Source organism: Streptomyces atratus (assembly GCF_040655115.1).
Classification (GTDB): Bacteria; Actinomycetota; Actinomycetes; order Streptomycetales; family Streptomycetaceae; genus Streptomyces; species Streptomyces atratus_D.
The window spans coordinates 1-53022 of the sequence record NZ_JBFAJH010000051.1 but is presented as its reverse complement, the minus strand read 5'-3'; the positions used below and the strand labels follow the sequence as shown (position 1 = coordinate 53022).

The following is a 53022-nucleotide window of genomic DNA, read 5'->3' as shown; positions in this document are numbered from 1 at the left end:
GAAGCGTGAAGAACTCCCATCATCGCAGGTCACAGGGCACTTCCTCGTTTTCGGAGAAGCTATCCACAGGCATCAAGCCGGTGGATCCGGGCTGAGGGTGCCTGCGGGGGAGACTGGTTCTCGGTCCGTTGCTGGCCGCGCAAGGTCTCGATGCGTTTGCGCAGGTCGGTGTGGGCATAGCTTCACCGCCGACGGGACGAACTACGTCAGCACCCTGCCCAAGTCCTGACCTCGCTCGGTCGTCGTCCGGACACGGGTCCGGGCGGTGCACGCCGCCCAGACCCGTGTCCGGAACCTATGGGGTGACGCTCCTCCAGCGCTCGCCTGGGAATTGCCGGTGGCGCCGGACTCGCAGCCGGCAAATGCTCCCGCGCCCGGTTTCATTTCTGGTCTCAATCACGCCACGATCTTGAAGAACGTGGGGAGGTCGGGCCAGGTGTCGAAGTTGAAGGCGACCTCGCCAAGGCGTCACTCCTCGCGGTGGATCTCCTGGTAGCGGACCTCGGTGAGGCCGGGCGTCTAAGCGAGAGCCCCTACCTCCACGGCTCGTGTCGGTGGGCGTCCTTGGTTACAGCCCGCAGGAGCCGCGGTCGAGGTGGAAGTACCGGGCGTTGGCCCAGCGGCACAGCCGGATACCGACGATGACGCCGACGATGGTGACCAGGGCAGGCAGGTATCCGCTGGCGACCTGGATGACCGGGATTGCAGGGCACCCGCCTGAGATCGCCCAGCCCGTACCGAACAACACGGCGCCGGGGATCACGCCGGCGTGGATCCGCCCTGGGGTGCGGCGGACCCGCAGCAGAGCGAACGCGCACACGATGATCACCACGGCGCCGGCGAAGGAGAGGAACATGCGCAGGTCTTGGAAGGTGAACATGCGGTTCAGCTCAGCGTAATCGCCGAAGCCGATGTTGGTGACGGTATAGCCGAGGGCCAGTCCGGTGATGATGCTGGCCAGCAGAATCGCGCCCCGGGTACGCATCAGATCACCTTCCACAGGAGGAACGACACCGCGACGGCGGTGCCGAAGAACACGGCGGTCGCGACGATGCTGACCGGGCGTAGACGGCCGCAACCGTTGAGTCCGTGGCCGGAGCTGCACCCACCGGCCAGCCGAGTACCAAAGCCGACCAGCACGCCTCCCACGAACAGCAGGGCGATCATGGTAGTCGGACTGGCGGTGACCAGGTTCCGAAAACCCGGGCCCATGTCGTAGCGGAGGTGGAACCGCCCGGAGGTGACCGCCGCGATCAATCCGCCGAGGAAGATCGATATCAGCAGGGCGGCCTGGGTGACCAGTGGGGCCGGGCGCAGGCTCGTGGCCGCGGGGCTCTCGCTCGCCACTCGTTCGGTATCCGCTTCGAGTGGCTGTGAATTCCCGTACGAAACGTGTGACAGGGGGGACGTGCCGGTGCCGGTGCCGAAGTGTTCCGTCGTGGCTGCGGCGAGCGCCTCAGCGAGAGCTTGATCGTCGGCGAACTCCTCGTCCATCTCCTCGAGGTGGCGTTCGCGGCGCCAGTGCAACACGCGATCCCACGCGGACGACACCCCGAAAGAGCGATCGGTGATGAGGGTGTAGTTGATGGTGACCAAGGCGAGCCCGATAGCGCCCGCCCACCAGGGCCAGTAGGTGCTCATGCGGGTCCTCTCATCCAATCGGCAAATCGAGCCAACCAGCCGCGCTTCGAGCCGGGAGCTTGCCGCGTTCGTCGAGCGAGGCTGTTTGAGGGCTGGGGAATCTGTGGGGGCGGTGACGGTTGGTGATGCCAGACAGGTGCTGGCGGAGATGTCGCCCCGAAGTGGGCCGTGGCCCCCGGTGTCACGGTTCCAGGTTCTGACTGCTCATATGGGCGGGCCGGTGCCGGCTGGGACCAGGGTGCGGTCTCCGGTGACCACGGATCGGGCCGTGGTGGTGGGGCCTGCCGGGGTACCTCCCCCGGGTTGGCGGCGCAGGACCGGTCCGACTCGGCGACGTCTTCGAGGTGTCGCGCACGGGCTCCGTTGGGCAGCAAGCCGATCGGCACGCGCTCGCCGGTGAGTGACACCTGGTAGCGCGCACAGCTGAGCCACCGATCGTCGCTGTCGCAGTAGTGTTCGCGCCAACCTTGCAAGCTCGCCCTAAGCAGGGGGAAAAGGGGGCATCCTGCGGCGTGTGAGCAACTCACGTTGCTCCCTCCTGATCGGCGCACACCACCCGTTCGGGGAGAGCGGTTGCCGTTCTCGATTCTTGCCCTTGCCGCGCTCGGTCGACGATCTGCAGAGCAACGCGGCGGTGACGGGCAGTGGCAATAAGGCTATGTGCCTCCATTCCGCGACCGGGCGTGATGCAATCACTTTTTCGATGTCCCGAGCAACTTCACGGTATTTTTCAATCGGACCACTTGACACTACTTGGTGAGATATTCCGCGCGACGGATATGTGGCGTCTACCCCTCATGTCCGGATATTTGCAGCTGGCAATGAGGTCACTTGGATCATTATTTCGCCCCCATGGCTGCGGCCTGTGCTGATACAAGTCAGCTGTTTGCGGAGCGGGTGAAAATACTGGAGCCCTTGTGATAGTGGCGTGAATATCGTGGATCTCAAATGAAGAGCTAATGGAGAAGAATTATGTGCCAGCGTGCTGTCTGTCGGTCGTGCCGGAAGATGACCTATGAAGGCTGCGGGAGACATGTGGACCAAGTGCTCATGGGTGTGCCGACGGCTCAGCGGTGCATGTGCGGGTCTGTGGAGCGCAGGGGTGCGCGCGCAGTAGAGGCGGCGGCTCGACCGGGATCGGCGCCGGCCCGTCAGGGCGAGTCGCCGCGACATGCGAAGGTCCCTCGGCGCCCAGAGAGTTCACCGAGCCGATCGAGGGGTGGCTGGTGGACCCAACTGGTCAATTGGACGAAAAGCCCGATATGAGGTAATTAGTCGGCTATGCGCACTTCGGGCTCTTTGGGTCGAAGGTGTCGGTTATTGCACCATGAAAGCCCGAATTTGGGACTGCCCCTCCCGGCAAGCTTTGCCCGTCGCGTCGCCCAGCACGCACTCCCCCAAGGCCTTAAGGGCCAGGGGGGACCCCCTTCCGCGTCGGCCAAAAGCCCTGGTAGCTCCTTCCCCGAGCTCTCCGCTCCGTTCGAGCAGGGGAGACCCCGTCCGAGGACTTCCGGCCGCCTTGCGATCGCACGCCCTGGACGACGCTCCTCATGGGGCAAACATTGCCCGTCACGGCACTGACGACGGCAGCCCGGGTGCGACTGCCACGTGGACGCCCGGGCTGCCGTATGCGAGCAGGAGCGAGCCGGCACGGGGGGAACCAGCCCGCTCCTGCGGTCGGCGCTCGCGTACCTCCCCATGAGGGCGAGCGCCTCGACCCTCACGGTGGGGTCACTCTTTCCAGCGTGCTGTGCCCCTGGGATGTCACTGGTGGCGAGAGGTGGTCACAACTCCAACGCTCGTGCGAAAAGCGCAACTTAGAGGCCGCGCAGATAGGCGCGGTGGTGGCGCCCCGGTAGCGAAGCAGGCACAGGTCTTGGCGATCATGGAGTTGCGACGCTCTGTGATCACCGAGGAGACCTGTGCCTGTCCTGCCATCATGGCTTACCGACCCGCTGTGGGACCAATTCTCGGCACTGCTGCCCGAGCGGCCGGTCTGTCACCCGGACCATCCGCTCGGCTGCCACCGGCCAGGTGTCAACGACCGGATCGTGTTCGACAAACTGCTCCAACTCCTGCGGTTCGGCTGCTCCTACCAGGCGATCGCGGACACGACCTGTTCGGCCACGACGATCCGCAACCGGCGCGATGAATGGATCCGGCTTGGCATCTTCGCCCGGCTCAAGCAGATCGTGCTGGAGTCCTACGACCGGATCGTCGGTCTCGTCCTCGATCAGATCGCCGTCGACGGCTCCATCACCGAGGCTCCCGGCGGAGGCGAGGTCGCAGGGCGCTCCCCGGTCGACCGCGGAAAACAGGGCTTGAAACGCTCCGGCATGACGGATGGTTACGGCATCCCGCTGGGCCGAGTCCTAGCTGGTGCAAACCGTCACGACTCCCCGCTGCTCGCCGCGACCCTTGACCTGCTGGTCGACCTGGGGCCGCTGCCCGACGGCATCACCGTGCACCTGGACGCCGGCTACGACTCGGCCGCCACCCGCACCACGCTCAGCGAACGCCAACTGCGCGGCCAGATCGCACACAAGGGCGAGAAGGCACCCATCCAGGCCAGCCGACGCTGGCACGTCGAACGCACCCACGCCTGGCAAAACGCCTTCCACCGCCTCGCTTGCTGCTACGAACGCCGAGCCACCGTGATCAACGCCTTCTTCGACCTGGCGGACACGATCATCACCATCCGCAGCCTCATCCGCCGTGCCTGGAAAACGCACCGGTGGCATGCCCGGCCCTCGCAGTGTCCGTGACCGTCATGACCGGAGCCAGAAGCAGGATCGACCACAATGGCGGGCAACATGGACAACAGGACCCCACAGCCGATATGGCGATTCGCCCTGCCCTGGGCCGAACTCGACGTATTCACACGCGGCCCCGTCCCTGAGGCGCTGCAAACCACTGCCGCAGTCCTCGCCCAACTTGAGGACCGCTTCCATCCGGCATTGCTCCGCCCTCGCCGAGGGCCGGAGGGCGCTTACGCAGCAGTCTGGCCCGCGAACCGACCGCCCCCGGAGCTCACCGAGAACGCGGAACCGGCCCTACAGGACCTGCGAGACGTTGTCCTCGCAGAGATCCACTCCCTGACCTGCCACGTCTGCACAGTACGTTTCCAAGCCGTCTACCCAGACCCTGGCATCCCATTTTTCGGCCGCCATCTCGCAGCACACCAACTGATCAACGGATGCCCCACGTGCGGCAGCGACTTCGCAACCTCCCGGATCCAGGCACTCGCCCTGCTACCGCCTCCCTGACAGCCCGCCGTCACAATCCGTCACTACCTCATATGGCACAACCGATAGCCCCATCTCACCAATCTGCGCGAGCTCTTACTCTGGGTGACCGCTCGACTGGGGGTCAGTGCCGCTGGAGGTGTCTGGCGGCGCCTCGCTCAGGGCGCTGTTGAGCGTTTTCAGTGCGGCGATCACCGCGTCGACCTCTGTGTCGGCGAGTGCGGGGAGCATCTGTCGCAGAGTCGGTTCCGCATCCCGGTTCCTGGCTTCCCAGGCCTGGGCGCGGGCATGGTCGGCGATCTTGGCGACAGTGCGGCGCCGGTCGGCGGGGTCGGCTCCCAGCTCGACCAGGCCCCGCTTGTGCAGCGCCGCCACCACGGCGGATACCCGGCTTTGGGCGAAGCCGGTGCGCTGGGCAATGGCCCCCACCGGCTGCGGACCGGCGGTGTAGAGGTGCTCCAGCACCAGAAGCTCGGTCGGCCCCAGGTCGGAGGCGTCCTTCATTGCCGAGATCGCGGCAGCGGTGAGCCGCCTGCCGAGATGGTGCAGCTCAGCAAGGTCTAGGGAACTGGTCGGCAATGCCACGTACATCCTCCTCAGGAACATCTCTCATGATACATCCGTCCTAATGCATCATGAGAGATGTATCTTGCTAGATGCATTTGCCCCGGGAGGCGCGACATCCCCGAGACGTCCCTAGGAGGAGACATGACCCGGCCGATAGCCCGAGTGCTGCTGTTCCCGCTCGCCATGGCCGCACTGCTGGTCGGCATCTACACCGCCGCCATGCACGCTCCGACCCCGCACCACCTGAAGATCACGGTCGCCGGACCATCTGCGCAGACGGAGCCACTAGCCGCTTCCCTGCGCGGGGCTCTGGGCGATGCGTATGACGTCAGTACCGTCACCTCCACCGAACAGGCCCGGCAGCTGGTAGCGCACCGGGCCGTGGCCGCCGCCTACGTCCCCACGCCGACGCCCGGTGACCGCGGCGCCGGTACGGCGGGCATCGCCTTCGCCCAACTGCAGCAGCCAGACGGCCCCGTGCTCTACATCGCCTCAGCCGCCGGTGCCGCCCAAGTCAACCTGGCCGCCCTGCCGTTCCAGAACGCCGCCGTCCAGCAGCACCAGTTCCTTCAGGTCCGCGACCTGGTCCCGCTCAGCGCCCACGACACCAGCGACACCAGCACCATGTACGCCGCGATCAGCCTGACCCTCGCGGGCTACCTGTCAGCCGTCATGCTCTCGACCGTGTTCGGCACCGCCCTCACCCTCAGGCGCACGGTGGCCACGCTCGCCGCCTTCGGCGCAGTTGCCGCAGTCGCCGTCTGGTTCATCAGCGGCCCCCTCCTGGGCGCCGTGCACGGCTTCGCCCCCGCCATCCTCGTCACCGGCTGGCTCACCGTGATGGCCGTTGGCATGGCCACCTTGTTCCTGTCCCGCTTCTGCGGGCGCATGACCGCGTTGCCCGCCGTCGGGATCTTCATGTTCCTCGGCATGCCCGCCTCCGGAGCCGCCCTGCCCATCACGACCATGCCCGCACCCATCCGCGCCCTGCACGACCTGCTGCCGATGACCTCAACATCCGGCAGCCTGCGCCAGATCATGTACTTCGCCGGCGACGGCATCAGCCGCTACTGGCTCGCCCTCACCCTGTGGGCCGTCACCTGCCTCGCCCTGACGCTCATATACGACGCCGTCAAGGCCCGCCGCACCGCCCACCGCAACAACACAGACACCCTGCCCCGGCAGACCGCCGAGCCCATCCCCTCCCGCTGATCGCATCCCCAGCGCACATCCACCGCCACACCCCAGAACGAGGCCGAACCCGTGACCGAAGCACCACCGCCGTTCAACGACCACAACACCGCCCCCGCCCGGCCGCCAGGTGACCCACTGACCCTGATCGCCACCGAAACCGAGCTGACCGGTCTCGACTTCACCGGCCTGGACCTGCGCCCAGCCCTGCGCCGCGATTCGCGCCCCCGGACATTCACGCGCTGCACCTTCACCGAAGCCAACCTACGCGGCGCCCAACTCGCCGAGGCCGTCTTCACCGACTGCACCGCCGTGACAGCCGACTTCACCGGCGCCCTACTCGATCAGGCCCACTGGAAGGGCGGCAGCGCCGCCGGCGCCAACTTCACCGACGCCGACTGCGGCGACCTCATCTGCGACAGCGTCGACCTGGCCAACACCAAATGGGGCGGCGCCATGCTCACCGACGCCACCTTCACCGGATGCCGCATGATCGGCGCCCGCCTCACCGGCCACCGCGGACTGGGCCTCAATCTCGCCCGCTGCAACCTGGCCGTCGCCAACCTCAACGGCCTGAGCCTGCGCGGCACCCACCTCGTCGGCATCCGCTTCACCGAAGCCGACCTCGGCGGCGCCGACTTCCGCGACTCCACCCTCGAAGACTGCCGACTTGCCGATGCCAACCTACGGGCCGCCACCTTCACCGACGCCGACCTACGCGGCGCCGACCTCGGCGAACTCACCCTCGCCACCGCCGCCCAGTTCCGCGGCGCGGTCATCTCCCCTGACCAGGCCGCCCAAATCTGCGCCGCCCTCGGCCTGAACGTCATCGGCTGAACCCTGATAGACAGGACTGGTCTCCCCGGTGACCACAGAGCGTCGCAACTCCGTGATCGCCAAGACCTGTGCTGTTTTGCAGTCGGGTTACCACCACCGCGCCTATCTGCGCGGCCTCTTAAAGCCATCACGACTCAGCCGCGAACCGCGCACGCATCTTCTCCCCCTCGTGGCGTACCTCATAACAGCCGGGCACTGGAGCGGGCCCCCGGCTCGGGCCCTCCCGCTGCAACCCGGCGCAAAGGCACACCGAGGGATGGCTGCGCCGCCCAGAAAGGCAAGGTCGCAGGGCCGCTACGCTGGGGCCGCTGCGTCGCCCTCCTCCCTGATCCGCTCCCGCGGTGAGTCATGGCCTGCGGCGATCAAGACGTCTTTGGGCGTGAGGATGAAGAACAAGTGCTTATAGCGGGCCGATACCGGCTGCGGGATGCCATCGGGCGGGGCGCGATGGGGGAGGTCTGGCGGGCCTTCGACGAGACGCTCGGCAGACCGGTTGCCGTGAAACTCCTGCTCCCCCACGACTCAGACCCCACCGCGTCCTCCCGCTTCCGGCTCGAGGCACAGACCGCCGGCCGCCTCAGCCACCCGAATGTGGTCGGCGTCCTTGACTTCGGCGAGCACGAAGACCGCCTGTTCCTGGTGATGGAGCTCGTCGACGGGGACAGTCTCGCCGGGCTGCTCGCCGTCTCCGGACCGCTCCCCGCCGAGCGGGTGGCCCGTATCGCCGCGCAGGGCGCTGTTGGGCTGGCCGCCGCGCACCGGCAGGGCATCGTGCACCGGGACATCAAGCCGGCCAACCGAGGACCCCGGCGCCCGCGCCGAGGACTGCGGCCCCGCCGGCCGCCCGCCACACGGTGCCTTCCAGCGTGCGAAGCCGCGCCTCGTGGTCGGCTACGTCGCCGCGGATGTCCTTGGTCGCGGTGATGACCTCGTCGAGCTTCAGCTCGATGCGATCGACTGTTCTGGCCAGGTTCCGCACCTCCTGGTACATCTGCCCGGTGCTGATGCGGACCCCGGCGTCGGGCGGCTGCGGCGTCCCCGCCCATCGAAGAACGGCACCGAGCTATCAACCTCGGCCGCCGCGCCCGTACCGAAAGCGAGGCCGCCGCATGACCGGGCGCGTACACGAGACACGGAGCAACGCCGGCGAGCAGGCCACCAAGCATCCGCCCATCGAGATCGGCAACTACGCTTCCCCCGCCTGCCTGCGATGGGCCGAAGCGACCGATCGGGCCGCTCGACCGCCGGCGGACACCTTCACCCTGCCGACCACCGCGGTCGAGCTCGACGCCATGAGCTACGCAGACCGGGTGCGCGTCTACAACGAAGGCCAAGTGCTGTACGACCGGCTCGCCGGCCGCGCCCCCGCGGCATGACGCCTGATCCGCGCCCCGCCCGGGCTCTTCTCTCGTCGTTCCGCGTTGGAACCCTCGACAGGCTCAGATGCGGCCTGCCTCTTTGTAGATGCCGTAGAGGAGCCATCCGAACAGGGTGATCCCAGTCACAAATCCGACGGGCATGAGAGCTGTGATCACGCTCTGGTCCACTTTCAGGACTTGGAGCCCCCAGGCCACAAGGGCTCCACCGCCGACCCAGAGCATGACGATCCCGAAGCGGCGAGCGACGAAGCGGGCGCTCCCGCCGACGGGAACAGCGCCAGGCTTCTGCCGGATGAACCACTCTCCGATCCCCCACGGGTTGATGGTGAGGAGAAGCCCTCCGACGAGCCAACAGATACCCATCAAGAACACTGGATCTCAGCCTTCCGTCCGAAGATCGCGCAACCGGGTGGGGCACGCGGCTGAGTGCCCGGCAATCCGTCCGGCGCGGCCTCAGCGTGCTACAGCGTTCGCAGTCGTCGGTACCCGAGACGAGTCCACTCGGACAAGGCACTCGTGATCAATGGGAGCCCCGTGAGGGGCATGAGCAGACCTGACCGGCCAAGCCATGACGGTTCGACTTCGCCGCAACTCGCCCGTCCTTGTCCTCCCCCACGAGCGCAACATACCGCTGAATGTCTCACGGTCCGCAAGATGTGATCGTGGTCGGCGGAGCGGCTTCGGGCGGGAGCTGACATGGGGCGAGAGGTCACGGCCCCTTACGCTCACCCGCGAATCGGGCGGACGCCGAGCGGAGGTTCGCCGTCGACGAGCCGTGGTGTCCGGAGCGGGTGCGTCGTGTCCGTCAGCCTGCCGTGGTGGCGATCCGCCGTTCGAAGGCCGCGAACGCGGCTTCCTGACGCCACTGGACCCGCGCCTTGGCGCTGGCGTCCAGCAGGCGTCGGCACTGCTGCCGCGGGTTGTCCGTACCGGGCCTGTCGTGGCGGCAGGGGCCGGCGAGACGGTAGCCGTCCCGCGTCGGGTTGCCCTGCCAGAGGCCGGCGCCCGGCAGGAAGGCGTACTCCAGGGAGGCCCTCGCGAGGTCCTTCAGGTCGCGGTAGCCGAGGTCGTACGTCGTGGCGGCGTACTGGTACTCGTGGCTGATGTCGATCCGGGAGACGCCGGGGTCGTCGGTGGCCAGCACGACGGGTACGCCGTAGGCGCGGTAGGTGGTGAAGGGGTGGTCGGCGCCCTTGACCCCGAGGATCTGCGCGTTGCTGCTGAACGGGACCTCGACCGCGATCTGCCGGGCGGCCATGGTGCGGGCGAGTTGCCGCCAGTTGTCCTCGTGGACCAGGTCGACGCCGTGGCCGATGCGCTCGGCGTGAGCGACGTTCACGGCCTCACCGATGTGGAAGGTCAGGTCCTCGGGTTTGACCAGGCCGGGCCACAACTCGCCCGCGTGCAGGGTGATGTGCGCCTTGGGATACACGCGGTGCAGGTAGTCGAGCATCCGCATCTGGAGGCTGTAGTTCTGCAGGGAGCTGTCCCAGTCCTCCGGCTGCACCAGATTCACGGCGACGAACCGCTTGTCCCGTTCGGCCAGGCGCAGCCCCAGGGCCAACTGCGTGAAGACCCGCTCGGGCGAACTGCCGCGCGACGCCTGGGAGATCCACCGCACCGGCAGCCGACAGCCGGCCTCCGCGCGGGGCGTGCCGCACTGTGCTGCCGTGCGGAACTCCGCGTCGGACTCGTCGGTCTCCCGGCTCGCCTCGGCGACCAGCTTGTCGAGTTTGCCGCCGGCCAGCAGCTTGCTGTGCAACCTCGCCAGGTCCGGGTCCCAGCCGACCTCGGCGGCGAGAGTCTTCGCGCCGTCGGACGCGGGGGTCACCATCGTCTCCAGATAGAACTGGTTCTGCCTCGCGACGGTGTCGGCCACTTCGGCGAGGAGCTTGCCCCGATGGCGCCAGGTGACCTCGCCGAACTTCCCGAACGTGTCGAAGAAGTGGTCGTGCCCCGACTGCCCCGGCGGGAAGTCCTGCATGGACCACGCCTGCAGCACCGAGCGGCGGAAGGGGCCGTCGGACAGGGCGTCCGACGCCGGTCGCCGGCCGGGGCCGCACGGCGGCTGCACCGCGGTCAGCGTCGTCTCGTCGATGCACAGTCCGTCTTCCGCGGCGAGCGAGATCAGGTATTCGGTCGAGACGGCCCCGGACAGGTGGTTGTGCAGGTCCCCTCCCTTCGGAAGCGCCGTGAAGAAGGCCTTCAGCGCGGCCGGATCGTTCCGGATCGCGGCGAGCCGCGCGGAGACCAGGGCCTCCCCGCGGGTGGGCGCGGGCAGGGGTGCGGCAGCGGGGGACCGAGTGGCGGCCACCGGCTGCGCGGCGGCGGGCAGCGAGCCCGGCAGCAGGGACAGGACGGCGAGGGCGCCGAGGCCGATCGGGGCCAGGAGGCCACGCGGGCGGCGCAGGGAGCGGCGGTTCACGAAGATCACCTGCGCATGATCCCGAGTTCCGCCGAGGCTGAACGTGCGACGGGCGGTCACCTCGCCGGGACCACCCGGCCGAGTGATCACGCCAGACGTCCTGTCGATTCTTGCCGGCGGTCCACGAGCGTCCGGCGCACGCACCTGTCCGTCGGCTGCCTGCTCCTCGGCCGGTGCGGGTCCGGTACGGCCTGTGCCCTCACGGACGCTCGGCCGACCGCCCGTCGGGGGGACGGCCGGCCGGGCGGCTCACGAATGACCGCGTGGCGGTGCGGTCGGACCGGGCGCCGGGGAGTTGACGAGAGGGCGGCGCCGGGTGGGTGTGGCGCCCCGCGCGGACGGGGCGCCACACCCACGTAGGCCTGTCGCCCCTCAGTCGTCGCCCTCCAGGTCCCCCTCCGTCTCCAGGAACGCCTGGCGCAGCGCCTCCAGTACCGCCGGGTCCGGCTTGGCCCACATGCCGCGGGACTCGGCCTCCAGGAGGCGTTCCGCGATGCCGTGCAGGGCCCAGGGGTTGGCCTGCTGCAGGAATGCGCGGTTGGTCGGGTCCAGGACGTACGTCTCGGTGAGCTTGTCGTACATCCAGTCGGCGACCACGCCCGTCGTCGCGTCGTAGCCGAAGAGGTAGTCGACCGTCGCGGCGAGTTCGAAGGCACCCTTGTAGCCGTGGCGGCGCATCGCCTCGATCCACTTGGGGTTGACCACGCGGGCGCGGAAGACGCGGGACGTCTCCTCGACGAGGGTGCGGGTGCGGACCGTCTCCGGGCGGGTGGAGTCGCCGATGTACGCCTCCGGGGCCGTGCCGCGCAGGGCGCGGACCGTGGCCACCATGCCGCCGTGGTACTGGAAGTAGTCGTCCGAGTCCGCGATGTCGTGCTCGCGGGTGTCCGTGTTCTTGGCGGCCACGGCGATGCGCTTGTACGCCGTCTCCATCTCGTCGCGGGCCGGGCGCCCGTCGAGTTCGCGGCCGTAGGCGTACCCGCCCCAGACGGTGTAGACCTCGGCGAGGTCGGCGTCGGTGCGCCAGTCGCGGCTGTCGATGAGCTGGAGGAGACCCGCTCCGTACGTACCGGGGCGGGAGCCGAAGATGCGGGTCGTGGCCCGGCGTTCGTCGCCGTGTTCGGCGAGGTCTGCCTGGGCGTGCGCCCGGATGTGGTTCTGCTCGGCCGGTTCGTCGAGGGACGCGGCGAGGCGTACCGCGTCGTCGAGCAGGCCGATGGTGTGCGGGAACGCGTCCCGGAAGAAGCCGGAGATGCGCAGCGTCACATCGATGCGCGGGCGGCCCAGCTCGGCGAGGCCGATTGGTTCCAGGCCGGTGACGCGGCGCGAGGCGTCGTCCCAGACCGGGCGGATGCCGAGCAGCGCCAGTGCCTCGGCGACGTCGTCGCCGGCGGTGCGCATCGCGCTGGTGCCCCACAGGGAGAGGCCGACCGAGGTGGGCCACTCGCCGTTGTCGGTGCGGTAGCGCTCCAGGAGCGAGTCGGCCAGGGCCTGGCCGGTCTCCCAGGCGAGTCGGGACGGGACCGCCTTCGGGTCGACGGAGTAGAAGTTGCGGCCGGTCGGCAGCACGTTGACCAGGCCGCGGAGCGGGGAGCCGGAGGGGCCCGCCGGGACGAAGCCGCCGTTCAGGGCGTGGACGGTGTGGTCGAGTTCGGCAGTGGTGGCGGACAGCCGGGGGACCACCTCGCGGGCGGCGAAGTCGAGGATGTCCGCGACCGGTCGGGGATGCGACGCCGCTACGGCCGCGACGGCCGCCGGGTCCCAGTCCGCGTCCTCCATCGCCTGGACCAGGGCGCGTGCCTGCTCCTCGGCCTCGTCGGCGGTGGTGCGGGTGGCGGCGGACTCGTCCAGCCCGAGTGCCTCGCGCAGACCGGGCAGCGACGCCGTACCGCCCCAGATCTGGCGGGCGCGCAGGATCGCCAGGACCAGGTTGACCCGGTCCGCACCGGCCGGGGCGCCGCCCAGGACGTGCAGGCCGTCGCGGATCTGGGCGTCCTTGATCTCGCAGAGCCAGCCGTCCAGATGCATGATGAACTCGTCGAAGCCCTCGTCGTCCGGGCGGTCGTCGAGCCCCAGGTCGTGGTCGAGCTTGGCGGCCTGGATCAGGGTCCAGATCTGGGCGCGGATCGCGGGCAGTTTCGCCGGGTCCATCGCGGCGATCTGGGCGTGTTCGTCGAGGAGTTGCTCCAGGCGCGCGATGTCGCCGTAGCTGTCCGCGCGGGCCATCGGCGGGACGAGGTGGTCGATCAGGGTGGCGTGGGCGCGGCGCTTGGCCTGCGTGCCCTCGCCCGGGTCGTTCACCAGGAACGGGTAGACGAGGGGGAGATCGCCCAGTGCGGCGTCCGGGCCGCAGGCGGCGGACAGGCCCGCGTTCTTGCCGGGCAGCCACTCCAGGTTGCCGTGCTTGCCGAGGTGGATCATCGCGTCGGCGCCGAAGCCGCCGTCGTCCTGCGTCGCCGCGATCCAGCGGTACGCGGCCAAGTAGTGGTGCGAGGGCGGCAGATCGGGGTCGTGGTAGATCGCGATCGGGTTCTCGCCGAAGCCGCGCGGCGGCTGGATGAGGATCAGCAGGTTCCCGCGGCGCAGGGCGGCGAGCACGATGTCGCCCTCCGGATTACGGGAGCGGTCCACGAACATCTCGCCGGGCGGCGGGCCCCAGTGCTGCTCGACGGCGTCGCGGAGTGCGTCCGGGAGCGTGGCGTACCAGCGCCGGTAGTCGGCGGCCGGGATCCGGACCGGATTGCGGGCCAGTTGCTCCTCGGTCAGCCACTCCTGGTCGTGGCCGCCGGCCTCGATCAGGGCGTGGATCAGCTCGTCGCCGTCGCCGGAGACCAGGCCGGGCAGTTCGTCCTCGGGGCCGAAGTCGTAGCCCTCGGCGCGCAGTCGGCGCAGCAGGGCGACGGCGCTGGCCGGGGTGTCGAGACCGACGGCGTTGCCGATTCGGGAGTGCTTGGTCGGGTAGGCGGAGAGGACGAGCGCCAGGCGCTTGTCCTCGGCCGGGATGTGGCGCAGCCGCGCGTGGCGTACGGCGATTCCGGCGACCCGTGCGGCGCGTTCGGTGTCGGCGACGTACGCGGGCAGGCCGTCCTCGTCGATCTCCTTGAAGGAGAACGGGACGGTGATCAGACGTCCGTCGAACTCGGGGACCGCGATCTGGCTGGCCGCGTCGAGCGGGGAGACGCCCTCGTCGTTGTCCTCCCAGTCGCTGCGCGAGCTGGTCAGGCAGAGCGCCTGCAGGATCGGTACGTCGAGTCCGGTGAGCGCGCCCGCGTCCCAGGACTCGTCGTCGCCGCCCGCCGATGCCTCGGCGGGCCGGGTGCCGCCCGCGGCGAGGACGGTGGTGACGATGGCGTCGGCGGCGCGCAGTTCGTCGATGAGTGCGGGTTCCGGAGTGCGCAGCGAGGCGACGTACAGGGGGAGGGCGCGGGCGCCCGCGTCCTCGACCGCCCGGCAGAGCGTGTCGACGAACGCGGTGTTCCCGCTCATGTGGTGGGCGCGGTAGTAGAGCACCGCGATGGTCGGTCCTTCGGTGGCGCGCGCGGTGCGCTCCAGGGGGCCCCAGGACGGTGCGGGCGCCGGGGGGTCGAAGCCGTGGCCGGTCAGCAGCACCGTGTCGGAGAGGAACCGGGCCAGCTGGTCCAGATTGGCCGGGCCGCCGTGCGCCAGATAGGCGTGGGCCTCGGCGGCGATCCCGATCGGGACGGTGGAGGCGGCCATCAGCTGCGCGTCGGGGGCCTGTTCGCCGGTGAGGACGACGACCGGCCTGCCGGTGGCGAGGACGTGGTCGAGCCCTTCCTGCCAGGCGCGGACACCGCCGAGGAGGCGTACGACGACGAGGTCGGTGCCGTCGAGGAGGGCGGGGAGGTCGTCGAGCGGCAGGCGCGAGGGGTTGGCGTAGCGGTAGGTCACCGGACCGTCCGCGGCGCGGGCGCTGAGCAGGTCGGTGTCGGACGTCGACAGGAGCAGGATCATGCGGCGTCGGGCCTTCCTCGGGGTGTCCACGCCCCGGGCGGTGTCGGAATGGGGTCTCCCCTGCTCGAGCGGATCGAGAGCTTGGGGAGGGGAGTTCCTGACTCGTCCGGCCGTCCGGGCCGGACTCACAGTGGCGGGACCGCGCCGGACTCGCACCGGGCTTCCTCCCCTGTCGCCGTCTCAGAGCCTGCCGGGTGACCTCCGATCGGGCGGCCACGCCCTGGCACGCACGCTTCCGCCGTTGCCGAAATGCCTGGTGGTTCCTTCCCCAAGCTCTCAGCTTCGTTCGAGCAGGGGAGACCCCGTCCGAGGCCATCCCGGTGCCTTGGAATCGCACGCACCATGCCGCGTCCGCTCTCCGATCGAAGGTCCCCCGACAGGCTCTCAGGCGATGCCGGGCCGGGTGGCCCGCTGCTAGGCATAGTAAGGGCCTTACATCGGATGGGATTCATACAGCTCAGGATGATGGTCGGTATGCTCGCCGCCATGTCCACTTCCGACACCCCGCCGTCGGCCTCGGGGGAGCCCGTCTCCCGTGCCCGCGGCGATGCCTGCCCGGGGTCGCTGCGGCTCCACCGGGCGGACGACGGGGCGCTGGCGCGGGTGCGGATCCCCGGTGGTGTGCTGACTGCCCGACAGGCGGACGCGCTCCTCGGGGCCGCGCGGGAGTTGGGCGACGGTGAGCTGCATCTCACTTCGCGGGGCAATGTCCAGTTGCGCGGCCTCGGCCGGGAGTGCGGCGGACGGCTCGCCGAACTCCTGGGCGGGGCAGGGCTGCTGCCGTCCCGGAGCCATGAGCGGATACGCAATGTCGTGGCCTCCCCGCTCTCCGGGCTCGACGGCCGGGGCCACCGGGATGTCCGGCCGTGGCTGACCGCGCTGGACGCGCTGTTGTGCGGAAGTGACAAAGCGGCCGGGCTGTCCGGCCGCTTTCTCTTCGCGTTGGACGACGGCCGTGGTGACGTCGACGCCCTGGGCGCGGATGTGACGTTGCTGGGGCGGAGCGACGGGAGCGCGCTCCTGCGGATCGGGGCCGCTGAGGCGGTGTTGAGGGTCCCCGGGGACGATGCGCCGCGTGCGGCGCTCGTCGCCGCGGAGGCGTTTCTGGCGGCGGCGCGGGAGACGGGCGCCTGGCGGGTGAACGAACTGCCCTTTGCTGCGGATGAGTTGCTGGAGCCGGTCCGATCGGCGCTGGGGGTGGCCGGTGAGGTGGAGCGCGTACCGTCGGCGACGGCGGCGCAGGAGTCCGCGTACGGCGTCGTCGGTTCCGCGGCTTGTGTGGGGGTGCCGCTCGGGCGGCTCACCGGCGCGCAGTGGAAGAGCCTGTCCCGCGCGGGCGACGAGCTGCGGCTGACCCCGTGGCGGAGCGTCGTCGTGACGGGCGTGACGCCCGGCGGCGCGGCGAAGCGGCTGCGCGAGTGGGGTGCGGCCGGACTGATCGTCGGGCCCGGTTCCGCGTGGACGGGGGCCGGTGCGTGCATCGGCCGGCCCGGCTGTGCGAAGTCCCTGGCAGATGTGCGGGGTGACGCGGAGGCCTTCGTACGGACCGCCGGAGAGCCCGTTGCCGGGCAGCTCCCCGTCCACTGGTCCGGCTGTGAACGCCGTTGCGGTCACCCCAAGGGCGCCTGGGCCGACGTCGTCGCCGTTCCCGGTGGGTATCAGGTGGCCCAGGTCCGCGGCGGGGAACGGGGCGCCCCCGTGACGGTCCACGGCAGCCCGTCCGACCTGGCCGCCGCGGTGAACGCCGCCCGCCGTACCCGTAGCTGAACCACCGACCCGAGGGCGCTGCAGCCCGACCACCGACCGGAGAGAGCGAAACCACCGTGTTCCAGTACGAGAAGGACGGACCGGCGATCTACCGCCAGTCCTTCGCCACCATCCGCGCCGAGGCGGATCTCGTGGGGCTGCCCGCCGACATCAGCCAGGTCGCGGTCCGCATGATCCACGCCTGCGGCATGGTCGACCTCGTACGCGACATCGACTTCACCCCAGGGGTCGTGGCCGGTGCCCGCGCGGCGCTGCGCTCCGGTGCGCCGATCCTGTGCGACGTGGCCATGGTCGCCAGCGGGGTCACCCGCAAGCGGCTGCCCGCCGACAACGAGGTCATCTGCACCCTGTCGGATCCCACGGTCCCCGATCTCGCCAGGAAGCTCGGCACGACCCGCAGCGCCGCCGCGATGGAGCTGTGGCGGGACCGCATGGAGGGGGCGGTGGTGGCCGTGGGCAACGCACCGACCGCCCTGTTCCGGCTGCTTGAGATGATCGAGGAAGGCGCTCCGCGCCCGGCCGCCGTCATCGGTGTGCCCGTCGGCTTCGTCGGGGCCGCCGAGTCCAAGGACGCCCTGGCCGACCATCCGTCCGGCCTGGAACACCTGGTCGTACGGGGCCGTCGCGGCGGCAGCGCCATAGCCGCGGCCGCGCTCAACGCGATCGCCAGCGAGGAAGAGTAAGAGTGAGCGAGCAGAACACGGGCCGGCTGTACGGGGTGGGGCTCGGTCCCGGCGATCCGGCACTGATGACCGTACGCGCCGTGCGGACCATCGCCGAGGCCGATGTCATCGCCTATCACAGCGCCCGTCACGGACGGTCCATCGCGCGCTCCATCGCCGCCGAGCACATTCGCGCGGACCACATCGAGGAGAAGCTGGTCTATCCGGTCACGACGGAGACCACGGACCATCCCGGGGGGTACCGGGGTGCGATGGAGGAGTTCTACGGCGAGGCCGCGGCCCGGCTGGCGGTGCACCTGGACGCCGGACGGACGGTGGCGGTGCTCGCCGAGGGCGACCCGATGTTCTACGGCTCGTACATGCACATGCACAAGCGGCTCGCCGACCGGTATCCCACCGAGGTGATCCCCGGGGTCACGTCGGTCAGCGCGGCCGCCGCCCGGCTCGGCACCCCGCTCGCCGAGGGCGAGGAGGTGCTGACGATCCTGCCCGGCACGCTGCCGGAGGAGGAGCTGACGGCCCGCCTGGCCGCCACCGACGCCGCCGTGGTGATGAAGCTGGGGCGTACGTTCCCCGCCGTGCGGCGGGCCTTCGAGGCGTCCGGGCGGCTGGACGAGGCGTACTACGTGGAGCGCGCCACGATGGCCGGGGAGCGCACCGGCGATCTCGCGGACACCGACCCGGACTCCGTTCCGTACTTCGCCGTCGCGGTGCTGCCCAGCCGGATCGACGCGCCCCGGCCGGAGGCGGCCGAGGACGCGGAGCGTGTGGGCGAGGTCGTGGTCGTCGGGACCGGTCCCGCCGGTCCGCTGTGGCTGACCCCGGAGTCCCGCGGGACGCTGGCCGCCGCCGACGATCTCGTCGGCTACACCACGTACCTGGACCGCGTTCCGGTCCGCCCCGGACAGGCGCGCCACGGCTCCGACAACAAGGTGGAGTCGGAGCGCGCCGAGTTCGCCCTCGACCTGGCCCGGCGCGGACGCCGCGTGGCCGTGGTCTCGGGCGGCGACCCGGGGATCTTCGCCATGGCGACCGCCGTGCTGGAGGTCGCCTCGCAGGACGCGTACGCGAAGGTGCCCGTGCGGGTGCTGCCCGGGGTGACCGCGGCCAACGCCGCCGCCGCCCGCGCGGGTGCGCCGCTCGGCCACGACTACGCCACGATCTCGCTCTCCGACCGGCTCAAGCCGTGGGAGGTGATCGCCACCCGGCTGCGCGCGGCCGCGGCGGCGGATCTGGTGCTGGCGCTGTACAACCCGGGGTCGCGCACCCGCACCGAGCAGGTCGGCAAGGCCCGTGACCTTTTGTTGGAGCACCGTTCGCCGGACACGCCGGTGGTGGTGGGCCGGGATGTGGGCGGGCCCTCGGAGAGCGTACGCATCGTCACCCTGGCGGAGCTGGAACCGGCCGAGGTCGACATGCGGACGATCCTGCTGGTCGGTTCCTCGCAGACGCGGTCGGTGCGGCGGGGGGACGGTCAGCAGATCGTGTGGACGCCGCGGCGGTACCCGGAGGCCTGAGGTCCGGTCACAGAGCCTGTCGGCCGCGCAGGCCGGACAGCCAGTCCCCGGCGAGTTCCGGTGTGGGGACCACGGGGACGCCGTCCGGGACCGGCGGCCGGCGGACCACCACCACCGGAACGCCGGCCTCCCGGGCCGCGGTCAGCTTCGGGGCGGTGGCGTCACCCCCGCTGTCCTTGGTGACGAGGACATCGATGCGGTGACGGCGGATCAGTTCGCGCTCCCCGTCGAGGGTGAACGGCCCCCGGTCCAGCAGGATCTCCATCCGCGCCGGGTGGGGTCCGTCGGGAGCGTCCACCGACCGCATCAGGAACCACTGCGCGTCGAGACCGGCGAAGGCGGCGAGCCCCATCCGGCCCGTGGTCAGGAAGACCCGCTCCCCGAGTCCGGGCAGCGCCTGCGCCGCCTCGGCCAGGGAGCCCACCGGGTGCCAGCGGTCGCCGTCCGCGGGCACCCAGCCGGGGCGGCGCAGAGCGAGCAGGGGAACATGGGCGGCGGCGGCGGCCGACGCCGCATGGAAACTGATCGTCCCGGCGAAAGGATGGGTGGCATCGATGAGCGCGTCGACCCGGTGCGTACGCAGCCAGTCGGCGAGCCCCTCGGCCCCGCCGAACCCGCCGACCCGCACCTCGCCGGGCGGCAGCTTCGGACTGGCCACCCGGCCGGCCAGCGAACTGGTGACCCGGGCCCCGGCCGGGAGCGCCCCGGCCAGGTTCTCGGCGAGACGGCGGGCCTCCGTGGTGCCACCGAGGACGAGTACGTGCATGGGACCGGTCCAGACATGAGTGAGGCGAAGGGCGGGCGCAGCGCCCAACTCAAACACACCGGTCTGCGGCCCGGCTGGACGACCGGTGCCTGTGCGACCGCGGCCACGACCGCCGCGTACACGGCCCTGCTGACCGGCGACTTCCCCGACCCGGTGACCATCGTCCTGCCCAGGGGCCAGAGCCCGGCGTTCGCACTGGCGGTGGAGGAACTCGTCGCGGGCCGGGCTACGGTCGGCGTGGTCAAGGACGCGGGAGACGACCCGGACGTGACGCACGGCGCGCTGGTACGGGCCACCGTGCGCCGGCTGCCGCCGGGTTCGGGTGTGGTGTTCCGGGCCGGTCCGGGCGTGGGCACCGTGACCCGTCCCGGTCTGCCGCTCGACGTCGGAGAGCCCGCGATCAACCCGGTGCCGCGGCAGATGATGCGCGACCACATCGCGCGCGTGGCGGCGGACCACGGGGTCACGGGCGATGTCGAGATCACCGTGTCCGTCGATCACGGCGAGGAGATCGCCCGTTCCACGTGGAACCCGCGCCTCGGCATCCTGGGCGGCCTGTCGATCCTCGGCACGACCGGGATCGTCGTCCCGTACTCCTGCTCGGCGTGGATCGACTCGATCCGTCGGGGTGTGGACGTGGCCCGAGCCGCGGGGCACACGCATGTGGCGGGGTGCACGGGGTCGACCTCGGAGAAGACCGTCGTCGCCGAGTACGGCCTGCCGGAGATCGCCCTGCTCGACATGGGGGACTTCGCGGGGGCGGTGCTCAAGTACGTACGCAGGCATCCGGTGGAGCGGCTGACCGTCTGCGGCGGGTTCGCGAAGCTGTCGAAGCTCGCGGCGGGCCATCTGGATCTGCACTCCGCCCGCTCCCAGGTCGACCAGGGGTTCCTCGCCGGGCTCGCCCGGCAGGGCGGCGCGGACGCGTCGCTGGCCGCCGAGGTGGCGGACGCCAACACGGGTCTGGCCGCCCTTCAGCTGTGCGCGGCGGCCGGGGTCCCGCTGGGCGACCTGGTCGCGGTGGCCGCCCGCGACCGGGCGCTGTCGGTGCTGCGCGGGGCTCCGGTGGCCGTGGACGTCATCTGCATCGACCGGGCGGGCGCGGTCGTCGGCCGCAGCGACGTGCGCTGACGCGGGTGGCGGCGCCGGTCAGCAGGTGTGCCGGTCGCGTTCGGCCGAGTACAGGTGGCTGTCGCGGAACTGTTCGGCGCCCAGCGTGCGGCCGACCATGATGACGGCGGTACGGATCACCCCCGCGGCCTTCACCTGCTCGGCGATGTCGCTCAGCGAACCGCGCAGGATCAGCTCGTCCGGGCGGGACGCCATCGCCACCACGGCGGCCGGGCAGTCGGCCCCGTAGTGCGGCAGCAGCTCCTCGACCACGCGGTCGACGTACCGGGCGGCCAGGTGCAGCACGATCAGCGCACCGCTGCGGCCGAGCGTGGCCAGGTCCTCGCCGTCCGGCATGGCGGTGGCGCGGTGGGCGATCCGGGTGAGGATGACGGTCTGGCCGACGGTCGGCACGGTCAGCTCCCGCTTGAGCGCCGCGGCAGCGGCCGCGAACGCCGGTACGCCGGGCACCACTTCGTACGGCACACCTGCCGCGTCGAGCCGCCGCATCTGCTCGGCGACCGCGCTGAAGACGGACGGATCACCGGAGTGCAGCCGGGCCACGTCCTGCCCGTTCTCGTGGGCGCGCACCAACTCCTCGGTGATCTCGTCGAGGTTGAGCTGCGCGGTGTCGACGAGGCGGGCGTCCGGCGGGCATTCGGCGAGGAGTTCGCGGGGGACCAGGCTGCCCGCGTACAGACAGACCTGACAGGCGGCGAGCGTCCGGGCGCCGCGCACCGTGATCAGGTCGGCGGCGCCGGGACCGGCGCCGATGAAGTACACGGTCATCTGTTCTCTCCTGACGAGGGCGGTGCGGACGGTATCGGGGGGGTTCCGGGCTTGCGCACGGACCACTGGGTGACCGGCATGGCCTGCCGCCAGCCGGTGAAGCCGCCGACCGGCACGGCGTGCGCCACCGCGAGCCGCACCAGCTCGCCGCCGTGGCGCCGGTACCGCTCGGCGAGCAGCGCCTCGGACTCCAGCGTGACGGTGTTGGCGACCAGCCGTCCGCCGGGGGGCAGCACGTCCCAGCAGGCGTCGAGCAGCCCCGGCACGGTCAGCCCGCCGCCGATGAACACGGCGTCCGGCACCGGCAGACCGGCCAGTGCTTCCGGTGCCCGGCCGGTGACCACGCGCAGCGCGGGGACGCCGAGCCGGTCCGCGTTACGGGTGATGCGTCCGGCCCGCACCGGGTCGCGTTCGACGGTGACGGCGCGACAGGACGGGTGGGTACGCATCCACTCGACGGCGATCGACCCGGAACCGCCGCCGATGTCCCACAGCAGTTCGCCGGGGGCCGGGGCCAGTGCCCCGAGCGTGGCGGCGCGGACATGACGCTTGGTGAGCTGACCGTCGTGCTCGTACGCGTCGTCCGGCAGTCCGGGTACGGCGCCGAGCCGCAGCGCGTCCGGCGCACGACGGCACTCGACCGCGATGACGTTGAGCGGATCGCCCGCCGGATGCGCCCAGCCGTCGGCCGTACCCGTGACGCAGTCCTCGGCCTCGCCGCCGAGCTGTTCCAGCACCCGCATCGGGCTGGGCCCGAAGCCGCGTTCGCGCAGCAGCGCGGCCACGTCGGCAGGGGTTCCGGCACCCGCGCTCAGCACCAGCAGGTGCCGGCCCTCGTGCAGGGCGGCGGCCAGGCGGGCGACGGGCCTGCCCACCAGCGTGACGACCTCGGTGTCCTCCAGCGGCCGGCCGAGCCGGGCACAGGCGTAGGAGACGGAGGACGGATGCGGCAGGACGCGGAGATTTCCGGCGCCCAACTCCTCGCAGAGGGCGCGCCCGATGCCGTAGAACATGGGGTCGCCACTGGCCAGCACGGCGATGCGGAGCCCCTGGTGCGCGGTCAGCAGACCGGGCACGGCGGGCCGCAGCGGCGAGGGCCAGGGCACCCGCCGGCCCGCGCACTCCGGCGGCAGCAGCTCCAACTGCCGCGCACCGCCGATCACCACCTCGGCCCGGAGCAGTGCCGCGCGTGAGGTCCCGGGCAGTCCCTCCCACCCGTCTGCGCCGATCCCGACGACGGTGGGCGCAGGGGGCGGGGGCAGTGCGGGCTCTGCGGGGATCACGGCCGGTACCTCGGTGTTCGGGGGGTTTGACGCAGCCGAAACTCTACTGTTCGCGCTGGCCGCTGAGATCGTTCCGGCCGGGTGAGCATCGCCATACGTACGTCGGAGACACCTCGGGCCGGCCCACGCGCCGGGCAGGGGCGTTCGGGGCCGGCGCCGGCTCAGAAGTCGAAGACGGGTCCCGCGGTCGCCTCCATGACGCAGGCGTTCGGGTAGGTGCGCTGCCAGTCCACCGCGGCGCCGTTGTACGTCCCCTGCGCGGTGACCGTGACGGGGTCGTGGACCAGCGGGCACGGGTGCGGGCTGCCGGGCAGCTCGTCGAGGTCGCCCCCGGCCTCGTCCAGGGCGGCGCAGGCCTCCGCTGCCTTCGGGTGGTGACTGTGGGAGGCGACCGGACACTGGAGGCCGATGCCGCGGATCCAGGTGTTCTCGCTGCCGGAGACGGTCAGGAAGAGGCTGCCCCCCTGGGTGTCGGCATGCGCGGCGGGAACCAGGAGCAGGGGCGTGGCCAGGGCGGCGGCGGCCAGCGAGGCCGCGGCCAGACGCCGGGCGACGGAAGAGATGATCATGGTCTGGGTAACGAACAGCCGACCGCGAGGACACGAGCGGCGTCCTTTACGGGCGGGGCGAAGGGAGGCTTCCGGCATGCCGTTCGATCCGTTGGGGACAGCTCATGCCCGTAGGGCCGCCGCACTTCGCCTGGTGCCCCGCCGGAGTATCCTGGACGTACCGAGGACATTCCGTACATGCGTTTCCGAGCCCGTGTCGTTCTCGGCGATTCACCACACCGGGCCGGTGTACACCGGCCCGGGGCAGGGTCCGCGTCATGACTGCAACCACCGTGTACACGCCCGCGGTCGACGACCGGACCTTCTCTTCGTCCTCGTTGCCGCCGCGCCTCTCGCTGGCCCCGGCCGGCACCGCTCCCGCTCTGCTGGACGGTGCGTGGTGGCCGCGTTCCCGCGATCTGACGGCGGAACTTCCCGCGCTGACAGCGGTGCTCGACCCGCTGTGGGGGCGGATCACCCGCGTGACGGTGAATCCCACCGTCTGGCCCGTGATCCCACGGAAGGTGCCCGTCCGGGGGCATGTGGTCCACGTCGGCTGGTTCGGGCCCGAACAGGACCCGAACAAGTTGCTGCTCCTCTCCTACACCACCGGCCGCTGGGACCTGCTGGTGATCCCGCCGCAGACGGACCCGGGTACCGCCGCCTGGCTGCTGGCCGCAGCCGCTGATCCGGCGCGGAGCCTCACCGCGAGCGGGCTGATGCGGGAGGCCGAGCTCTTCCGGGCCGCGGCCGAGGCCGACTGGGACCTCGTCCGGGAGACGGTCTGGGACTCCGAGGGCGGCCACAGCGCCCGTCCGGCCTCGCGACGCCGTGCCGGAGCAGTCGCCCGGGCGCCGGGCCCGACAGAAGGGATGTGAGGGCATGGTTTTCATCGACGTGCGCGTGCGGAGGAGTGGTTTGCCATGACGTCGGATGCCCACGCCCCTACCCGTACCGATGACGCGGCGCCCCTCCTGCTTCTCTCGGACACGCGCAGTCGGCCGACCGTTCCCGGGATCGCGGTGCTGCGCATGGAGACGACCCCCGACCGTGAGGGGACCTTCGACGGTGCGTGGTGGCCGCGCTCCCGCGACATAGCGTCCCAACTTCCCAGCCTGATCGACGCCTTGGCCGCCCGGCTGGGACCCATCGCGCGGGTCGGTCTGGACGCGAGCGCCTGGGACGATACGCCGGGCCACCTGGTGATCGGTGGCCGGACCGTCCGTATCGACTGGTCCGCCGTCGACGACAGCACGATGCTCGTCACGCGTGGCCATCAGGACCACTTCTCGTTCCTGGTGATCCCGCCACAGGCCACGGCAACGGCCGCGCGCGCCGCGATGGCCATGGCCGTGCAGGACGGCAACAGCACTCCCGCGGAACAGATTCTCATGGACGCGGGCATCGTCCCCCCTTCCTCGGGTTGACGCGCACGCTCCCTCGGATGGACGCGACTCCGATGGTCTCGCCGCCGGAGCCGGCCCTTCCTAATTCGGTCTTAATCGGGTCATTTTATTTTCTACTCTGCATTGCCGTGCCACTGCCCCTCGACACGGAACCAGAGCCCCGGCGCATAGATCGCATGGACGACCGGGGCTTCCCCCTTCGCCACCTGCAGGATCCTCAAAGTGCCGCTCGGGAGTACGTCGTACTCGTAGACCGTCTCGGAGTCGCCCTCCGTGATGTCCGCGTAGGAGATGTCCGCCACGCCCCGTTCCGCGTATTCCCTGGGGGGACGATTCTCCACCAACTTGATGAAAACACCCATGCTTTGACGATAAGACCCCTGCGGCCGTCGCGCTTGCCGGGCGGCACTCGACGGCCGAGGAACCGGAGGGTGTTCAGTGCTGCCCGGCCGGTTCGATGTTCTGGTTGGCGTGGAAGAAATTGTCGGGGTCGTACGCCTGCTTGACGGCCGCGAGCCGGTCGTAGTGGTCGCCGTAGGTGGCCCGTACCCGGTCCTGGGACTCGCCCGCGCCGATGAAGTTCACGTACGTCCCGCCCATCGACTGCGGATGCAGCTCCTCCCAGTAGTCCACGCACCACTGCCGGATCGTCTCCGCCTTGTCCGGGTCGGGGTCGATGCCCGCGATGACGCCGGACCAGACGGCGTCCCGGTACGCCCAGGCCGTGTCGTCCGGGCCGATCCGGTGGGCGGCCCCGTCGACCGGGTACAGGTGCGTCGTCGACAGGTCCGTGGGGAGGTTCTCGGTGTACTTGGCGTGGACGGCGATGGCGTCGTCCGTGATCCGGTCGAAGAAGTTGCCCCGCCAGTACCACTGCAGTCCGCTCGGGAGTATCGCGTCGAACATGGTCTGGAGCGTCGGGTAGGGCATCGGCGAGGTGAAGTGGAAGGCGGGCGGGCCAGGTTCGTCCACGGCCTTCAGGGTGGCTTCGAGGAGCTCGGGGTCGCCGGTCCAGCACCAGACGACGCCGCACATCTTCTGGCCGTGGATCTCCTCCGGGAACGGCGGACCGGGCGGCACGGTGAGCGCCGCGAAGAAGCCGTTCAGGTCCTCGGGTGCCTGCGGCAGGAAGTCCCGGTACCACTCGAGGACTTCGCGGATCCGGTCGACCGGCCACACGGTGATCGCGACCCCCACGGTGTCCACCGGGTGCAGCCGGAGGTCGAACGAGGTGACGATGCCGAAGTTCCCGCCTCCTCCGCGCAGCGCCCAGAAAAGGTCGGCGTTCTCGTTCTCGTTCGCCGTGACGTGGCTGCCGTCGGCCAGGACGACGTCCGCCGCGAGGAGGTTGTCCACGGTCAGGCCGTACCTGCGGGTGAGATAGCCGTGACCGCCGCCGAGGGCGAGGCCGACGACCCCGGTCGTCGACAGGATTCCGGAGGGCGTGGCCAGGCCGAACGCGTGGGCGGCGTGGTCGAGGTCGGCGAGCAGGGTGCCGCCGCCGACCCGGCCGGTCCGGGCGGTGGGATCGATGTGCGCCCAGCGCATCGGAGACAGGTCGAGAGTGACGCCGTCGTCCACCAGGCACAGTCCGGGGCCACTGTGTCCGCCGCCCCGCACGGCGAGTTCGAGACCTTCGCCACGGACGAAGTCCACCGCGGCCATGACGTCCGCCGCGTCCGCGCACCGCACCACGGCCGCCGGGCGCCGGTCGATCATGGCGTTGTAGATCGTGCGGGCCTCGCGGTACTCCGGGTCCTGTGGGCCGATGACCGGACCGCGCAACGCGGCCCTCATCGCCTCGAGCGTGGTGGCGTCCATGGCCGTCTCCTTGCCGCGGGTGCGGACCGCTGTTGTCTCCACGCTCCCGCCGGTCGGAGGGCCGTGCAATCGGCAGGCGCGGCGCAAAGAGCGGGATGCGGTGTCCGGGAGGTCAGGAGCGGTGGGCGGGTTGCCCGGACAGGCGCACCATGAATCCATGGACGGACCCCTGGGTGAGGTGAGCCTGCCGGGGCGCCTCGCCGCGCCCGGCGAGGGCATCAGCCCGGAGGAACTCGCGCTCGCCGCCCGCAACCACGGTCTGCCGCTGGAGGCGCTGCGCTACGACATCACCCCGCCCGGACTGCACTACGTGCTGGTCCACTACGACATCCCCGAGATCCCGGACGGCTCCGCGCAGCTCACCGTGCACGGCAGGGTACGGACGCCGCTGGCCCTGGACCTGGCGGCGCTGCGGTCGTTCCCGGCCGTCACGCTGCGCGTCACGATGGAGTGCGCGGGCAACGGCCGGGCCCGGCTCGTACCGCGGCCGGTGAGCCAGCCGTGGCTGGTCGAGGCGGTCGGTACGGCGGAGTGGACCGGGGTGCCGCTGCGGCTGCTGCTCGCCGAGGCCGGGGTGGAGCCCGACGCCGTCGAGGCGGTGTTCTGCGGGGCCGACCACGGTGTCGAGCGGGGCGTCGAGCAGGACTACAGGCGGAGCCTGCCGGTGGACGTGGCCACCGGCGACACACCGGACGTGCTGGTGGCGTACGCGATGAACGGCGGTCCGCTGCCGCCGCAGCACGGCTGTCCGCTGCGGCTGGTGGTACCCGGCTGGTACGGCATGGCGCAGGTGAAATGGCTTCGGGAGATCCGGCTCACCGAGACCCCGTTCACCGGCTTCCAGCAGACGACCGCCTACCGCTACCGGCAGGAGCCCGACGAGCCGGGCGAGCCCGTCACCCGGATCGCCCCGCGGGCGCTCATGATCCCGCCCGGGTTTCCGGACTTCATGTCCAGGACCCGTTTCGTACGCCCCGGCCGGGTGCTGCTCCGGGGTCGCGCCTGGTCGGGGGAGCCGCCGGTCACCCGGGTCGAGGTGAGCACGGACGAGGGTCGTTCCTGGTACGACGCCGAGCTCGCCCCGCCGGACGGGGACGGCAGGCACACCTGGGCCTGGCAGAAGTGGCAGGCGTGGTGGAAGGCGGCGCCCGGCAGCCATGTCCTCAGCGCCCGTGCCACCGATGCCGGGGGCCGGGTTCAGCCCCTCACCCAGCCGTGGAACCGCGGCGGCTTCGGCAACAACCTGGTCCAGCGGATCGCCGTCCACTGCGGGGTGGGATGAGCTCAGACGAGAAGTTTCGTCTTCGCCCGCTGGTACTCCTCGTCCGTGATCGCGCCCCGGTCCTTCAGCTCGGCGAGTTTCGCCAGGTCGTCGACGTTGCTGCCGGCGTGTTTCGCATGGCCGTGCGTGTCACCGGTGGTGGCGGCTTCCCGCACGTACGCCTTGAAGGCGGCTTCCCGTTCCTTGGCTTGCTCGATGTCGCGCTTCCCCATGGATTTACCGCGTGCGATCACGTAGATCAGGACGCCGAGGTACGGCAGTAGCAGGGCCAGGATCAGCCAGCCCGCCTTGGCCCAGCCGCCGAGGTCGTCGCTGCGGAAGATGTCCGCGATGACCTTGAAGAGGAGAAAGAGCCACATGATCCACAGGAAGAACCAGAGCATGGTCCAGAAGAGGTTGAGCAGGGGGTAGTTGTCCACGTTCCGCTCCCTGGTCGTCGCGTCGTTCGGATCGTCGCTTCGCCTCGGTGACACAGCCCTGAACGACTTTCGTAAATCAGTCATATCATCAGATTTCAGCCCCTGCTCGCTGTCGTCCGGACCGTTCCCCAGGGCCGTTCCCGCAGAGGCGGCGCGGAGTACCGTGGAATGACCGAGGGAGGCGTGTGGCGTATGAGCGCCGCAGATGGGTCCGCCTGGAGCCCGATCGGGGCGATCGGCCGCGTCACCGTGCCGATCCCGCCGAACGGCCCCGGCGAAGTACTGGTGGCCGTACGGGGTGGGTCGGAGGCCTACACCGCATGGTCGGCGACGTCGATCGACAGGGACGCACGCGTCATTGTCGTCGACTCGGTCTCGGCGCGGGGCGTGATCGTCGAACGCCTGCCGTCCTGAACCGGCAACCGATGCCGGGGAGCGGCGTCGGGGAACGGCGATGCACGACGCCGCACCGGGACATCATGTCGAGAAAGACGTACGGCAGGAGTCCGCTCATGTTGTTCTGGCACGTTCCCGCCCCCAACGAGGCGATGCTCATCTCCGGATCGAAATCGAAACGGCAGACCCAGGACACCCAGTTCCGGATCGTCACCGGTCACGGCAGCTTCGTCATACCGGTGAAGCAGAAGGCGCGGATGCTCTCCCTGGCGCTGCGCGAGGCGGAGATCACCGAGGACTGCGTCACCCAGCAGGGCATCCGCCTGAACGTCCGCGCCGTCGCCGTCTTCAAGGTCGGTGACGACGCCGTCTCCATCGCCAACGCCGCCCGCCGCTTCCTGTCCGAACAGGAACAGATGGAGGAACTCGCCGGCCGGATCTTCGCCGGACACCTGCGTTCGATCGTGGGCGGGCTGACCGTCGAGCAGATCATCCGGGAGCGGAACCGGGTCTCCCAGGAGGTCATCGCGGGCAGCCACAGCGAGATGGAGAAGCTCGGCATCGTCGTGGACGCTCTCCAGATCCAGGAGATCGAGGACTCCACCGGCTACATCAACAACCTCGCCGCCCCGCACGCCGCCGCCGTCGCCAGCCAGGCCCGGATCGCCCAGGCCCGAGCGGACCAGGAGGCGTCCGAGCGGGAGCAGCAGGCCGCGGCGCTCAAGGCCGAGTACGAACGCGACACCGCGATCAAGCGGGCCGGCTTCCTCGCCGAGACGGAGCAGTACAACGCCCGCGCCGCCCAGGCCGGACCGCTCGCCCAGGCCAGGGCCTCGCATGAGGTCGTCGAGGAGCAGACCGCACTGGCCGAGCGGCAGGCGGCACTGGCGGCGCAACGACTGGAGGCGGAGGTCAGGCGTCCGGCGGACGCCGAGGCGTACCGGCAGCGCACGCTCGCCGAGGCCGCCCGCGATCAGGCGAAGTTCCAGGCCGACGGCAGCGCGTACGCCGAACGGACCCTCGCCCAGGCGCAGGCCGACGCCAACACCGCGCGTGCCGGCTCGCTCCGGGACGGAAATCAGGAGCTGATCGCGGCCAACCGCATCGTGGAGAACCTGCCGGCCCTGGCCGACGCGGCCGCCCGCGGGATGTCGGGGGCCGACCTCACCGTGCTCAACGGCACCAACGGTGTCAACGAGATGGCGGCGGGCGTGGTCAGCCAGGGGCTGGCCATCCTCCACGCGCTCCAGCGCGGCGCGAACCCGGTGAAGTCGGCGGTCGACGCGAAGCGGTCCCCGCGCATCACCGAATCGAACTGAGCCGGACTACTTCTCCGCTCCGGAGCCCTCCGGAGCCCTCCGGAGCGGGGGATCCCGCCGCGGGCGAATGCGCTGCGGGGGCTTCTGCCGCGGGGATGGCGCTCGCAGCACCTTCATCCGTCGCTGTCCGCCGGGCCGTGGCGACCTTTCGCTGATACATCAGAAGTCCCATGAACCCCGCGGCGAACCCGCTGATCAGCCCCGATACCGCATGGTTGACCGCGTTGGCCGACGCGCTGTCCGGGAGGCCGATGATCAGGTAGTTGGCCCCGCACTCATCACCGCCCCGGTCACGCCGCCGATGAGGCCGCTGATGGCAGCGCCGCGCACGGGCGACTGCGGGGTGTGGTCGGTACGGGCAGGGGCGAGCGGTGCGGTCATCGTCGGAGGCCCTCCAGACAGACTGCGATGAGAGACCGGGAGGGCACCGCCGGGCAAGGCGATGGTGCGTGCCCAGCGGCCTTCTCACCCGGGCGGCCCACCGGTCCGGAGGGTGCAGCGGATACCTTGCGGCAGAAGGCACTTCGCCGGCAACCACTTCTCGAATCCGGTGTCCTGGGGGTGGTGGTGGGCGCGGAGGGACGCCGGCGGATCAGTAAATGGTCAACTGCCCGTCCCGGATGGCGTAGAGTTGTGTCTACCGACGCGGGGTGGAGCAGCTCGGTAGCTCGCTGGGCTCATAACCCAGAGGTCGCAGGTTCAAATCCTGTCCCCGCTACTGAAGAATCAGGCCCGGCATGCATAGAGCGTGTCGGGCCTGATTCGTGTTTTCGTGTTTCCGTCCCCCCTTCGGCCGATGCGGAGTCGCCGCGCGACGCCGCTCCGGCAAGCCTGGGGGAGCGGGGCGCGGCACCGTCCGCAGTCAGGCGCGTACCGAGCAGGCCTTCGGCCGATGCGGAGTCGCCGCGCGACGTCGCTCCGGCAAGCCTGGGGGAGTGGGGCGCGGCACCGTCCGCAGTCAGGCGCCTACCGAGCAGGAGACCGCAGGAACCGCTGCGCGTACCGGGCAGGAGACCACAGGTGGGGATGGCGGAGAAGCTGCGCGGGGCGCGGGGCGGGGGCGGCAGACCTTCCCGGCGGTTCGTCAGCGCGCTGCCGGCGCTGCTGATCGCCGTCGGGCTCGTGTTCGACATCCTCACCCCGCCGCCGTTCACCGCCGTGCCGCTGTTCGTGGCGGCCCCGCTGGCCGCCGCACCGTTCTTCACCCTGGCGGGCACCGTCCGTATCGGCGCCGCCTCGCTGCTCTCGATCCTCGTCCTGCGGAGCGAGAGCGGCACGGTGCTGCAGGTCGTGCCGTCCCTCGAGGTCCTCACCGTGCTCACCTCCTCGGCCCTCGCCCTTTTCATCAACGGAGTCGTACGGCGTGGCAATGAGCAGCTGGCTTCGGCGCGGGTCATCGCGGAGACCGCCATGCGGGCCGTGCTGCCGAAGCCGAACGACTCGATCGGCGGGCTGCAGGTCGCCGCGCGGTACGAGGCGGCGCAGGCGGACGAGTTCGTCGGCGGCGACCTGTTCGCCGTGGTGGACACCCCGCACGGCGTGCGGCTGGTGGTCGGGGACGTGCGGGGCAAGGGGCTCGACGCGGTCGAGGCGGTGGCGGTGATCATCGGCGCGTTCCGGGAGGTCGCCGAGCAGGAGGCTTCGCTGGAGGGCGTGGCGCAGCGGCTGGAGCGGGCGCTGGCGCGGGAGGGGGAGCGGCGCGGCGGGATCGATCCGGTCGAGGGTTTCGTCACCGCCGTACTCGCCGAGGTCCCGCCCGGTGCGGCCGAGGTGCGGATCGTCAACCGCGGCCATCCCGAGCCGCTGCTGCTCCACCCCGACGGGGGGGTGGAGGTGCTGGTGCCGAGTGTGCCCGCGCTGCCGCTCGGCATGGGGCTCGGGGTGTGGCCGGACGTGGCCGACGCCTGGGGTCTGGCCGCCGGGGCCACGCTGCTCGTCTACACCGACGGTCTCTCCGAGGCGCGCGACAAGCACGGGGTGTTCTACGACCCGGCGGCCCGACTGCGTGGGCGGATCTTCCCCGGGCCCGAAGAGCTGCTGTCCGCGCTGACCGATGACGTACGGCTGCATACGGGCGGCAAGTCCACCGACGACATGGCACTGGTCGCAGTCGTACGGCCCGCGGAAGGCCAGTCGGAGCGGCGCAGGACCGTGAAGATCGTGGGCCGCGGGCAGGAGTGAGGCGCGGCTGCGTGACCACACGAGGACGATGCCACCGTGCGTAATCGAAGAGTGCCGCTCTGCATAACGTTTGACGCAACGTCAGAAAGACGGTAGCGGCTGAGTCCAGGTCAACTCGCCCGATTGCACCCGGTTGTGTCCCGTAAAGTCCAGGCCAAGACCGTGAATGATCAGCGGGAGCGGCTTGGAATCAGGCCCGTGTGTCTATTAACGTTCGATAACGCAGCGCGGTCGTCCCAGCCGTCGTCAGTGGCGGCACCGTGCGCGAGCGCCGAATTCCGCAAGGGAACCGGGGAACCACCTACATGGGGTGAATCGGATACCTGTGTCTCGTGAGAGGCAGAGGGATCCGTAGGAGACCTTCCTGCTCCGAACCCGTCAGCTAACCCGGTAGGCGAGAAGGAAGGAAAGGAGTGCGCCCCCGTGGCGTCCAACAAGCCTGCCCCCGAAGCCCCTTCCCGGTTCGGCTCCGACTTCCCCGCTGAGTACGGATCCGGGACGGACAGCGAGTTCGGCTCCGGGTTCACCACCGAGTTCGGGACCGAAGGCTCCGGAGAGACCGACCGGGCCCGGGAGGAATGGAACCCCACCGAGGAGTCCGTCCGCCCCGTACGCGGCAGGCACCGCGTCGCCAAGCAGCGCAACGGGCTCGCCCGTAGCTCCACGGTTCTCGGCGTCGGCGTCATCGCGGCCGTCGGCGCGGGTGGCATGGCCACCGCGCAGAGCAAGCCGCCGGTCTCCATCTCCCTTCCCGATTCCATCGCGGACAAGCTCCCCGACGCCAAGTCCTTTCCCGGCATGGGCACGCTGTTCTCCGAGGAGTCCGCCACCGACCTGGCCCAGGCCAAGATCGCCGCCGCACCGCTGACCAGCGCGGGCATCACCACCGCCGAGGCCGAGCAGGGCGCCACCGACGCCGGCGAGGCGCTCCGCGCCCGCATCCTCCAGCAGGCCGAGCAGCAGCAGAACGCCGCCGACGCGGAGGCCAAGGCGGCCGAGGAGAAGGCCGCCGCGGAGAAGGCGGCAGCTGAGGCGAAGCAGAAGCAGGACATCGCGGCGGCCAAGGCCGAGGCCGAGAAGAAGAAGGCGGAGGAAGCGGCGAAGGCCAAGGCCGAGGCCGAACGGCTCGCCAAACTGGCCGCCAGCTACGCCATCCCCACTTCTTCGTACACGATCACCTCGACCTTCGGCGAAGCCGGTTCGATGTGGTCCTCCGGCTACCACACCGGTCTCGACTTCGCGGCGCCGACCGGCACCCCGATCAAGGCCATCCACACCGGCACCATCAAGTCGGCGGGCTGGTCCGGCTCCTACGGCTACCGCACGGTCCTGGAACTCGAGGACGGCACGGAGCTGTGGTTCTGTCACCAGTCGTCGATCGACGTCAGCGTCGGCCAGAAGGTCACCACCGGTGAGACCATCGGCCGCGTCGGCGCCACTGGAAATGTGACGGGTCCCCACCTCCACCTGGAGGTCCACACCTCGAGCGGCACGGACATCGACCCGCTGACCTGGCTGCGCGACAAGGGCCTCACGGTCTGACCCGATGAACGCGGGCCGGTCCCACCGGGCCACCACCGAACCCCGGCAGTCCTGACGCTCACCCCCCGACGTCAGGGCTGCCGGTCCGTTTGTCCACGGCGTTCGCGTGCACCATGGTGGCCCAGGAGCGGGGCGTGGAGATCGCGACCGGTCGCCCTGGCCTGGCTCGCGGCGCGTCCGACCGTAGCCGCCCCGATCGCCTCGGCCCGCACGGTCGAGCAGCTGCCCGCACTGGTGGCCGCCGCCGGCCTTCAGCTGACCGAGCAGGAGCTGGCGGAACTCCCCGAGGCGTCCGCCTGACTCTTCACCAGGGGCGCTGGTGCGGCCGGCTTCCGTGGTGCGGCTGGTGATACGGCTGCCCGGCGGGTGGCAGGTATGGGTTGTGGCCGCCGTACGGCTGGTACTGCTGCGGAACCCCCGGGGTGATGTACCGCGGGCGCAGGCGGCCCGTCGCCTGCGCCGCGTACGCCAGGGCGGGGGCGGCCACCGCCCGGCGCTGCCAGAGATGGTGCAGCAGTTCCAGTTCACGTGCGGTGAAGTCCGGGTCCGCCGCCCCGCGGCCTGCCCGGCGGCGGAGGAACGCCAGGGACGTGGCGAACGACTCGTACTCGGCGACCGCCCGCGCCGCCGCCTTGCCGCGTGCCTCGGCCTGCGCCCTGGCGTGGCTTCGGACCTGCGCCACGACGCGACTGTTGCCGCCATGGGCGTACCCGTAGGCAGGGGCGTACCCGTAACCCGGGGCTCCGTACACCGCGTGTGCGTGCTGCCGGCGCGCCAGGTCCCGGGCCAGGCCGCGGGCCCGCATCGAGGAGAGGGCGAGAGGTTCGGCGGGGGTCAGCCAGCCGGCGGCCGCGTACGCGGACAGCTCGGTCGCCAGGGTGCGCAGCTCGCGCTGGCGCGACCAGATCGCCAGCCAGGTGATCAGTCCGAAGACCGGCACCATGAACACCCCGTACACGACATAGAAGCCGTACGGGCCGAACGTTCCCGAGCCGTTCCACAGGGCGTGCATGCCCATGGCGAGGACCAGTCCGAGCAGCGGCAGCGCGATGCGGCGGATGCGGTGCCGGCATGCGCTGAGCGCCGCGAAGCCGAAGCCCAGGCCGGTCAGCACGGTGAAGAGAGGATGCGCGAACGGCGTCATCACCCCCCGCACGAAGAAGGTCGCGGCGGTCACCGATGCGAGGCCCGAGTTGCCGATCTGCTGGTCCTCGCCGAACGCGTTGCCCAGATAGAGGATGTTCTCGGTGAAGGCGAAGCCCGTCGCGGTGAAGCCGGCGACGACGACGCCGTCGACGATGCCGCCGAAGTCCCGTCGTCGGAAGAGGAAGATCAGCAGGACGGCCGCCGCCTTCGCGCTCTCCTCGACGACCGGCGCTATGACCGTCGCCCCGAGGGTGTCCGCGCTCGCCGGGTCCGCGGTGGCCGTCGCGATCCAGCGGGTCGCGAACGAGTTGGCGATGATCGCGACCAGGGCGGCGGCGCACGCACCCCAGGCGAAGGCGAACACCAGGTTCCGCCAGGGGCCGGGTTCGACCCGGTCCAGCCAGCGGAACGCCGTCATCAGCAGCGGGACGGGCAGCACGGCCAGACCCAGCCCGACCAGGAACCCCTCGGTGCCGGTCTGGGCGCGGACCAGGGCCAGGATCACCAGCCCGCACAGCGCGAGCACCGTGAAGACCGCGGCGATACGGAACGTCTTGCTCCGCCAGACCATGCCGACGCGGCGCGGCCGGTAGCGCCACTGGCCCCGCTCCGGCACGGCTGCCAGGATCTCGCCGACCCGCTGCTCCTCGAGGAGCGGGACGGCCGGCTGCGACTGTTGCTGCTGGACAGACCCGTCGGACACCCCATGACCCTAACGAGGGGGACTGACAACTGACCATGGGGCGGCGAGCGTGTACCGCCCCGTCAGGAAACGCGCAGCTCAAGGGCTGAGAACGCGGCAGCGGCGGAAAGGTCAGCTACGGGCGAAGAGCAGGTCGTGCACGACATGGCCCTTGTCCAGCCCCTGCCCCTCGAACCGGGTCAGCGGACGGAACGCGGGCCGCGGTGCGTAGCCACCGTCCGCCGCGGTGTTCTCGAACAGGGGGTGTGCGGTCAGCACCTCCAGCATCTGCTCGGCGTACGGCTCCCAGTCGGTCGCACAGTGGAGCACGGCGCCCGGCTTCAGCCGCTGCGCCGCCAGATCGAGGAATTCCGGCTGGATCAGCCGCCGCTTGTGGTGGCGCTTCTTGGGCCACGGGTCGGGGAAGTACACCCGCAGTCCGTCCAGTGCGTCCGGCGGCAGCATCTCGCGCAGCAGGATGATCGCGTCACCGTTGGCCACCCGGATGTTGGACAGCCCGTTCCGGTCCGCGAGACCGAGCAGGTTGCCCTGGCCAGGGGTGTGCACATCGACGGCGAGAATGCCGGTGCCCGGGTCGTCGGCCGCCATCTGCGCGGTGGCCTCGCCCATCCCGAAGCCGATCTCCAGCACGACCGGAAGCCCGTCGAGCAGCTCGGGCAGGTCGAGGACCGACTGCCCGTCGATGTCCAGGCCCCACTTCGGCCAGAGCCGCTGCAGCGCGTCCTCCTGGCCGGGCGTGACACGGCTGCGGCGCGGCTGGAAGCTGCGGATCCGGCGCTCGTGGTGCGAACCGGCCGGGTCGGCGGCGGGTCCACCGGGGAAGCGCGGTTCCTGACGCAGCCGGCGCTGCCGCTCGAAGGCTGCGGCGCGCAGATCGTGGGCCTCGTCGGTCTCGGGGGCGGGGTTCAAGGACTCAGACACAATGCCCCGATTCTACGGCGGGCGGCTTCCACCCCGTTCCCTGTGCCCGGAGCAGCGCCCTGCGTGCCACCTCCCGCCCGATGGGCAGCGAGGCCGTCGCGGCGGGCGACGGGGCGTTCAGCACATGCACGGTGTGCGGGGCCTCGCGGATCAGGAAGTCGTCCACCAGCGTGCCGTCGCGCAGCACCGCCTGGGCCCTGACGCCGGACGGGGTGGGGCGAAGGTCCTCCTCTGTGACCTCGGGCAGCAGTCGCCGGACGGCCGCGGTGAACGCGCTCCTCGACAGCGAACGGTGCACCTCGCCCGCCCCGTACCGCCAGTGTCTGCGCGCGATCTGCCAGGAGCCCGGCCAGGTCAGCGTGTCCGCGAGCTCACGCGGGCGTACGACCGGCCAGCCGTACCCCTCGCGGGCCAGCGCCGGCACCGCGTTCGGTCCGACGTGGACGCCGCCGTCATGGCTCCGGGTCAGGTGCACCCCGAGGAACGGGAACGCCGGATCCGGCACCGGATAGATCAGCCCGCGCACCAGCTCCGGCCTGGCCAGCTCGTAGTACTCCCCGCGGAAGGGCACGATGCGCATGCCCGGGTCGTCGCCCGCGAGCCGCGCCACCCGGTCGCAGTGCAGCCCCGCGCAGTTGACCAGGACCCGGGCACGCACGACGCGGCCGTCCGCCGTCCGCACCGCCACACCCCACGGGCGGCGGTCGATCGCCGTGACCTCCGCCCCGAACCTGATCAGCCCGCCCGCGCCGCGCACCTCGGCCGCGAACCGCTCGGCAACCGCCTTGAAGTCGCACACCCCGGTCGTCCCGACCCGGATCGCCGCGAGCCCGCGCACCTGCGGCTCGTACTCCGCGATCCCCGCGGGCCCCAGCTCCCGCACCGGCAGCCCGTGCTCCCGGCCGCGCTGCACCAGGGAGTGCAGCCGGGGCAGCTCGGACCGTTCGGTCGCGACGATCAGCTTGCCGGTCACCGCGTGCGGAATGCCGTGCTCCGCGCAGAAGCCGACCATCTCGGCGGCGCCGCGCACCGCATAGCGGGCCTTCAGCGAACCGGGGCGGTAGTAGATGCCGCTGTGGATCACCCCGCTGTTGCGCCCCGTCTGGTGGCGCGCCGGGCCCCACTCCTTCTCCAGTACCGTCACTCGCGTGCCCGGAGCGGTCCGCGTGAGGGCATACGCCGTCGACAGGCCGACGATCCCGCCGCCGATCACCAGCACATCGCAGTCGTACGCCGCGTGAGTCATCATCACGCCACCTCCCACCCCGATAGTGCACTGACCCACTGACAACACGCTCAAACCAGCGGAGGCCAGCGTGGCGCCCGGAATTCCGCCTCCGGCCGCCTGCGCGTCGCCCGGAGGACTCCGCGCGGGCGTCCGAGGGGGTTCGGCCGTCCCCGGGGAGGCCGCTACGCCGGCGCCACCAGCAGCGGTCGTGCCCGCTCGCGCAGCTCGGCGACGCGTGGCTCGTCCGCGTACGGTTCGAGGCGGTGCAGCAGGTCCCGTACGTACTCCGTGGTCCGCGCCGACGAGATGCGGCCGGCCACCTCGACCGCCCGGGTACCCGCCGCACAGGCCGCGTCCAGGTTGCCGGACTCCAGCTCGGCGACGGCCGAGACCACCAGCCGCAGCCCGTGCGAGCGCACGAACTCCTCGGTCGGCCGGGACAGCGCCTGTTCGGTGAAGCGTCGCACCTGCCGGGGGGCCTTCAGATCGCGGTAGCACTCCGCGGCGTCGGCGGCGAACCTGTCGTACGAGTAGAAGCCCAGCCACGACGGGTCCGCGTCGCCGTCCCGGGAACGCTCCAGCCAGCTCTCGGCGGCCTTCAGCGCGGCCCCCGCGGCCGGGGCGTCGCCCGCCTTCGCATGGGCCCGCGCCTCCACCAGCCGGAAGAAGCTCATGGTCCGGGCGGTGGCGAGCCCGCGGTTGCGTTCGACGGCCGCCTGCGCGAGGTCGACCCCCTCGTCGGCGAATCCGCGGTAGGTCGCCTGCAGCGACATCGACGCGAGGACATAGCCGCCGAGCGGCACGTCGGCGGCGGCCCGCGCGAGCCGCAGCGCCTGGATGTAGTACCGCTGCGCGGCCTCCTGCTGCCCGGTGTCGAACGCCATCCACCCGGCGAGTCTGGTCAGCTCGGAGGCGGCGCCGAAGAGCGCCCGGCCCACCTCGTCGCTGTACGAACCGAGGAGAAGCGGCGCCGCGTCCACCCGTAAACACTCCGGGACCATGGAGGAGCGCCAGTCGCCGCCACCGTACTTGGAGTCCCAGCGGCGCGCGTCCTGGGCCGCCTCGCGGAGTTTGGTCACATCGCTGTGGCCGACGCGCAGCGGCGCGATGTCGTTCATGGAGTCCGGTCCCGGCTGCGCGGGAATGCCGGGCGCGCCGCCTGGCGCACCCGGCGGTGCCTGCGCACCGGGCGTGCCCGGCGTGCCGAGGATCGCCGCCTCGGCCACCGACGAGTCGCGGGCCACCGACGGGTCGGCGGGGGTTATCAGCCAGCGGGACGCGGGGGTCGCGTACGCGCTCACCGAGAACGAACCCGCCAGCGACTGCCAGATTCCGCCGCTGCCCGCCCGGCGCCCGGCCAGATCCAGCCGGTACAGCTCGGTCGCCGAACGCACCGCCTCGCCCACGTCGCGCGGGAACGCCAGACCGACCTCCGGCGCCGGATCGGCGTCCGCGAGCCCGATCTCGTGCAGCGGGACCGGCCGGCCGAGCTTGGCGCCGATCGCCGCGGCGATGAGACGGGGTGCGGCGCCCTGCGGCACCATGCCCTTCGAGACCCATCTCGCCACCGAGGTCTTGTCGTAGCGAAGTGTCAGACCGCGCTGCGCCCCGAGGTCGTTGACCCGCCGGGCGAGCCCGGCGTTGCTGATTCCCGCGAGGGCGAGAACGGTTCCGAGCTTCTCGTTCGGCCCGCGTTGCTCCCTGGACATGCGCCACCCCTCGACACACAGACGGCAGCCGCGTCACCGAGGAGGCGCGCGGCATTCGTACCGTGTTCTCCCCAGGGACGGGCCCCGGCACTCCGACCGCACACGCATGTGGCCGAGTCCCGAGGAATATGCCTCCTGCCGAGAACCTCAGTTAACCCAGCGTAGGTCGCCGCATCCCTACCGTTAAGGGGCAGACGTCCGTATGGCGGGATTGTTGTCCGGGTGGACGGTGGGCGGACGGTCGGCGTACGGGGCGGTCCCGCTGTGACGACTCGGTCGTCCTGACGGACCGGCCGGGGACACCGCCCCGGACCCCGCCGGGCGAGCCCCCCACGTGCTCCTGTCGTGTGGCCGTGCGCCCGGCCGTGCGCTCTGGCCCGGCCGACAGGGCAGCGCTTCCATGAGTGCTGCGTGGGTCGGCCCACTGCACTGGACTCAGTGGGCTGGGGGACACTGCCGCCTCATTCCCCGCAGGCGGCGGACCGGTCCGGGAGGCGAAGCACGTCTCCCGGACTGTGCGTTCGGCGGGCCGCCGGAGCGGACCGGAGCCGGCGCGAGCCGCACGGGGAGCCGGCACGGGAGCGCCGGGGGCCGTCGCGGAGTCGGCTGGGCAGCCTCGTGTCAAAGCAGGATGGAACCGGACATCATAGGTGCCAGGAATCGGTTCCGGTGCATGCTGTGCCCTCCGAGAATGGCCGAATGGCATCGGTTCGCCGTGGTGGGGCCGGGCGATTCGCGGACACCCGGCGGGTTGCCGACCCGCGGTCGACGGGCAGTTCGGGTAGCCGGAATTCGGCCGGTGCGAATCGGGGGCAACGGGGAACGCAACAAGCGGAATCTGTAAGTCCGTTGCGGCGCCCCGCGCCGCGCGGGGATCGGTTCGCCCCCACCCGTCCTCCGGCTTTTGCCAGGGGCGCATGCGCTTGCGACGTGCGCGCTTCGTAGCCACTCCTGCGCGCCGTTGTCGTGGCAGCATGTTCCGCAACGGCGCTGCATGTTCACGCAGTTCTCCCGGCACGAGTCGGGTGCGCCGTTTTGTCCACAGCCTGTGGAGGCGGCGATGCGTTGGTTGGTGGGGTGGAGCAGTATCGCCGCGACCTTCGGCACGGTCGGTGCGGAGGACGAGGGGCGCACGGTGCACCCCGTGGGCTCCCAACTCCTGTGGGGCGACCCCGATCCGCTCTGGGCGGTCGGCGACTGGCGCCCCGACGAGATCCGGATCGCCGGCGTCGAGACCGCCGAGGGCGCACCCACCGCCCGCCTCGCCGTCCTCGGCTGCTGCGGCGCCACCGACGAGCAGCTCCGGCTCGGCCTCCTCGCCGCCCGCGGCGGTGCCCTGCGCCATCTCACCGCCTGGCCGGGCAGCTACACGGCCGTCGTCCGGATCGGCCGGCGGATCACCGTCGTCGGGGACATCGCCGGAGCCCGCCCGATCTTCTACACGCCCTGGGCGAGCGGTACGGCGTACGCGACCGCCGCACTCCCGCTCGCCGACCTCATCGAGGCACAGCTGGACATCGGCCACCTGGCCGCGCTGCTCGCCTGCCCCGAGACGCCGGAGGCGCTGCGCGACGGTACGCCGTACGTGGGTGTGAAGCGCATCCCACCGGGGCACGCGCTCATCCTCCGTGAGGGCTCCCGCGAGATCACCGGGTACGAGCCGGTTGCCTCCCTCGCCGTCGCCGCGCCCCAGCTCGACCCCGTGAGCGCCGTGGACGGAGTGCGCGACGCGCTGCTCGAAGCGGTACGCGCCAGACTCATGGCCCCCCGCCACGCTCCCGAGACCCTGCCGCCCGACCCCGGACCGGTCCCCGGCATGGGCCCCGCCGACCGCCGCGCCGCCCGTGGCGCGCCCGTCCCCGGTATCGGCGCCGACCTCTCCGGAGGCAGCGCCTCCGCCACCCTCGCCCTGCTCGCCGCGGGCCTGCCCGGGCTGCCCGGCACCCTCCTCGGCCACGGCACGGGCGCGGGCGAGCGGCTGCTCGCCGTCACCTTCAACGACCTCACCACCCGCGACCACGAGGACGAACTCGAACGCGCCGCGGTCATCGCCGCCGACCCGCGGCTGCACCACGTCGTCGTCGCCGCGGGCGCGGAGGCACTGCCCTACGCCGACCTGGGCAGCGGCCCGCTCACCGACGAACCGGCCCCGTCCCTCGTCGTCGCCGAACGCCACCGCAGGCGCCTCGCCGCGGGCAGCGCCGACCACTTCGTCGGCGACGGCGCCCGGCAGGTCCTCGACGCGCACCCGGCCCGCCTCGCCGACCTCCTGATGGACCGCCGCCGACGTCACCTGCTGCGCCCGGTCACCGCCCTGGCCAGAGCCGAAGGACCGTCCGCACACTCGCTGTTCGTACCGCTGACCGTCTATCGCGCGGCCCGCCGCCTGGCCCGTACGTCGTACCGCACGGGTCTCGAAACGGCTGCCGGCCGGCTCCCGGACGCCAACCGACGCATGCCCGATCTCGGCACCCCCGCCGACGCCTCGCTCGCCGCGCTCACCTGGTCGCGGCCGGGGCCCGCCGCCCGCTGGCTGACCGGGGAGGCGCTCGCGGAAGTGTCGGTTCGCCTCCAGGAGGCGGCGATCCGCCCCACCTCCGTCCAGCGCCCCGGCGAGGCCCGCGCCCGCGCCGCGCTCGCCCGGCACGCCGCCGACCACCGGATCCTGGAACAGGCCGCCGAGATCCGCAGCCAGCGGCTGCACGCCCCGTTCCTCGACAACCAGGTGGTGCGCGCCGCCCGCGCCCTGCCCGAATCGCTCCGCGTCCAGCCGGGCGCCCGCGCCGCCATCCTGCGCCGGGTTCTCGCGGGCGCGGGCATCCACGAACTGCCACCGGGCTGGGGCACACCCTCCCAGGCGACCTCGACCGCGGTCAGCCGCACCGGACTGCGCACCGCGCTCCCCGACCTGATCGCCCTCTTCGACGCCCCGCTGCTCGCCGACGCGGGCCTGATCGAAGCCCGGGTCGTACGGAAGGCCCTGCGCGCGGCCTCCGAGGGCGAACCGCTGCCCCTGGACGGCCTCGCCGATCTGGCCGCCACGGAGCTCTGGCTCCGCCGCCTCGTCTCCCGCCGCGGCACCTGCTGGACGGGCACGGAGGCGCCCCGCCGGCGCGCGGTGGCGGGCGGAGTGGTCCCGGCCCGTCGCACCCTGCAGCGCTGACCGCCGTCCGATGCGCGACGCCGCTCCCGGCCACCGGAATCCCGGCGCACGCGGCCGGTGCCGCGGTCCACGATGACCGGGCGCGGTACCCGATCCCGGGCGTCACCGAGGCGCGAGACGAGCATGGCTGCACGCTGCCCGTCGGCGGCACGCGGCTGCGCGCCCTCCTCGCCGCGCTCGCCCTGGCGCGGACCCGCTCTGGCCGACCTGTCCTGGCCGACCTGCGCGAAAGCGACCACGGCAGACGCCGGAGGCCCACCGCCTGACCACCCTCGAACGCCGCGTCGAGGCCGACCTGCGGCGCGGGGGAACCCGCACTCAGGTCACCCTCGTGCCGGAACTCACGGAGCTCACCACCGCCCACCCGTACAGCTCACCACCGCCCACCCGTACGACGAACGCTTCCATGCGCGGCTGATCCGGGCCTTCCGCGCGGAGGGCCGCCCTGCGGACGCGCTGACGGCCTACGAGGAGGCGCGCCGGACACTGGCGGACGCTCTGGGCGCGGACCCGGGGAGCGAGCTGCGGGCACTTCACCAGGAGCTGCCGGCTGCGGCTGAGCCGACCGCGGCCGTGGCCCGGGGTGCCGTGGGCGTCACCGCTGCCGACACCCCCACCCCCCGGAGCCCGCGCCCCTCCGCGGCAACCTCCGCCCCCGTGTCAGCGGCAGCTGATCCTCGCCTCCGCCCAGTCGGCCAGCACCACCCCGACGAACGGGGCCACCGGTTCCACGACGAGCCGGATCCGCTGCTGCCCCACGATGCCGACGCCCATGGGTACGGCCGGATCGTTGCCGTTGATCGACGGGGACTGCCACAGCTGCACCCCGACACCGTTGAACACGGAGAAGCGCACCGAGCCGAGCCCCGCCGTCAGATCGTCGACCCCGACCATCGCCTCGTAGCGCGTGCAGGCCCGGTTCAGCTGGATGGTGACCGACGAACGGCCGTGGACGGTCACCCCGTGCGCGTACTGCGTGCCGCCGACCGACAGGCCCGAGCGCCGCCAGATCCAGCTGCTCCCTGCCATCGACACCTCCGGCTCCGTGTGGTCGCCGAGCAAGGAGGAGGGCAACTCGCTGACCTGGTAGACGGTTGGAGGCGTGGGCGGCGGAGGCGTGGGCGTCGGTGTCGGCGTGGGCTTCGGCGGCGCGGGGACCGGTGGCTTCGGCTTCGGTGTGGGCGTTGGTGGGGGAGTGGGTGTCGGCTTCGCCTTCGGCGGCGGAGTCGGCGCGGGCGCCGCGGGCGGGGCGGGCACGCTCGGAGGTCCGGGCTCCGGCGTGGGCTTCGGGGGCGGTGGTGACGGCACCGCGGGCGCCACCACCGCCGGCTTCGTCATGGGCTTGGCCTCCGGCTTCGGCTGCTCGTCACCGACCAGCGCCCACACCAGACCGGCCGCGGCCGCGACGGCCACCGCCGCCGCGATACCGGCCTTGACCGGAGCGCCCAGCCCCTCCGAGGCCACGGCGCCACCGGTCGCACCGCCGGACGAACTCCCGCCCGTCGCCGCGGCGGCACCCGCACCCGCCGCACCGGCCGCGCCCCCCGCCACGATCCCGGCGGCTTTGAGCGCGTACCCGGCGGCGAACCAGCCGATGACCGCGACCGGGAGCAGCGCCGGAATCCCGGCGTTGACATGTGCCAGCTCGCCCGCGGCGACCCGGCACCTCGCGCACTCGTCCAGGTGCTTGCGCAGCCCGCGTTCGGCCCGCGTCCGCAGGCCGCCCCGGGCGTAAGCGCCGAGCCGGTCGGCATAGCGCGCACAGCCACCGCCCGAGGTGAGCGACTGGCTCACATGTGCCTGCACATACGCCTGCTTGAGCCCCTCACGGGCCCGGCCGGCCAGCACCGCCGTGGCATTGGCGGTCAGCCCGAACAGCGGAGCGATCTCGCTCGGCGACTTCTCCTCGACGGTGGTGTGCCACAGCACTGCCTGCCAGCGCTCCGGCAGACTCCGGAACGCCTGCATGGCCATCGACTGCTCGGCCTCGTGCATCGCCGTGACGTCCGCGCCGAGATCCAGCGTGTCCGCGTCCGACATCTCGGAGGAGCGGGACGCCTGCGCGGCGAACTCCGCGAAGTCATCGACCAGCTGCTCCCGCTTCGCCGTCTTTGTCCAGACGGCGGCGACATGCCGTACGGCTGTCATGAGGTACGCCCGCACGGCCTCCTCGGGCCCCTTGCCGCCCCGTACCGCCTGCAGAGTGCGGGTGAAGACCTCGGCCGTCAGGTCGTCGGCGGTGTGGGCGTCGCGGCAGCAGCTCCGGGCGTAGCGCCGCACACTGGCCGAGTGCCGCCGGAACAACTCCTCGTACGCGAGATCGTCCCCGGACCGCATGTACTGGATCAACTGGGCGTCGGAGAGCGCGATCCCGGCGGGCCCGGCGCTGCTCCCACCGTCTCGCTGCATCGGCACGGTGGCCCCGACCGCGGAGCCGGCGCCGACGTCGGCCTCGCGGCCCGCCGGCGCGGACGGCCAGGGTCCGGGCAGCACGGTTCCGCCCTCGGCGTCAGCGCCCGACCGCCCGGGGCCGGCCTGGCTCGGGACCTGCCGGGAGACCGGCCCACCGGCCTCCGCGCCCTCACCGACGACCGGGACGCCGTCGAGCGGTTCCTCCTGCTGCCCGTCACCGCTCATCGCGGAAGCCCCCGTATGCGCCTTCGGACCCGAATACCGGGTCAGCGTGCCACGCGGCGCAATCACAGCGAACGTTCAGTCCTGGCAACCACTCATCCGGGGCGTTTTCCCGAATGTGAGCACTGGCGGGCACTCGCATGGGGGAAGGATCAACGAGGGGCCGACGCAGCCGAGTTGCCGGGCGTGCCTCCCGCGCGAGGACCACGCCGCCCCTCCCGCCACCGTCACGGAACCGACGCCTCCGCACACAAGCCCGCCGACGACCGCCCGACCGACCGCCCGGCCGGACCACCCGACCCACGCCGCCGAGCGGGCCCGTTCCACGGATCGAACGACCACAGCTCGGCCGGCCGAAGGCCCGCCGGTCTGCCCGCAAGCCCGAGTCCACCCGCGAGCCCGGGCTCACGCGCACCCGAGTCCGTCCGTCACGCGGCCCCGCTCACGCAGGGCGCGAACGCAGGCCCTCCAGCAGGATGTCCAGCAGTCGGGCCGAAGCGGCAGCCTGCTGAGCCGCGTCCGGCAGCGCGGGCGCCGCCGTCGCAATGACCAGCAGGACGTCCGCCACCGTCACATCACGGCGCAGCGCGCCCGCCGCCCGCGCCCGGTCGACGAGCCGGCCCACGACCTCCAGCAGCTCGGCCGTGCCCGGGCCGTCGGCCGAGAGCCCGTCCTCGTCGGCCGGTTGCCGGCCGACGCCCCGGAGGTCCGCCTGCCCCGCCCCCTGCCGCTGATGAGGAACCCGCGCCTCACTCCGGACATTCCGGGCATCTCGGATATCGTCGGAGCCCGCAGCCGAGGCCGCGCCCACATCCTGCGCAACTCCCGTGTCCCCGACCACCGTCGAGTCGTCGACATCGACCCCGACCCGCAGCACCTGCGGTGGCAGCAGCCGCCCGGCACCCGAGGCCACAGAGGTCCGCAGGAAGCGCGAGAGCGCCGACCACGGCTCGTCCTCCTGCCCCAGCGCGGTCCGCGCCTGGTCGGTCAGCCGTGAGGTCTCCTCCTCGGCTATCCGGCGTACCAGCACGTCCTTGCTCGGGAATCGCCGGTACACCGTGCCGACCCCGACCCGGGCTCGGCGTGCCACGTCCTCCATCGGAGCCCCGTACCCCAGCTCGCCGAACACCTCGCGTGCGGCCCGCAGTACATGCTCCAGATTCCGCTGCGCGTCCACACGCAGCGGTGCCGAGCGGCCGGCGGTGGAGCCGGCGCCGACAGCCGTTCCCACCATGCTCACCGTACCGACTGTGCCGATTCGTCCTTTTCCGTCGGACGAGACAGCAGCGGTCTGCCCATGCGAATCCTGAATGTGCATAACTGTTCCCCCGGTTATGACGTCTCCCCCCGGAGACTTCCCGCCGTGTCGGTCGGGGAGTGGATCATCATCCCAGCCCGACACCCCGACGACATACGAACATAGTTGAGCCCGCGTCAATTCAGAAGGGGGCAGTTCCGCACGGTGCGCCCCCCGATCGGAGCAAGGACCGGTTGATTCCTGATTCCACCCCTCTCCGTCACCGCCACCGCAACGTCTGACCTGCGCAGCTTCCGTATTGCCCCAGTAGTTGACCCCAGCGGTCCGTCCAGAACCTCCGGTCACACAATGTGCCGGGGCTGTGGACAAATACCTGAGCACGTTGCGTCATGGGGAGGTGATGGCTTCAGATTCCCGGGGGACACCCCCCGGCCCGCCGCCGGGTGTGCGCGTCCTCGTCATCGGCGGCGGCTACGTCGGGATGTACACAGCGCTGCGTCTCCAGCGGAAGCTGAAGCAGAGACTCAAGTCCGGCGAGGCCGAGATCGTCGTCGTCACGCCCGAGCCCTACATGACATATCAGCCGTTCCTGCCCGAGGCGGCCGCAGGCTCGATCTCGCCGCGCCATGTCGTCGTCCCGCTCCGCCGCGTGCTGGCGCGGTGCACGATCGTCATCGGCGAGGCGCAGCGCATCGACCACGCCAAGCGCACCGCGACCGTCACCACGCTCGCCACAGGTGAGGACGGCACCGGCGCCCTGGAGATCCCGTACGACGAGATCGTCATCGCACCCGGCTCCGTCGCGCGCACCCTCCCGATCCCCGGCCTCGCCGACCACGGCATCGGCTTCAAGACCATCGAGGAGGCCATCGGCCTGCGCAACCACGTCATCGAGCAGATGGACATCGCCTCCGCCACCCGTGACCCGGCCATCCGCGACGCCGCCCTCACCTTCGTCTTCGTCGGCGGCGGCTACGCGGGCGTGGAGGCACTCGCCGAACTCGAGGACATGGCCCGCTACACCTCGCGGTACTACCACAACATCAAGGCCGAGGACCTGAAGTGGATCCTCGTCGAGGCGTCCGACCGGATCCTGCCGGAGGTCGGCGAGGTGATGGGCAAGTACGCCGTACGGGAGCTGCGCGGCCGCAATATCGACGTACGCCTCGGCACCCGGCTGGACTCCTGCGAGGACCGGATCGCCGTCCTCAGCGACGGCTCCCGCTTCCCGACCCGCACGCTCGTGTGGACCGCGGGTGTCAAGCCCGCTCCGGTCCTCGCCGCCACCGATCTGCCCCTCACCGAACGCGGCAGGCTGCGCTGCACCGCACAGCTCGCCGTCGAGGGCGCCGAACACGCGTGGGCCGCCGGAGACGCCGCGGCCGTTCCCGATCTGACGGCCGGTGAACCGGGAAAGGAGACCGCGCCCAACGCCCAGCACGCGGTGCGCCAGGCCAAGGTCCTCGCCGGGAACATCCTCGCGGCGATCAACGGCGAACCACTCGAGGAGTACCGGCACAGCTACGCGGGCTCCGTCGCCTCGCTCGGCCTCCACAAGGGCGTCGCCCATGTCTACGGACGCAAGCTCAAGGGCTATCCGGCCTGGCTGATGCACCGTACGTACCACCTGAGCAGGGTTCCGACCTTCAACCGGAAGGCCCGTGTCCTTGCCGAATGGACTCTCGCCGGGCTCTTCAAACGCGAGATCGTCTCCCTCGGCTCGCTGGAACACCCGCGCGCCGAATTCGAACTCGCCGCCGGGGGCAGACGCACCGGGGGCGACGGTCCGCCCGGGCAGGACGGCTGACTGTCAGTACGGTCCGTCACACTGGACGTGTGACCATAGGTGGGCCCACACCTGCACAGAGTGACCCGGCCGACCGTGACCAACAGCGACCAGTAGGACGAGGCCCGGCTGCGCCTCACCGGGGGTCCGGCCCCCGGTGCCCCCGACACCCCGGCGGAAGAGAGCCGGCAGAAGAACCGAAAGCAGAACCGGCAGAGGAAGCAGCCCGCCCGAGCGGACCAGACCGACACACGAGGCCAGAATTTCCGTGAACTTCACGCGTTGGAGCGCCCGCCTACCAGGAACGCAGCGCCGCGCCGCCGCCCGGGACGACCGCAGTTCGGTCCCCGCGGCCCGCGGCGAGTACGCCGGGGCCGGGCCAGGGGCCGCCGCACCGGACGGAAACACCCCCAAGGCTCCCGCGGAGGTCTCCGGACCCGGGCTGGAGGATCTCTCCGCCCGCGAGCTCCTCGGCCGGCTGCCCGCCCCGGTCGCCCTGGTGTACGGCCCCGACCACCGCATCGCGTACGTCAACGACGCCTACGCCGCAGCCTTCGGTCCCCGCCCCGCCGGCGCCACGGCCGCCGAGGCGATGCCGGAGCTGGACGAGCTCAGCCTGCTGCCCCTCATGGACCAGGTCCTGCGCAGCGGCACGCCCCGCACGGTCAAGTCCCGCAAGGTCCGCAACGGCAGTTCGTACACCGTGACCTGCACTCCGGTCGCCACGCCCGCCGCCCATGACAAGAACGACAGCAGCGGCAGCGGCAGCGTCGAGGGGAGCGAGGGCGGTGTCCTCGTCCACGCAGCCGACGTCACCGACCACGCCGAAGCGGCCGAGCGCCTCCGCACCAGCGAGCGCCGCCACCGCGAGACAGCCGTCACCCTCCAGCGCTCCCTGCTCCCGCAGGAGCTGGAGCAGCCCGACGACCTGCGGATCGCCGCCACGTACCAGCCGGGCGGCACGGACGCGGCGGTCGGCGGAGACTGGTACGACGTCATCACCCTCGGCGCGGGCCGCACCGCGCTCGTCATCGGGGACGTGATGGGCCGCGGGGTGCGTGCCGCCGCGGTGATGGGCCAGCTCCGCACCGCCGTGCGCGCCTACGCCCGCCTCGACCTCCCGCCGCACGAGGTGCTGCAGCTGCTCGACGGTCTCGCCGCCGAGATCGACGCCAGCCAGATCGCCACCTGCGCCTACGCGGTCCACGATCCGAACGAGGGCCGGCTCGTCTACGCCTCCGCGGGCCATCTCCCGATCCTCGTACGCGACGAGGACGGTTCGGTGTGCCGCGCCGAGGACCCGACCGGCCCGCCGCTCGGCACCGGAGGCTGGATCCACACGTCGGGCACGATCGCGCTGCCGCCCGGCTCCACCGCCGTCCTCTACACGGACGGTCTCGTGGAACGCCGCAGCGAGGACATCGACGAGGGGGTCGCCGCCCTGGAGCGTGCCCTCGCCGGCGCCAAGGGATCACCGCAGGTGGTCTGCGACCGTCTCATCCGCTCCCTCGGGGTCACCGCCGAACACGACGACGACGTGGCGGTGCTGGTGGTCCAGCACCCGGCTCGCACGGGGGCCGACGCGGAGCTGTTCCACAACGCCTCGCTCGATCTCCTCGGCGGCATCGAAGCGGCCCCGCGCGCCCGCGCCTTCGCCACCGGCGTCCTGACGTCGTGGCGGTTCCCGGTGGATCTGTGCGACCTGGGCGTCCTCGCCGCCGGCGAACTGGTGGCGAACTCCCTCCAGCACGGCACCCCGCCGATGCGCCTTGGCCTGCGCCGCACCGACCGCCGCCTGATCATCGAGGTGACCGACGGCGACGACCACCTGCCGCGCCGCCGCCGCGCCGAACCGGCGGACGAAGCGGGCCGCGGCATCTCCATCGTCGCGACGATCGCCTCGTCCTGGGGCAGCCGTCGCACGCCGGGCGGCGGCAAAGCGGTCTGGTGCGAGTTCGCGCTGCCTCAGTGAGCCGCGGCAGGAGCCGCAGCCGACACCGCGGGAACCGGGGCAGGGGCCGCAACGGCGGCGGCCGCCGACTCGGGTGCCCGCCCGGCAGCCGCGGTGGCTGTCGCCTCGGCGTCCGGCACCGACACGGCCACCACCCGCGAGGGCACCGCCGCGAGCGAAGGCTGATCCTGCACGGGAGTGAGCCGTCGCCCCAGCCGCAGCGCCAGCACCGTGATGCCCAGCGAGAACAGGACGAACGTCACGATGTACGGCCCGTGCAGCGAGGCCCCCATCGGCCCGCCCACGGCCGGACCGACCGCCAGCGCGAGCTGCTTGACCAGGGCGAAGGCCGAGTTGTACTGACCGACCATCGACTCCGGCGCCAGATCGGCGACCAGCGGTGCGACCGTCGGCGAGAGCATCGACTCACCGAGTCCGAACAGGGCGTACGTGGAGATCATCGCGGCCGTCGCCATGGTCTGGCTGCCGTGCCCGAGCCCCGCGTACCCCGCCACGATCCAGGCGAACGCCCAGATCAGACCGACCGCGGCAATGACCCGGCTGCGCTTGCGCCGCTCCACCAACCGCAGCACGACGAACTGTGCCACGACGATGACCGCGGTGTTGGCGGCCAGCGCGATGCCCAGCGTCGAGGGCTCGATCCCGGCAGCCTCGGTGCCGTACGCCGCAAGACCGGACTCGAACTGTCCGTAGCAGGCGAAGAACAGCACGAAGCCCAGCACACACAGCTGCACCATCGCCCGGTGCGACAGCAGCATCCGCAGCCCGCCCTTCGCGGCGGACCCGTCGGTGGGCCTGGCGTCCGTGAACGCGGGGGAACGGGGCATCCGCACCGTCACCGCGACGACGCCGAGCACGATGAACATCGCCGCCTCGATCAGGAACAGCAGCGTGAAGGTCTCCGGCCGGCTCGTGTCGACGATCTGCCCGCCGACCAGACCACCGATGCCGAGCCCCAGGTTCTGCAGGAAGAACTGCATGGCGAAGGCGCGCGTACGGGTGGCGGCGCCGGAGCACTGGACGAGCATCGTGGCGAGCGCCGGCGACATGACGGCCGTGCCCGCACCGAGGACGGCGGCCGACAGCACGGCGGCCGTCACGTTCGACGAAAGCCCGAGGGCCGCCGCGCCCACGGACGCCACCACGGCGGCGACGATCAGTACCGGCATCGGACCGCGCCGGTCGATGGCCCGCCCGGTGAACGGCAGGACTGCCAGCGCTGCCATGGCGAAGACGGCCAGCACGACTCCCGCCGTACCGGCGCCCAGACCCCGCACCTGTGCCACGTAGACGTACAGATACGGAACGGTGAACCCCACACCGAACGCGCTCAGCGCGCTCCCCAGCTGGATCCGCCGCAGCGCTGCGCCCATTTCCCTGGTCACACTCACCTACCTCAAGTTCACGAAGGACTCACGTCCAAAGACTTCAACAGTAAAGTTAGACCCTCAACAATACAGACTGAAGGACTTCGACGCCAATGAAAGGCGTGCCATACTGCCCGCCATGTCTGACACCACCGAGCCCTCCGGCCTCCAGGAGCCGAGCCTCGACGAGCAGATCGCCGCTTATCAGCGCGAGTTCCGTGACCTGGATCCCCAGGTCGAGCAGGTCGTCTCGGCTCTCGGCCGGCTGAACCGCCGGATGAACGTCGGGTACGGACGCCAGCTGGCCGACCTCGGCATCAGCAACGCAGAGTGGGAGGTCCTCAAGACCCTTGTCGTGGCGGGCTCCCCCTACCGGCTGGGCCCGGGGGAGCTGGCCAAGCGCCTCGGTCTCACCCCGGCGGCGATGACCCACCGCATCGACCGCATGGCGAACGAGGGTCTGGTCACGCGGGACAGGGACGAGAACAACCGCGTACGCGTCATCGTCGAACTGACCGATGAGGGGCGTACGAAGTGGCTGGAGGCGATGCGCATGGCATCCGCCTTCGAGGAGGACCTGCTCCAGGACCTCTCGGGCGAGGAGCGCGGAGCCCTCGGCGAGATGCTGATCCGTCTCCTGCGCCGGGTCGAGCACACCCAGCCGGACGCCGGCGGCCGCCTCAAGGACCTTGACTGACCCGCACGGGACGGGGGCGGACAGGAGAGGGGACACGCCGGAAAACGGCTTGACCTGGCGGAGTTGACACGCACCTCCCCGATCCGTAGGGTTCTTCGAGTTGTCACAGAGCCGGAACGGTTCTGCGACAACCGATCCCGCTGCGAATGCAGCAACTCAAACTCAGCACGATCTCCCACTCGGGAAGATTTCGGCATGCCGGAATTCATTTCGAAGGCTCGATTATGAGCCGCCGGGAAAGTCCGCTAGAGTTTGGACGTCGGAACGGCCGAACAGCCGGGAAGGCAAACCCCGCTGACTGGGAATCAGGCCCGAAAGGATCTGATAGAGTCGGACTCGCCGGAAAGGGAAA

Annotated in this window: 41 protein-coding genes, 1 tRNA gene, 4 pseudogenes and 2 riboswitches; of the genes and pseudogenes, 23 read left to right on the top strand and 23 right to left on the bottom strand. The window is 71.3% G+C overall.

Annotated features, from left to right (window positions below; all coding sequences use genetic code 11):
- Positions 1-405: 405 nt before the first annotated feature.
- The 3 genes and pseudogenes from AB0I23_RS34155 to AB0I23_RS34145 form a co-directional block, all read right to left on the bottom strand.
- A pseudogene (locus AB0I23_RS34155) lies at positions 406-513 on the bottom strand (adenylyl cyclase); the annotation flags it as partial.
- 55 nt (positions 514-568) lie between these two features.
- Positions 569-985 carry a YeeE/YedE thiosulfate transporter family protein gene (locus AB0I23_RS34150; RefSeq protein WP_359115360.1) on the bottom strand — a complete coding sequence of 139 codons (417 nt, stop codon included), beginning with the start codon at positions 983-985 and terminating at the stop codon, positions 569-571.
- Positions 985-1641: a YeeE/YedE family protein gene (locus tag AB0I23_RS34145; protein ID WP_359115357.1), complete on the bottom strand. Its 657-nt coding sequence runs from the start codon at positions 1639-1641 to the stop codon at positions 985-987. The genes AB0I23_RS34150 and AB0I23_RS34145 overlap by 1 nt, the downstream gene beginning before the upstream one ends.
- A 1922-nt stretch (positions 1642-3563) precedes the next feature.
- Between AB0I23_RS34145 and AB0I23_RS34140 the strand changes: the two genes are divergently transcribed.
- Positions 3564-4406 (top strand): IS5 family transposase, encoded by an 843-nt coding sequence (locus AB0I23_RS34140; RefSeq protein ID WP_359115354.1) that lies wholly within the window; start codon positions 3564-3566, stop codon positions 4404-4406.
- A gap of 576 nt (positions 4407-4982) precedes the next feature.
- On the opposite strand, the gene AB0I23_RS34135 is transcribed toward AB0I23_RS34140, so the two are convergent.
- The gene (locus AB0I23_RS34135; RefSeq protein WP_359115351.1) at positions 4983-5471 is read right to left on the bottom strand and encodes a MarR family winged helix-turn-helix transcriptional regulator; all 489 of its coding nucleotides are present in this window, start codon (positions 5469-5471) and stop codon (positions 4983-4985) included.
- A 123-nt stretch (positions 5472-5594) separates the two neighbouring features.
- On the opposite strand from AB0I23_RS34135, the gene AB0I23_RS34130 reads away from it, so the two are divergent.
- The 3 genes and pseudogenes from AB0I23_RS34130 to AB0I23_RS34120 all read left to right on the top strand — a co-directional run.
- Positions 5595-6665, top strand: coding sequence for an ABC transporter permease (locus AB0I23_RS34130; RefSeq protein ID WP_359115349.1), 1071 nt, complete (start codon positions 5595-5597; stop codon positions 6663-6665).
- Positions 6666-6716: 51 nt separating this feature from the next.
- A complete protein-coding gene (locus AB0I23_RS34125; RefSeq protein WP_359115346.1) occupies positions 6717-7481 on the top strand; it encodes a pentapeptide repeat-containing protein in 765 nt (254 codons plus the stop codon).
- A 396-nt stretch (positions 7482-7877) separates the two neighbouring features.
- A pseudogene (locus tag AB0I23_RS34120) lies at positions 7878-8279 on the top strand (serine/threonine-protein kinase); the annotation flags it as partial.
- Here the strand turns inward: AB0I23_RS34120 and AB0I23_RS34115 are convergent.
- Positions 8266-8472: a hypothetical protein gene (locus AB0I23_RS34115; RefSeq protein ID WP_359115344.1), complete on the bottom strand. Its 207-nt coding sequence runs from the start codon at positions 8470-8472 to the stop codon at positions 8266-8268. The pseudogene AB0I23_RS34120 and the gene AB0I23_RS34115 overlap by 14 nt on opposite strands.
- Before the next feature lie 118 nt (positions 8473-8590).
- Here AB0I23_RS34115 and AB0I23_RS34110 point away from each other — a divergent pair, with 118 nt between their 5' ends.
- Entirely contained in the window at positions 8591-8857 is a 267-nt protein-coding gene (locus AB0I23_RS34110; RefSeq protein WP_359115341.1) for a hypothetical protein, read from the top strand.
- A 63-nt stretch (positions 8858-8920) separates the two neighbouring features.
- Here AB0I23_RS34110 and AB0I23_RS34105 read toward each other — a convergent pair whose 3' ends face one another.
- The 3 genes from AB0I23_RS34105 to cobN all read right to left on the bottom strand — a co-directional run bounded on the left by AB0I23_RS34105 (position 8921) and on the right by cobN (position 15257).
- A complete protein-coding gene (locus tag AB0I23_RS34105; protein ID WP_359115339.1) occupies positions 8921-9232 on the bottom strand; it encodes a hypothetical protein in 312 nt (103 codons plus the stop codon).
- Between the two features lie 433 nt (positions 9233-9665).
- Entirely contained in the window at positions 9666-11294 is a 1629-nt protein-coding gene (locus AB0I23_RS34100) for an adenosine deaminase family protein (RefSeq protein ID WP_359115336.1), read from the bottom strand.
- A 363-nt stretch (positions 11295-11657) separates the two neighbouring features.
- Positions 11658-15257, bottom strand: a complete 3600-nt coding sequence (gene cobN, locus AB0I23_RS34095; protein WP_359115365.1) for a cobaltochelatase subunit CobN — start codon at positions 15255-15257, stop codon at positions 11658-11660.
- 91 nt (positions 15258-15348) lie between these two features.
- Positions 15349-15424, bottom strand: a riboswitch (cobalamin riboswitch).
- A 307-nt stretch (positions 15425-15731) separates the two neighbouring features.
- Here cobN and AB0I23_RS34090 point away from each other — a divergent pair.
- From AB0I23_RS34090 to AB0I23_RS34080, 3 genes are read left to right on the top strand one after another with little or no spacing between them, the layout of a single operon-like run.
- A complete protein-coding gene (locus tag AB0I23_RS34090; RefSeq protein WP_359115333.1) occupies positions 15732-17024 on the top strand; it encodes a cobalamin biosynthesis protein CobG in 1293 nt (430 codons plus the stop codon).
- Positions 17025-17080: 56 nt separating this feature from the next.
- Positions 17081-17707: a precorrin-8X methylmutase gene (locus AB0I23_RS34085; RefSeq protein WP_359115330.1), complete on the top strand. Its 627-nt coding sequence runs from the start codon at positions 17081-17083 to the stop codon at positions 17705-17707.
- A gap of 2 nt (positions 17708-17709) precedes the next feature.
- A complete protein-coding gene (locus AB0I23_RS34080; RefSeq protein ID WP_359115327.1) occupies positions 17710-19224 on the top strand; it encodes a precorrin-2 C(20)-methyltransferase in 1515 nt (504 codons plus the stop codon).
- A 7-nt stretch (positions 19225-19231) separates the two neighbouring features.
- Here the strand turns inward: AB0I23_RS34080 and AB0I23_RS34075 are convergent, their stop codons facing one another.
- Entirely contained in the window at positions 19232-19990 is a 759-nt protein-coding gene (locus AB0I23_RS34075) for a cobalt-precorrin-6A reductase (RefSeq protein ID WP_359115324.1), read from the bottom strand.
- Between the two features lie 15 nt (positions 19991-20005).
- Between AB0I23_RS34075 and AB0I23_RS34070 the strand changes: the two genes are divergently transcribed.
- Positions 20006-21121 (top strand): cobalt-precorrin-5B (C(1))-methyltransferase, encoded by a 1116-nt coding sequence (locus tag AB0I23_RS34070; protein ID WP_359115321.1) that lies wholly within the window; start codon positions 20006-20008, stop codon positions 21119-21121.
- Positions 21122-21139: 18 nt separating this feature from the next.
- On the opposite strand, the gene cobM is transcribed toward AB0I23_RS34070, so the two are convergent.
- The 3 genes from cobM to AB0I23_RS34055 form a co-directional block, all read right to left on the bottom strand.
- The gene (gene cobM / locus AB0I23_RS34065; protein ID WP_359115318.1) at positions 21140-21889 is read right to left on the bottom strand and encodes a precorrin-4 C(11)-methyltransferase; all 750 of its coding nucleotides are present in this window, start codon (positions 21887-21889) and stop codon (positions 21140-21142) included.
- A complete protein-coding gene (cbiE, locus tag AB0I23_RS34060) occupies positions 21886-23172 on the bottom strand; it encodes a precorrin-6y C5,15-methyltransferase (decarboxylating) subunit CbiE (RefSeq protein ID WP_359115316.1) in 1287 nt (428 codons plus the stop codon). Before cbiE ends, cobM begins: the two co-directional genes overlap by 4 nt.
- Positions 23173-23333: 161 nt before the next feature.
- On the bottom strand, positions 23334-23741 hold the full coding sequence (locus tag AB0I23_RS34055; protein ID WP_359115313.1) for an SSI family serine proteinase inhibitor: 408 nt from the start codon (positions 23739-23741) through the stop codon (positions 23334-23336).
- Positions 23742-23998: 257 nt separating this feature from the next.
- Here AB0I23_RS34055 and AB0I23_RS34050 point away from each other — a divergent pair, with 257 nt between their 5' ends.
- Together AB0I23_RS34050 and AB0I23_RS34045 are read left to right on the top strand one after the other, a co-directional pair.
- Positions 23999-24598 carry a DUF5994 family protein gene (locus tag AB0I23_RS34050; protein ID WP_359115310.1) on the top strand — a complete coding sequence of 200 codons (600 nt, stop codon included), beginning with the start codon at positions 23999-24001 and terminating at the stop codon, positions 24596-24598.
- 45 nt (positions 24599-24643) lie between these two features.
- Positions 24644-25147, top strand: coding sequence for a DUF5994 family protein (locus AB0I23_RS34045; protein ID WP_359115307.1), 504 nt, complete (start codon positions 24644-24646; stop codon positions 25145-25147).
- Between the two features lie 92 nt (positions 25148-25239).
- Here the strand turns inward: AB0I23_RS34045 and AB0I23_RS34040 are convergent, their stop codons facing one another.
- Together AB0I23_RS34040 and AB0I23_RS34035 are read right to left on the bottom strand one after the other, a co-directional pair.
- Complete coding sequence (locus AB0I23_RS34040) at positions 25240-25488, bottom strand: hypothetical protein (protein WP_359115305.1); 249 nt, start codon at positions 25486-25488, stop codon at positions 25240-25242.
- Positions 25489-25561: 73 nt separating this feature from the next.
- Positions 25562-26947, bottom strand: a complete 1386-nt coding sequence (locus AB0I23_RS34035; RefSeq protein WP_359115302.1) for an FAD-binding oxidoreductase — start codon at positions 26945-26947, stop codon at positions 25562-25564.
- Positions 26948-27104: 157 nt separating this feature from the next.
- On the opposite strand from AB0I23_RS34035, the gene AB0I23_RS34030 reads away from it, so the two are divergent.
- On the top strand, positions 27105-28229 hold the full coding sequence (locus tag AB0I23_RS34030) for a sulfite oxidase (protein ID WP_359115299.1): 1125 nt from the start codon (positions 27105-27107) through the stop codon (positions 28227-28229).
- A gap of 2 nt (positions 28230-28231) precedes the next feature.
- On the opposite strand, the gene AB0I23_RS34025 is transcribed toward AB0I23_RS34030, so the two are convergent.
- Positions 28232-28648, bottom strand: coding sequence for an SHOCT domain-containing protein (locus tag AB0I23_RS34025; RefSeq protein WP_359115297.1), 417 nt, complete (start codon positions 28646-28648; stop codon positions 28232-28234).
- A gap of 192 nt (positions 28649-28840) precedes the next feature.
- Between AB0I23_RS34025 and AB0I23_RS34020 the strand changes: the two genes are divergently transcribed.
- Both AB0I23_RS34020 and AB0I23_RS34015 read left to right on the top strand, forming a co-directional pair.
- Positions 28841-29062: a hypothetical protein gene (locus AB0I23_RS34020; protein ID WP_359115294.1), complete on the top strand. Its 222-nt coding sequence runs from the start codon at positions 28841-28843 to the stop codon at positions 29060-29062.
- A gap of 98 nt (positions 29063-29160) precedes the next feature.
- Positions 29161-30363: an SPFH domain-containing protein gene (locus tag AB0I23_RS34015; RefSeq protein ID WP_359115291.1), complete on the top strand. Its 1203-nt coding sequence runs from the start codon at positions 29161-29163 to the stop codon at positions 30361-30363.
- 255 nt (positions 30364-30618) lie between these two features.
- Here AB0I23_RS34015 and AB0I23_RS34010 read toward each other — a convergent pair whose 3' ends face one another.
- Positions 30619-30744, bottom strand: a complete 126-nt coding sequence (locus AB0I23_RS34010; protein WP_359115288.1) for a hypothetical protein — start codon at positions 30742-30744, stop codon at positions 30619-30621.
- A 263-nt stretch (positions 30745-31007) separates the two neighbouring features.
- Here AB0I23_RS34010 and AB0I23_RS34005 point away from each other — a divergent pair.
- The 4 genes and pseudogenes from AB0I23_RS34005 to AB0I23_RS33990 form a co-directional block, all read left to right on the top strand.
- Positions 31008-31081, top strand: a tRNA-Met gene (locus AB0I23_RS34005).
- 308 nt (positions 31082-31389) lie between these two features.
- Positions 31390-32544: a PP2C family protein-serine/threonine phosphatase gene (locus tag AB0I23_RS34000; RefSeq protein ID WP_359115285.1), complete on the top strand. Its 1155-nt coding sequence runs from the start codon at positions 31390-31392 to the stop codon at positions 32542-32544.
- A gap of 259 nt (positions 32545-32803) precedes the next feature.
- A riboswitch (cyclic di-AMP (ydaO/yuaA leader) is annotated at positions 32804-32956 on the top strand.
- A gap of 11 nt (positions 32957-32967) precedes the next feature.
- Positions 32968-34086, top strand: a complete 1119-nt coding sequence (locus tag AB0I23_RS33995) for a M23 family metallopeptidase (protein WP_359115282.1) — start codon at positions 32968-32970, stop codon at positions 34084-34086.
- Between the two features lie 104 nt (positions 34087-34190).
- Positions 34191-34386, top strand: a pseudogene (locus tag AB0I23_RS33990) (aldo/keto reductase); the annotation flags it as partial.
- A 4-nt stretch (positions 34387-34390) separates the two neighbouring features.
- Here the strand turns inward: AB0I23_RS33990 and AB0I23_RS33985 are convergent.
- The 4 genes from AB0I23_RS33985 to AB0I23_RS33970 form a co-directional block, all read right to left on the bottom strand.
- A complete protein-coding gene (locus AB0I23_RS33985; RefSeq protein WP_359115279.1) occupies positions 34391-35935 on the bottom strand; it encodes a PrsW family intramembrane metalloprotease in 1545 nt (514 codons plus the stop codon).
- A 111-nt stretch (positions 35936-36046) separates the two neighbouring features.
- On the bottom strand, positions 36047-36856 hold the full coding sequence (trmB, locus tag AB0I23_RS33980; protein ID WP_359115276.1) for a tRNA (guanosine(46)-N7)-methyltransferase TrmB: 810 nt from the start codon (positions 36854-36856) through the stop codon (positions 36047-36049).
- On the bottom strand, positions 36849-38105 hold the full coding sequence (lhgO, locus tag AB0I23_RS33975; protein WP_359115273.1) for an L-2-hydroxyglutarate oxidase: 1257 nt from the start codon (positions 38103-38105) through the stop codon (positions 36849-36851). Before lhgO ends, trmB begins: the two co-directional genes overlap by 8 nt.
- A 161-nt stretch (positions 38106-38266) precedes the next feature.
- Positions 38267-39793, bottom strand: a complete 1527-nt coding sequence (locus AB0I23_RS33970) for a sporulation protein (protein ID WP_359115270.1) — start codon at positions 39791-39793, stop codon at positions 38267-38269.
- Between the two features lie 1060 nt (positions 39794-40853).
- Between AB0I23_RS33970 and AB0I23_RS33965 the strand changes: the two genes are divergently transcribed.
- The gene (locus tag AB0I23_RS33965; RefSeq protein ID WP_359115267.1) at positions 40854-42956 is read left to right on the top strand and encodes an asparagine synthase-related protein; all 2103 of its coding nucleotides are present in this window, start codon (positions 40854-40856) and stop codon (positions 42954-42956) included.
- A 72-nt stretch (positions 42957-43028) separates the two neighbouring features.
- Positions 43029-43442 (top strand): annotated as a pseudogene (locus AB0I23_RS41830) (BTAD domain-containing putative transcriptional regulator); the annotation flags it as partial.
- Between the two features lie 174 nt (positions 43443-43616).
- Here AB0I23_RS41830 and AB0I23_RS33955 read toward each other — a convergent pair.
- Positions 43617-45593, bottom strand: coding sequence for a sigma-70 family RNA polymerase sigma factor (locus AB0I23_RS33955; protein ID WP_359115266.1), 1977 nt, complete (start codon positions 45591-45593; stop codon positions 43617-43619).
- A 439-nt stretch (positions 45594-46032) separates the two neighbouring features.
- Positions 46033-46908 carry a TetR/AcrR family transcriptional regulator gene (locus tag AB0I23_RS33950; RefSeq protein ID WP_359115263.1) on the bottom strand — a complete coding sequence of 292 codons (876 nt, stop codon included), beginning with the start codon at positions 46906-46908 and terminating at the stop codon, positions 46033-46035.
- 340 nt (positions 46909-47248) lie between these two features.
- On the opposite strand from AB0I23_RS33950, the gene AB0I23_RS33945 reads away from it, so the two are divergent.
- Positions 47249-48655, top strand: coding sequence for an NAD(P)/FAD-dependent oxidoreductase (locus AB0I23_RS33945; RefSeq protein WP_359115261.1), 1407 nt, complete (start codon positions 47249-47251; stop codon positions 48653-48655).
- Between the two features lie 247 nt (positions 48656-48902).
- A complete protein-coding gene (locus AB0I23_RS33940) occupies positions 48903-50606 on the top strand; it encodes an ATP-binding SpoIIE family protein phosphatase (RefSeq protein ID WP_359115259.1) in 1704 nt (567 codons plus the stop codon).
- Here the strand turns inward: AB0I23_RS33940 and AB0I23_RS33935 are convergent.
- Entirely contained in the window at positions 50600-51979 is a 1380-nt protein-coding gene (locus tag AB0I23_RS33935) for an MFS transporter (RefSeq protein ID WP_359115362.1), read from the bottom strand. The two genes, AB0I23_RS33940 and AB0I23_RS33935, sit on opposite strands and share 7 nt — an antisense overlap.
- A gap of 133 nt (positions 51980-52112) precedes the next feature.
- Between AB0I23_RS33935 and AB0I23_RS33930 the strand changes: the two genes are divergently transcribed.
- A complete protein-coding gene (locus AB0I23_RS33930) occupies positions 52113-52670 on the top strand; it encodes a MarR family winged helix-turn-helix transcriptional regulator (RefSeq protein ID WP_359115257.1) in 558 nt (185 codons plus the stop codon).
- Positions 52671-53022 lie beyond the last annotated feature (352 nt).

Coding starts and splice junctions, on each gene's coding strand:
- AB0I23_RS34070 (WP_359115321.1), top strand. CDS start 20,006: ATGAGTGAGGCGAAGGGCGGGCGCAGCGCCCAACTCAAACACACCGGT.
- AB0I23_RS33970 (WP_359115270.1), bottom strand. CDS start 39,793: ATGTCCAGGGAGCAACGCGGGCCGAACGAGAAGCTCGGAACCGTTCTC.
- lhgO (WP_359115273.1), bottom strand. CDS start 38,105: ATGATGACTCACGCGGCGTACGACTGCGATGTGCTGGTGATCGGCGGC.
- AB0I23_RS34075 (WP_359115324.1), bottom strand. CDS start 19,990: ATGCACGTACTCGTCCTCGGTGGCACCACGGAGGCCCGCCGTCTCGCC.
- cobN (WP_359115365.1), bottom strand. CDS start 15,257: ATGATCCTGCTCCTGTCGACGTCCGACACCGACCTGCTCAGCGCCCGC.
- AB0I23_RS34055 (WP_359115313.1), bottom strand. CDS start 23,741: ATGATCATCTCTTCCGTCGCCCGGCGTCTGGCCGCGGCCTCGCTGGCC.
- AB0I23_RS33945 (WP_359115261.1), top strand. CDS start 47,249: ATGGCTTCAGATTCCCGGGGGACACCCCCCGGCCCGCCGCCGGGTGTG.
- AB0I23_RS34040 (WP_359115305.1), bottom strand. CDS start 25,488: ATGGGTGTTTTCATCAAGTTGGTGGAGAATCGTCCCCCCAGGGAATAC.
- AB0I23_RS34150 (WP_359115360.1), bottom strand. CDS start 985: ATGCGTACCCGGGGCGCGATTCTGCTGGCCAGCATCATCACCGGACTG.
- AB0I23_RS33935 (WP_359115362.1), bottom strand. CDS start 51,979: ATGGGCGCAGCGCTGCGGCGGATCCAGCTGGGGAGCGCGCTGAGCGCG.
- AB0I23_RS34090 (WP_359115333.1), top strand. CDS start 15,732: ATGCTCGCCGCCATGTCCACTTCCGACACCCCGCCGTCGGCCTCGGGG.
- AB0I23_RS34000 (WP_359115285.1), top strand. CDS start 31,390: ATGGCGGAGAAGCTGCGCGGGGCGCGGGGCGGGGGCGGCAGACCTTCC.
- AB0I23_RS33930 (WP_359115257.1), top strand. CDS start 52,113: ATGTCTGACACCACCGAGCCCTCCGGCCTCCAGGAGCCGAGCCTCGAC.
- AB0I23_RS34015 (WP_359115291.1), top strand. CDS start 29,161: ATGTTGTTCTGGCACGTTCCCGCCCCCAACGAGGCGATGCTCATCTCC.
- AB0I23_RS34145 (WP_359115357.1), bottom strand. CDS start 1,641: ATGAGCACCTACTGGCCCTGGTGGGCGGGCGCTATCGGGCTCGCCTTG.
- AB0I23_RS34045 (WP_359115307.1), top strand. CDS start 24,644: ATGACGTCGGATGCCCACGCCCCTACCCGTACCGATGACGCGGCGCCC.
- AB0I23_RS33955 (WP_359115266.1), bottom strand. CDS start 45,593: ATGAGCGGTGACGGGCAGCAGGAGGAACCGCTCGACGGCGTCCCGGTC.
- AB0I23_RS34020 (WP_359115294.1), top strand. CDS start 28,841: ATGAGCGCCGCAGATGGGTCCGCCTGGAGCCCGATCGGGGCGATCGGC.
- AB0I23_RS34030 (WP_359115299.1), top strand. CDS start 27,105: ATGGACGGACCCCTGGGTGAGGTGAGCCTGCCGGGGCGCCTCGCCGCG.
- AB0I23_RS34035 (WP_359115302.1), bottom strand. CDS start 26,947: ATGGACGCCACCACGCTCGAGGCGATGAGGGCCGCGTTGCGCGGTCCG.
- AB0I23_RS33950 (WP_359115263.1), bottom strand. CDS start 46,908: ATGCACATTCAGGATTCGCATGGGCAGACCGCTGCTGTCTCGTCCGAC.
- AB0I23_RS34010 (WP_359115288.1), bottom strand. CDS start 30,744: ATGACCGCACCGCTCGCCCCTGCCCGTACCGACCACACCCCGCAGTCG.
- AB0I23_RS34130 (WP_359115349.1), top strand. CDS start 5,595: ATGACCCGGCCGATAGCCCGAGTGCTGCTGTTCCCGCTCGCCATGGCC.
- AB0I23_RS33965 (WP_359115267.1), top strand. CDS start 40,854: ATGCGTTGGTTGGTGGGGTGGAGCAGTATCGCCGCGACCTTCGGCACG.
- cobM (WP_359115318.1), bottom strand. CDS start 21,889: ATGACCGTGTACTTCATCGGCGCCGGTCCCGGCGCCGCCGACCTGATC.
- AB0I23_RS34115 (WP_359115344.1), bottom strand. CDS start 8,472: ATGTACCAGGAGGTGCGGAACCTGGCCAGAACAGTCGATCGCATCGAG.
- AB0I23_RS34110 (WP_359115341.1), top strand. CDS start 8,591: ATGACCGGGCGCGTACACGAGACACGGAGCAACGCCGGCGAGCAGGCC.
- AB0I23_RS34050 (WP_359115310.1), top strand. CDS start 23,999: ATGACTGCAACCACCGTGTACACGCCCGCGGTCGACGACCGGACCTTC.